This is a genomic window from Nocardia flavorosea NBRC 108225 (genome assembly GCF_001613385.1).
Classification (GTDB): Bacteria; Actinomycetota; Actinomycetes; order Mycobacteriales; family Mycobacteriaceae; genus Nocardia; species Nocardia flavorosea.
Genome location: NZ_BDCG01000015.1, coordinates 287,380 through 344,127 on the forward strand (window position 1 = coordinate 287,380; position 56,748 = coordinate 344,127).

The window sequence follows — 56,748 nt, forward strand, 5'->3', positions numbered from 1 at the left end:
CCGGGTTCGGGCACCCTCGAACGTAACCAACGGTGGCGCCGAGTTCAGCGAGGCCGCAGCGGCCCGCCGGTTCGCACCGGACGCCGACGTAACCAACGGCGCAGCCGAGTTCAGCGAGGCCCTGAAAGGTTTCGGTCTGTCCCTGCTTTCCGTGCTCGATGCGGTGCGGCGCAACCGCGAGGGTCGAGTGCGGACAGCAGGGACCTCAGGCGGCCGAAACCCGCGCCGCATAAGCACCTCAGCCCAGGAGGACCGCGTAGCCCGGTTTGATGATGTCGTCGATGATCCGCAGGCGCTCCGGGAACGGGATGAACGCCGATTTCATCGCGTTGATGGTGAAACGTTCCAGATCGCTCCAGCCGTAGCCGAAGGTCTGGTGCAGTTTCAGCATCTCCCGGCTCATACTGGTATCACTCATCAGCCGGTTGTCGGTGTTCACGGTGACACGGAACCGCAGCCGGGCCAGCAGATCGAACGGATGCTTGTCCAGTGAGGGCACCGCCCCGGTCTGCACGTTCGAAGAGGGGCACAGTTCGAGCGGTACCCGGGTATCGCGTACGTACTGGGCGAGCCGCCCCAGCCGGGCGTCGGCGATCCCGCCGGTTACCTCGATATCGTCGACGATCCGCACACCGTGCCCGAGCCGGTCGCAACCGCAGAAGGCCAGCGCTTCGTGGATGGACGGCAGGCCGAACGCCTCACCCGCGTGAATGGTGAAGTGGGCGTTGTTCACCCGCATGTATTCGAAGGCATCCAGATGCCGGGTGGGTGGATAGCCGGCCTCCGCGCCCGCGATATCGAAACCGCAGACGCCGCGGTCCCGGAACCGCACCGCAAGTTCCGCGATCTCCCGCGAGCGGGCGGCATGCCGCATGGCGGTCAGCAGGCAGCGCACCACGATGGGATGTCCGGCCGCCGCGGCCGCCGCCTCTCCGGCGGCGAATCCGGCCAGGACGTGTTCGACCACTTCGTCGAGGGTGAGGTCGTGTTCCAGATGCTGTTCCGGCGCGAACCGGACCTCCGCGTAGACCACACCGTCGTCCGCCAGATCCTCGGCGCATTCGCGGGCCACCCGGTGCAGGCCCTCGGGGGTCTGCATCACCGCGACGGTGTGGGTGAATGTCTCCAGATAGCGTTCGAGCGAACCACTGTCGGCGGCCTCCCGGAACCACCGGGCCAAACCCGCGGCGTCATCGGCGGGTAGCTCGTCGTAACCGCAGTCGAGGGCGAGTTCGAGAACCGTCGCGGGCCGCAGGCCGCCGTCGAGATGATCGTGCAGGAGCGCCTTCGGCGCCCGGCGCAAGGTGGCGAGGTCCAGCGGCATGGGTCCGGTCATGTATCGACGGTATCGCCGATTTCCGGGCCGGGCAGCCGTACGCTCCGAATGAACCCACCTCTTCGGCTGCCGCTCACTCCGAGTTCCCGAGGCGGTCGGGCGGCTGTTGTCTGTGGGCCACGGAACGATCATGTGGAGACCGCGAGATTCGGATATGCCGGGCGCCGCAGGATCAGGCTAGCCCGGGCCGACCCGGTCCAGGATCAGGGGAGCGCGGCCCTCGTGCTCCGGGGAATGCGGGCTGATCGAGATCGCCTCGGCCAATGCCTCGGCAGCAGCAGGTAGTGCGCCCGGAGTGTCGGTGTGCAGCGTGAGCAGCGGTGAGCCGGCCGTCACCCGGTCTCCGACGGCCGCATGCAGGTGGATACCCGCGGCGGCTTGGACCGGATCCCCCTGCCGGGCTCGTCCGGCGCCCAGCCGCCAGGCGGCGACTCCGACAGCGCGCGCGTCCAGGCGGGTCAGCGTGCCGGTTGCGGGTGCGGAGAGGGTTTCGGTGTGTTTCGCGACCGGTAGCGGTGCCTCCGGGTCGCCCCCTTGGGCGCGGATCATGGTGCGCCAGTGGTCCATTGCGCGGCCGTCGGCGAGTGCCTGCGCCGGATCGGTGTCCAGTCCGGCCAGCGTGACCATCTCACGGGCCAATGCCAGAGTCAGTTCGACCAGATCCGCCGGGCCGCCACCGGCCAGCACCTCCACCGCCTCGGCGACCTCGAGCGAATTGCCCGCGGTGCGGCCGATCGGTGTGTCCATGGCCGTCAGCAGGGCGACGGTGTGCACCCCGGCGTCGGCGCCCAGCTCGACCATGGTGGTGGCCAGTGTGTGCGCTTCGGACCGGGTCGGCATGAAGGCGCCCGCGCCGACCTTTACATCGAGTACGAGGGCGGCGGTGCCTTCGGCGATCTTCTTGCTCATGATCGAACTCGCGATCAGCGGGATCGATTCGACCGTGCCCGTGGTGTCGCGCAAGGCGTAGAGGCGTTTATCCGCCGGCGCGAGATCGGGGCCGGCGGCACAGACCACGGCGCCGGCGGCCGGGTCGGACAGGATTTCGCGCATCCGGTCCGGGCTGATATCGGCACACCAGCCCGGGATGGATTCCAGCTTGTCCAAGGTCCCGCCGGTGTAGCCCAGCCCGCGACCCGACAGTTGCGGAACCGCCGCACCGCACGCCGCCACCAGCGGGGCCAGCGGCAGTGTGACCTTGTCGCCGACGCCGCCGGTGGAATGCTTGTCGACGGTGGGCCGGGGCAGATCGGTGAAATCCAGCCGGCGGCCCGAGTCGATCATCGCGCGGGTCCACCTCCCGGTTTCGCGGCGGTTCATTCCACGCAGCACGATGGCCATCGCCAGCGCCGACATCTGCTCGTCGGCCATCGCACCACGGGTGAAAGCGTCGATGGCCCAGTCGATCTGTTCGTCGGACAGCTCGCCGCCGTCCCGCTTCGCCCGGATGATCGATATTGCGTCGTGTGCCGTCACGCTCTCAGTCTCGCAGCGCTGCGGGCAGAAGGCAGGCAACCGGCCGCGTCGGAGGCTATCCGGTGGTCGCGCCGTCCTCGACCGCGGGCGACCTGGGTGTGGTCTCGACGACCGTGGGCGTCGCCACACCGCCGGTGCAGTCCGGCGTCCCGCTGATCGATGGCCGCCACATCCGTCCCGGACGTGCGACAGCGGGTGCGAGACCGCCCTCGACATGGCCGACTGCGAAAGCCCGTACTCCCGCGGCGAGCGTGCCGCCGCCGCGCGCTTGCGGGCCGGGGGTGCCGCGTCGGCGTAACCGACTCCGGATCCATTTGTCCTCAGCTGATGTGGACGTGAGCGGGTGGGTTGCGCCGGAAGTTCGTGCGTATCGGGCAGGCCGTCGGCGCGGTTCTTCCGGACGGCAGCAGACGGCCCTCTCGGCCGGTGTCGGGCCCGGCGCGATATCGCCGAGCTCCAACGTCTCGACACCAGGTTGATGATGCGCGGCTCGTCGCCGGTGGCCAAGGCTCAAAGGTGGTTTCCGACGGTGACCCCGGTGCGCACGGCCGGTGTTCTCGGTGACCCCGGTGGCGATCTACTCCTGCAGAGCGCGCAGGGTTTCGAGGCGGTGCTGCACGGTGGGGCCGGTGGGCGCCACGATGATCTCGTCGGCGCCGGTCTCCTTCACCAGCGTGTCGAGGCGGTCCCGGACTTGTTCGCGGGTGCCGATGGCCTGATCCGCGTTGCGGTCGTCGACGAAGGCGTCCTCGGCGTCCGACCACGGGTAGGCCTCGGCCTCTTCCAGTGTCGGGATGCGCTGTGGCAGCTGACCGGTGCGCATCCGCAACTGCACCAGACTCTGCGGCAGGGTCCGGCGGCGGGCTTCGGCTTCGGTATCGGCGACCACCGTCGCCACCGCCAGCATCGACCGCGGCTCGCTCAGCACCTCCGAGGGACGGAATTCGCGCCGGTACAGCTCGAAAACCAGGGGGGTGGTCCGGCCGCCCGCGAAATGGTGGGCGAAGGCGAACGGCAGACCCATCATGGCGGCGAGCCGGGCACTGAAATCACTGGAACCCAGCAGCCACATCTCGGGCGGGTCGCCCTCGCCCGGAATGGCCCGGATCCGGTCGCCCTGACCGCCCCGTAGCGGCGGGATCGTGCCGAAATACGCCAGCAGCTCCACCACCTGCTTGGGGAAATCCTCCACGGCCTCGGCGGTGGCGCCGCGCCGGATGGTCGCCGAGATCAGCGGATCCGTTCCCGCGGCCCGGCCCAAGCCGAGATCGATACGGTCCCCGTACAGCGCGACCAGGGTCCCGAACTGTTCTGCCACGACCAGCGCCGCGTGATTGGGCAGCATCACCCCGCCGGATCCGACCCGGATCCGCTCGGTCGCCGCGGCCACGGCCGCAATCAGCACCGGCGGCGCCGAACTGGCGATCCCCGGCATACCGTGGTGCTCGGCCACCCAGAACCGGCGGAATCCCAGCCGCTCGGCCTCGCGGGCGACGGTCAGCGTATCGGCCAGCGCCTGCCGATGGGATCCATCGGCGGCAACGGCGGCCAGATCGAGCACGGAGAGGGGAACAGTCATACCGGGACCAACCTCCGGGGTCGCGTGGTGATTCCGGTCCCGCCGAATCGGTGGCGCAGCCGACGCGGTGGGCTCCGGTGTCGGGTGCGATGTACGACGGTGATTGCAGCTCGGGGTCGCTGACCCGGATCCGGGTGCCGGGCTCGAACCGCCGCTCGACGGCCGCGGGTGCGATGGATCAGGTGCGACCGGCCGCGAGGTCGTCCGGTCCGAAAGCATCGCGCAGTAGGTCCCCCAGTGGAAGCGGGCCCGCGGGATGGTCGATCAAGAGTTCTTTCCCGCCGAACTCGTACAGCACCTGCCGGCAGCGGCCGCACGGCAGCAGGATCTCTCCCCGTGGATCGCAGACGGATACCGCGATCAGGCGAGCCGGCGACCGGGTGCGCTGGTTGCCGACCAGAACACATTCCGCGCACAAGCCCAGCCCGTAGGACACGTTTTCCACGTTGCAGCCGATCGAGATCGTTTCCCCGTCCCAGCCGGCCGCTCCCACCGGGAACTCGGAGTAGGGCGCATAGGCCCGGCTCATCGCCGCGTACGCCTCCGCCCGCAGCCGTGCCCAGTCGATATCCATACGCGCTCCCGCAGATGTGTGTGGCCGAACCGGTCGGCTTCCATGTCTACCGTTGCCGCCCCCGCACAGGCCAGCCATTCCGGGCTCACCGGGGCCGACGAGCGTGCGACCGCGCAGCGGCTGCCGGATCGGCATTCAGACCGGGACGAACGCGCAGTACAGCTGGTCGAGGTTCTGCGAATGTGTAGCTCCGGTTCCGGAAGGTGGCGAGCGAGTGGGTTGCCGGCCCGCAGTGGTGACGCCTACGGGGTCGCGCCGACCCGGACGCCACCACCGGTGTCGCAGCGCTCGGCTCGGTCCACCACAGCCCCGGCGTCACCGACGGCGGCGCCGAGTTCAGCGAGATACGTCAGGTCCGGCCACCGCTATCGACCGGAGGTGACCATCGGCGGCGCCGAGTTCAGCGAGGCCCGGGGCCGAAACCCCGCGCCGACGGCGTCGGCGCAAACAACACTGAAACGCCGTGTTCGGTTCGGAGATATGTAGGGTGCCGGGCCGTCCGGCCCGGCCTCGTGGTCGCCAGGAAGGTGCCGAATGACGCTTCCGAAGTTCCTCATCGTCATGGTGTATTCGAAACTGTTGTTGTCCAGGCTCAATGCGTTCGACGAGGTCGAGGTGCAGCTGGAGTACCAGATCGTGCCCGACTACGACGCCGATCCCGCGGTGGGCAGGTACCCGGAGAGTGCGCCGGCCAGTCAGGCGCTACTCGGGCATGTGACCGGCGATATCGTCGATACGGAGTTCAACTACGAAGCTGTGCGGTTGCGGGTGGAGGCGATCGGCGAGGGCGACTGAGCCGTCGCGAGTGGTTCTGCTGCGGCGCCGGGCGGGTCTGTCGTTCCGCCCGGCGCGTGGGCCGGTGTCACGATTTCCGGAGATCTTTCGCCGGACGGCCGATTCTTCGGCTACTCTCGAGTAACTTGGCTCGTACCACTGAGACATTTTGCACATTGCCCCGGCGCACAATGGCGACCTCGGCATTGAGAGCATTCGTCGCCGGCGGAAATCGGGCTCCGTTCGCGTGGAATCGTGCCGATTCGGTAAAACCGTTGCCGGGCAATGAATTACCAGTTGAATACCGGCGCGCGAGATGTTCGGCAGGCCGGGGTGCGCGGGCGTGCGTGACCCGTCGCGTAACGCTGTGGCGGCTCGAGAAAGGCAACCCTAACCTGCCTGATATCGCTGCAACGCGCGGCACGCCGAATTAGTTCCGCCAATGTGAGGGGATTAGAGTCCAGAACAGATCGGTTACACGTTCGGCGGCGGCGAGCCCAGCGACCGCGGCCCCGGGATAGGGCCCTGTCACAACCCGGCTGGTGCGTCACCGAATTCCGGCTCCACCGCACCGGTGCCGGGATCTGTGACCGGGTCCATCAACGATGTTGGAGGCACCGAGACTCTATGGCCACGATAGAAGCTCCGGCTCAGCCGAAGCGTAAAACGCTGTACCGAGGCGACCCCGGTATGTGGTCCTGGGCCCTGCACCGGATCACCGGTGTCACGGTCTTCTTCTTCCTGTTCGTGCACGTCCTGGACACCGCGCTGGTCCGGGTCAGTCCCGAAATCTACGACGAGGCGATCGAGCTCTACAAGACACCGATCGTCGCGCTCATGGAAATGGGCCTGGTCTTCTGCGTGCTGTTCCACGCGCTCAACGGTGTGCGGATCATCCTGGTGGACTTCTGGTCGCAGGGGCCGCGCTACCAGAAGCAGATGCTCTGGGGCATCATCGGCCTGCTGGTGGTCCTGCTGGTGCCCACGATCGGTCGCATGTTCTACCTACTGTTGACGGAGCACTGAGCCATGACCGCACCTGTTCTCGGTAAGTCCTACGATCGTCCGGCGAGCCTGGATCTGCCGCGCTCGCCCCGGGCTCGCACCGGCGGCAACTTCGAGAAGTACGCGTGGCTGTTCATGCGTTTCTCCGGTGTCGCCCTGATCGTGCTGGTCCTCGGACATATGGCGATCATGTTGCTGCTCGACGGTGGCGTGAAACGGTTGAACTTCGCGTTCGTCGCCGGCCGCTGGGCGAGCCCGTTCTGGCAGATCTGGGATCTGGCCATGCTGTGGCTGGCGCAATTGCACGGCGCCAACGGACTGCGCACCGTGATCGCGGACTACTCGCGCAAGGATTCGACCCGCTTCTGGCTGAACACGCTGCTGGTGCTGTCGATGATCCTGATCATGGGCGTGGGCACCTACGTCATCTTCACCTTCGACCCCAACATCAGTTAGGAACGGCCCCCTCGCATGAGTGAGCGCAGCGAACGAATCGACGCCGCAGGTGAGAGCGGCGAACGAACCAGCGAAAAAGTTGTGTCTCGGCCTGTTCAGGAGCACCGCTACGACGTCGTGATCGTCGGCGCCGGTGGCGCGGGTATGCGGGCGGCCATCGAGGCCGGCCCCCGGGCGCGTACCGCGGTGCTGACCAAGCTGTACCCCACCCGTAGTCACACCGGCGCGGCTCAGGGCGGTATGTGCGCGGCCCTGGCCAATGTCGAAGAGGACAACTGGGAGTGGCACACCTTCGACACGGTCAAGGGTGGCGACTACCTGGTCGACCAGGACGCGGCGGAGATCATGGCCAAAGAGGCCATCGACGCGGTACTGGACCTGGAGAAGATGGGCCTGCCGTTCAACCGCACGCCCGAGGGCAAGATCGACCAGCGCCGGTTCGGCGGGCACACCCGTGACCACGGCAAGGCCCCGGTGCGGCGTGCCTGCTACGCGGCCGACCGCACCGGTCACATGATCCTGCAGACGCTGTATCAGAACTGCGTCAAGCACGACGTGGAGTTCTACAACGAGTTCTACGTGCTCGACCTGGTGATGACCGATACCGAGCGCGGTCCGGTCGCCACCGGTGTGGTCGCCTACGAGCTGGCCACCGGTGAACTGCACGTGTTCCACGCCAAGTCGATCGTCTTCGCCACCGGCGGTTCCGGCCGGATGTACAAGACCACCTCCAATGCGCATACGCTCACCGGCGACGGTATGGCGATCGTGTTCCGCAAGGGCCTGCCGCTCGAGGATATGGAATTCCACCAGTTCCATCCGACGGGCCTGGCCGGGCTCGGCATCCTCATCTCCGAGGCGGTTCGCGGTGAGGGCGGCATCCTGCGCAATGTCGACGGCGAGCGGTTCATGGAACGCTACGCGCCCACCATCAAGGATCTCGCGCCGCGCGATATCGTCGCCCGTTCCATGGTGCTCGAGGTGCTCGAGGGCCGCGGCGCAGGTCCGAACAAGGACTACGTCTACATCGACGTGACCCACCTCGGCGAGGACGTGCTCGAGGAGAAACTGCCCGATATCACCGAGTTCGCCCGTACCTACCTGGGTGTGGATCCGGTGAAGGAACTGGTGCCGGTCTTCCCGACCTGCCACTACGTGATGGGCGGTATCCCCACCCGCATCCAAGGTGAGGTACTGCGCAACAACACCGATATCGTCCCCGGCCTGTATGCCGCCGGTGAATGCGCCTGTGTCTCCGTGCACGGCGCCAACCGGCTCGGCACCAACTCGCTGCTCGATATCAACGTATTCGGCCGCCGCGCCGGAATCGCGGCCGCCGAATACGCGCAGCGCGCCGAATTCGTCGAGATGCCGGAGAATCCCGCGCAGATGGTGCAGGACTGGCTCTCGCTGATCCTGTCCGACCACGGCAACGAGCGGGTCGCCGATATCCGCACCGAATTGCAGCGGTCGATGGACAACAACGCCTCGGTGTTCCGCACCGAGGACACGCTCAAGCAGGCCCTCACCGATATTCACGCGCTCAAGGAGCGGTACGCCCGGATTACGGTGCAGGACAAGGGCAAACGCTACAACAGTGATCTGCTCGAGGCTCTGGAGCTGGGCTTCCTGCTGGAGCTGGCCGAAGTCACGGTGGTCGGCGCGCTCAACCGCAAGGAATCGCGTGGCGGTCACGCCCGCGAGGACTACCCGGACCGCGACGATGTGAACTTCATGCGGCACACGATGGCCTACAAGGAAGGCGCGGATCTCCTCTCGGATATCCGGCTGGACTTCAAGCCGGTGGTGCAGACCCGTTACGAGCCGATGGAGCGTAAGTACTGATGACCGCTGTAGCCGAAAAGCCCGCAGCCGCGAACCCGGCGCCGGTGCCCGAGGGGTCGACCATGATCACCGTCAAGGTGGCGCGGTTCAACCCGGAGGACGGGCAGGGCCAGCACTGGGAGTCGTTCCAGGTACCGGCGCTGCCGACGGACCGTTTCCTGAACGTCCTCATCTACATCAAGTCGTACCTGGACGGCACGCTCACCTTCCGGCGCTCCTGCGCTCACGGTGTGTGCGGGTCGGACGCGATGCGGATCAACGGCGTCAACCGGCTGGCCTGCAAGGTCCTGATGAAGGATATGCTGCCGAAGAACGGTAAGCCGGTCACGATCTCCGTCGAGCCGATCCGCGGCCTGCCGGTGGAGAAGGATCTGATCGTCGATATGGAACCGTTCTTCGACGCGTTCCGGGCGGTGAAGCCCTACCTGATGACCTCCGGTAACGAGCCCACCTTCGAGCGGATCCAGAGCCAGGCCGACCGTGCCCGGTTCGACGACACCACCAAATGCATCCTGTGTGCCTGCTGCACCACCTCGTGCCCGGTGTACTGGCACGATGGCAGCTATTTCGGCCCGGCCGCGATCGTGAACGCGCACCGTTTCATCTTCGACAGCCGCGACGAGGGCGCCCGGGAGCGTCTGGACATCCTCAACGAGGTCGACGGGGTGTGGCGTTGCCGCACCACCTTCAACTGCACCGATGCCTGCCCGCGCGGTATCGAGGTCACCAAGGCGATTCAGGAAGTCAAGCGCGCGCTGTTGTTCGCGCGCTGAGTCGTTGTCCTCGCATCCGCCCCCGTGTCCTGCACGGGGGCGGTTTTGTATTCCCGGCCGTTAGGATTTCGCCACACGAACTTGATAATTCGGGCACCCGAACTTACCATTTCGACTGGAAGGCGGTGGTTCGGCATGCGGGTATTTCTCCGGCTCACCGCTGTATTGGCGGTCTGCGCAACAGCGGTCGTGCTCACCGCCTGCCAGAACTTCCACCTACCCCGCGACGGGAAACCGGTCGTGGTCACCACCTTCACCGTGCTGGCCGATATCGCCACCAATATCGCGGGCGAACACCTCGAGGTGCAGTCGCTCACCAAACCCGGTTCGGAGATCCACGGCTACGAACCGACCCCCGGCGATATCAAACGCGCTGCCAAAGCCGATCTCATCCTCGACAACGGGATGAACCTGGAGGCCTGGTTCGGCCAGTTCGTCGCCGACCTCGACGCCGAGCACGTCACCGTGAGCGAGGGTGTGGCCTCGGTACCGATCACCTCCGACGCCTACGCGGGCAAACCCAACCCGCACGCCTGGATGTCCCCGCTCAACGTCCAGACCTATGCCGACAACATGGTGGACGCCTTCACCCGCCTCGCACCCGAACACGGCGCCGTGTTCCGCGCCAACGGTGACAGCTACAAACTCCGGTTACAGCAGGTGCACGACGAACTGGTCGCCGAACTCCGCGATCTTCCGCGCCGGCAGCGCGCCCTGGTGACCTGCGAAGGCGCGTTCTCGTACCTGGCTCGCGACGCGGGCCTGTCGGAGGCCTATATCTGGCCGGTCAATGCCGAACAGCAAGCCACACCGCAACAGATCACCCGGGTGATCGAATACGTCCGCGACAATCAGGTGCCCGCGGTGTTCTGCGAATCCACCGTCTCCGACGCGCCGATGCAGCGGGTCGTCGAGGCCACGGGCGCGCGGTTCGGCGGTGTCCTCTATGTGGACTCGCTGTCCGCAGCCGACGGTCCGGTGCCGACCTATCTGGACCTGATCCGCCACGATGCCGAAACCATCGCCGCCGCACTCACCGGGAGCCGGTCATGACAATCCCCGCGATCGAAGTCGATGGCGTCACCGTCTACTACGGCGAGGTACAGGCCCTGGACGGGGTCCGGCTCGCGGTGGACCCCGGCCGCGTGTGTGCGTTGATCGGAATGAACGGCTCGGGTAAATCCACGCTGTTCAAAACGCTGATGGGCATGATCGTCCCGGACCGCGGCACCGTCCGCATCAGCGGTGAGAAACCCGCGATGGCACGCCGCTTCGGTGCGCTCGGCTATGTCCCGCAGAGTGAAGCGGTGGACTGGTCGTTCCCACTGTCGGTCCGCGATGTGGTGACCACCGGCCGCTACGGCCGGATGGGGTTCACCCGGCGCGTGAGCCGTACGGACCGGGCAGCGGTGGACGAGGCGCTGGAGCGGGTCGAGCTGACCGATCTCGCGGATCGGCAGATCGGCCGGCTCTCCGGCGGCCAGCGCAAACGCGCCTTCGTGGCCCGGGGGATCGCGCAGGGCGCACGGGTCCTCCTGCTCGACGAACCGTTCGCGGGTGTGGACAAACGCTCTGAGGCGACGATCACCGGATTGCTGCGGGAACTGGCCGCCGGCGGGGCGACGGTCCTGATCTCCACCCACGACCTGCATGCTTTGCCGGGACTCGCCGACGAGGCGGCGCTGCTCATGCACCGGGTGCTGGTGCACGGCAGCACCGAGGAGGCCCTGCGACCGGAGAATCTCGCGCTGGCGTTCGGACTCGACGTACTGGAACAACGTTGACTTCCGCCCGGGCCGGCGGTTTCCTCGGAGCAATCAGGTGAGTGTCATGGATATTGTGGAATTCCTGCTCGAACCGCTGCGGTACGCCTTCATGGTCCGTGCGTTGATCACGAGCCTGGTCGCCGCGATCGTCTGCGGTCTGCTCTCGTGCTGGCTGGTGCTGGTCGGCTGGTCGCTCATGGGCGACGCGGTGTCGCACGCCGTACTGCCCGGGGTGGTGCTCGCCTATATCGCCGGGGTCCCGTTCGCCGTCGGCGCGGTGATCTTCGGCTTCCTGGCCGTGGCACTGATCGGCCTGGTCCGCGATACCAGCCGGGTGAAAGAGGATGCCGCCATCGGCATCGTATTCACCACCCTGTTCGCCTTCGGCCTGGTACTGATCTCGGTGACACCCAGCGATACCGACCTCAACCACATCATCTTCGGCAATATCCTCGGCGTCGGTCCGGACGAGTTGGTGCAGATCGCCGTACTGGCCGCATTCGTCTTCGTGGTTCTCGTCCTCAAACGACGCGATTTCACGCTGTACGCCTTCGACCGTATCCACGCCTACGCCATCGGCCTGAATCCGCGCGTACTCGGCGCGACGCTTCTCGGCCTGCTCGCGCTGACAGCGGTCGTGGCGTTGCAGGCCGTCGGAGTGGTTCTGGTGGTGGCCATGCTGATCATCCCGGGCGCCACCGCCTACCTGCTCACCGATCGGTTCGGCCGGATGCTGGTGCTGGCCCCGGTCATTTCGGCGCTCTGTGCCCTCACCGGCCTCTACATCAGCTATTACGCCGATACTGCACCCGGTGCGACCATGGTTCTCGCGCAGGGCACGGTATTCACCGCGGTCTATCTGTTCGCACCCCGGCAGGGGCTCATCGGCTCCCGTCTGATGATCGCGCGCCGCCGCGCCCGCGACGGCAGGCCGACGGTCGCCGAGGACGCATCCGGTCTACCTGGTTAGCCACAGACGGTCCGACGTGTTCTCAGCGGGCCGATGGCTCCATGCGTCCTCGTGCGCAGGAGCCACTCGGCAGCCTGCGGTGATTCCGAGACCGGCCACCGGGGCAAGCGGTGCCGGTCCTACGGCGTTCGTATCCGTGAGTCACCAGCATGCGGGAGTGGCCGGAGTGCATGCCGGTCGCCGATCCACGGGCCGTTGCGGTCGCCGCGCTGTCCGGCTCTACCAGGCGTTACCCCGGTGATGGGACGGGGGTGCTACGTGTATGACGAACAGGCCACTCAGCAGAAGGGATCACCGGTCCGGCTCCTCGAGTGGCGCAGCGCGGCGCCAATCCTCACCGGCCAGCACCACATGGTCCAGAAATCGCAGGCCGACGGTATGTGCTGCCGCGGCGAGCACACTGCTGGCGCGCCGGTCGTCGAGACTGGGGGAGGGATCGCCGGAAGGGTGATTGTGTACGAGGGCGAAGGCACGACCGTCGTTGCGCAGCACGGTGTTGAGGATTTCGCGCACCGGCACCGCGACCTCGTCGATCGCGCCCTCGGCCACGAATACCGATCGCCGCAGCCGATTGCGCGAATCACAGACCAGCACGAGCAGCCGCTCGACCCGCGCCCCGGCGAACAGTGGAGCGGCCGCCAGCGCAACATCCTCGGCGCGCAACAGCGGTGGCGCGGGCACCGGGCCGAGCCGGGCGCGGGCGGCGAGTTGGAAGGCGGCGATGATCGCGGCGGCCTTGGCGGTGCCCACACCGCCGAGGCGGGCGAGCTCCTCCGGACGTGCCGAGGACAATCCGGTTACTCCGCCGAATTCGGCGAGCAGGGTGAAGGCCAGTTCGACCGCGCTCGCCCCGCGTCTGCCCTGACCGAGCAGCAGTGCCAGTAGTTCGCCGTCGTTCAGCGCCTGCGGGCCCAGTGCGTACAGCCGCTCACGTGGACGCTGGGTGACAGGCAGATCGGTGATCGGTACGGACATGATTCCCCCTCCGGACTCCGTATGCCCGGATCATGCCAAGGGGTACCGACAGTTCGCGTTGCGCGCCGTCACCTGTCGACGATCGCGGGCTGCGGTGACCGGTTCAGCGCCGACGCGGCCAACCGCTCGAAATGCCGGAGCTGTCGTTCATGGACCACGATCCGGCGCAGCGCCTCGTGAATGGTGGCCTTGTCGGTCCCCGTTCCCATGATCGCGCCGGCGGCCGCCAGCAGATCCTGATCCAGATCGATCCGCACTGTCGGCATGCGTCCTCCTTCGTACCTCTGCCCTGCTGCCGCGGTGCAGGCTGTCCCCGTCCGGAAGGCACCGGCCGGAGCTGCGCGACGGCAAACACCGCTGGCCAGACAGTTTGCCCAGTTCGTGCCGGTTTATCGACCGAATGGGCCTGCGTGTGTCCACATCGAGACCTACCGCTGCGCGGGCCGGGCGCCGACCGGGCCGGTTCAGCGCGGAGTCAGGCGGGATTCGAAATTGCGTTCCAGCTCACGCCAGCTCCGGGCCTCGGCGTCGAACGGCGGATTGGGTGCCATCCGAGTCGGGTCCGGGTTCAGCAGATAGGAGACGTACCAGCCGAGCGGAGTCGATTTCGCCAGGGCCTGCTCCACCGCGTCGTCCTCGGCGTAATCGGCGGCGTCGGTGAACAACTCCAGCACCAGATCCAGTTGTTCGGTGTCCACCGCCTCGGGGCCCTCGGCCAGGTCATCGGCCAGACCGGGCAGCACGTAGACGTTCTCGTCGGTGATCTCGACCTCCAGCGAGCCGTCCACCGCGGCGGTCTGCACCTCGGCGAAGGTACTCACCCGGGCGAGATCGTGTTCATGATCATCGGCGAGGTAGCGGGCCAGGGCGCGTTCGCTACCGAATACGGAAATGGACTTCTTGGCCCCGAGGAAAATCGGCTCGTCGTCGAGATAGCAGCGCAACGTGAAATATTCCGAATCCGACGTGACGATTTTGACGGGGTCGATCCCGACTTCCTCCCAGAACGTGAGGTCCTCGTCTTCGTCCTCCTCGTCGGCACTCAGATCGACGGGTTCGATATCGCTGTCGTCGTCGGTATCGGCGACATCGTCGGCGTCGACCTCGTTCTCCTCGGCGGCCAGTAATTCCGCCTCGGCCAGTGCCACCGCTTCGGCGTCCACGGAGGGGACACGCACCACAGAATCGATCGAATCCAGCACATCGTCCCAGCTCTTGGCCACCGCGGCGCCGATCTGATCCCAGAGGTCCAAGCCCTCGCGGCCGACGAACATGCCGGTACCACCGGCCAGTGCTCCGAGGGCGGGATGCGTGGCGAAGAACTTCGTCACCGTTTCGAGTTCGCAGACCTCGCCGATATTGCGGACCATGGCCAGCGTGTCCTCGAGCTCGGCGACGGTATCCACGTCGGGATCGCCGGCGGCCAGCTCCGGAACACCGACCAAGTCGAACGAGTAGTTGTCCTCGGGCTCCAGTTCAGCGGCCGACAGCCCGGCGACTACTTTCCAGGCGGGATGGTCGACCAGGTCGTTATCGGAGTCGGTCCGGATGAAGGCCGCCAGTTCGGCGACGGATTCGAAGCCGTACAGGGAGTCCTCGTGTCCTAGGAACGCTTCCCACTCGTCGTCCCCGTCACGCCAGCGCGGTGCCCAGAGGGTGACGAGATCGCCGTCGGTCAGTCCGAGCTCGATCGGGACGATGTCTCCAGAAGCCATACGCGGAAGCCTAATAGGTAGAGCAGGGCCGAGCCCACCCCTGGGCCGACCACAGCCGGAGCGGAAGATGGACGTACCCCGTGCGGTGCACGACCGGAGCATACGCCGAGGTGGCGCCGAGGGCACTGCGTGCTCGCCGCGACGCCTGCGAAACGAGCCCGCGACCGGCCGTGATCAGGCGTTACCGGGATAACCTCCGGCCGGTTGTGTATCCGGCTGCGCAGCCGGTGCGAATGATTCGTTCAGCGCGGCAACGACCTCCGAGCGCCGGCCGCCGGCCTCCTCGGCGGCCTGGCGGCATGCCGAGAGGATCAACTGTGCGGCTTCGGCGGGCGGGAGCGAGGTGACCCCCTCGGCGAGTTGTAAACCCACCAGGGCCCCTTCGCTGTCGATCTCCGCGCTCACCAGCCCGTCCTCGGTGGTGAACCGGCCCCGGATCTGTTTCAGTCCGTACAGCGCTGCTTCGAGCGCCTCCAGTTTCCGAGTGGCCCCCGCGACCAGGGCGTCCATTTCCGCGCTCATGCTCCATCCCTCCTGGATCCCCGTGGCGGCGCGCCGTGGTGATCCCGCGCGACCGGCAATTCGCAGCAGCGGCTCATACCGGCCGCATCCAGCTCGTCGGTCCGGTGTCGGCGTCGTCCATCCGGTCCAGTTCGTCGACCGCCTGTTGCCGGGTCGGCAAGCCCAGTTGGTCCAGGATCTCTGCGGGCATTCCGTTCTCGGCCAGCAGTTCCCGGCGTTTCGCCTTCGCCGCGATCGTCGAGCGCTTGGTCAGCCGCAGGATCTCATCGGCGAGTGCCTGTGCGCCGTAACGGTATTCGCTGCGCTCGAACTTGATCTCCACCGGCATACCCTGATCGGTGGCCCGTACCGACAGTGTGCCGGAACGATTCCTGCTCCCGGCTACGGTGACGTTCGGTATCTCGGGAACCTGCTGCTCACTCATACTTCTGTCCAGTCGTCATGATCGGATATCCGCCCATCGCGGGGCAGCCTGGTATATGGCCGGCTCATTCCGTCGGCCGGTAGAACCCGTAGAACTCCATCCCGCTGTTCTCGGTGCGCACGGAACCGACCTGGACCGGATCACCGGCCTCGACGATCTGGCCGTTGCCGATCACCATGGCCACGTGGCCGTCCCAGATCGCCAGATCCCCGGGCATGAGGTCGCCGGGGGCCACGGGTGTGGCGCCGTTGGCCTGCTCGTGGGCGAGGCGCGGTATCTCGACCCCGGCTTCGCCGTACGCGTATTTCGTCAGGCCGCTGCAGTCCAGACCGGCGCCCGGTGTGTTACCGCCCCAGACGTACGGGGTGCCGACGCAACCGAGGGCCGATTTCACCGCGGTAGCCGCTTTCTCGTTCGGCGCCTCCACGACACTGCCGTCGGGCAAGGTGATCTTGACGCCCTCACCGGAGGTGGTACCGGTGGAACTGGTCGTCTTACCCGGGGTTCCGGCGCTCGTTGTGGTGGTACTGCCGCTGGGGCTCGACATAGCGGTGCTCATCATCGTGCCGGCCACCCCGGCGACGCTGCTGAGGCCCGAGGTCACCGTGGAGATCGCCTGGCCGGCCACCGGTGCGGCGCTCGCGGCCGACGGTGTGGGCGGCGGCGGAGCGAGTTCGTTCATGGAGGCCGTATGGGTCTGTAGTTCGTTCTGCACCCGCCCCACAACACCCAGTGCCTGCCCCAGATGATCGATCGCGGACCCGACGAGCACCGTCAACCCGGCCGGAGTACCCAGTGTGGGGGCCATCGCGGTGGCGTTGTTCACGAACGACTGCGCGATGACGGTGAGATCCTTGTTGCCGGTTTCGACATGGGCCGCCGCCTGCCCCATCACCGTGGCCATCTCGTTGCCGCGGTCGGAGATACTCGCGGCGGAGGTCTGTACCCGCAAAGCCTTGGAGGTCGCCGCGTCGGCGCCGGTACCGTCCCAGGCGGTGTTCATCAGATTGATGCCCGTGCGGCCGAGCGAATGCACCTGATCGATCGCGGTGGACGCCGCCCGCAACGAATCACCCGGGCCGCCGGTGCCGAGCACGCCGGTGCCGAAACTGGCGAGCAGATCGAGGATCGGTTTGGCCAGTGCGCTGATATCGATCACCGCCTCACTCCCCGGCGGCACCGCGCAGGGCGGCCGCATTGCTGGTGTCGGCCTCGGCGTAACTCACGGCGGCCACACCCGCCGCCCCGCTCATGGTGCCCAGTACAGCGGACAATTGGCCGATCGTCGCGAGATGACCCGCATGCGCGGCAGCATAGGCAGCCAGGAAATCGCCACCGACCAGGCCGAAGATCGGCCCGAGGATCGCGGGCGCGGCACCCGCGGTCCCGGCCCCTGCCGCCGCGAGCTCGGAGGCCATCACCCCGGCAGTGGTGCCGTAGGCCGCGATGCCTTCGGCATCGGCTGAGATGTTCACCATCAGAGGTTCCCCCATCGACTTCGTTAACGGGCAGAGTATGTCATCTACCGGATTCGACGCACCGGCTTCCCGCTCGGTTCCACCGAAAGTCGAAATCCGGAAATCCCCGGCGCGACGGCGGCGCGCGCGGGTTCGACCTTATCGTTTCCCCATGCGTACGCACACCCTGGATCATCCGCTCGTGGCGAGCCTGCTGACCACGCTCCGCGACGAACGCACCCCCGACTCCGCCTTCCGGGCCGCGCTGCGCGACCTGTCCGGGCTACTGGTGTACGAGGCGCTGCGCGATGCGCAGGTGGAGTACTACGACATCGATACTCCGGTCACCGCCACCCGCGGTGTGCGCCTGGCCCGCCCGCCGTTGCTGGTGCCCGTGCTGCGGGCCGGCCTGGGCATGGTGGAGGCCGCCACCAATCTGATCCCGCAATCGAAAGTGGGGTTCGTCGGGGTCGCCCGGGACGAGCGGACCCACCGGCCCGTGCCCTACCTGGAATCGCTGCCCGAGGATCTGTCCACGACACCGGTCATGGTGCTGGATCCGATGCTGGCGACCGGTGGCTCCATGGTGCACACGCTGAAACTGCTGGCCGGGCGCGGAGCCATGGATATCACCGCGGTATGCGTGGTCTCGGCGCCGGAGGGGATCGCGGCGCTGGCCGGTTCGGGACTGCCCGTCCGGCTGGTGACCGCGGTGATCGATGACCGGCTCGACGAGGACGCGTTCATCGTGCCCGGGCTGGGTGACGCCGGGGATCGCCAGTTCGGGCCGCGGTGAGCGCGATCAATCCGCCAGGGCCCGGCAGTACGCGGACGCCGCCGAAAGACGTTGCCGGGCAGATTCTCTCGCGTTCGGTAGCGCGTCCCGGCCGGAAACCGGCTGAACCACCTCCAGATAGCATTTGAGCTTCGGTTCGGTACCCGAGGGCCGCACTACCAGTCGCAGGCCGTCACCGGTGAACAGCAGCGCATCCGTGCGCATCGGGCCGCGCAACTGCGCCATATCGGTGTAATCGACTGCGGTACCGGCGAGTTCCCGCGGCGGCGTCGTACGCAAGGTGTTCACCACCGCCGCCGCGGCCTGCTGGTCCGGCAGGCGCAGCGCGACCTGATCGCCGGCGTGCACTCCGAAGCGCAACGCGTAACCGTCGAGCTCGTCGAGCAGGGTGCGGCCCCGGGCACGCAGCCGCGCCACCAGATCGGCGGCCAGCACCGCGGCGGAGATACCGTCCTTGTCGCATACGGCCACCGGGTCCACGCAGTGACCGAGCGCCTCCTCGTACGCGTACACCAGACCGTCGCCCGCCCGGGTCAGCCATTTGAAGCCGGTCAGGGTTTCGGCGTAGCGGGCGCCGCGTTCGGCGGCCAGCCGGGACAGCAACCGCGACGAGACGATCGTGGTCGCCACCAGCGCATCCGGTGCGGCGGTTCGCAGTACGTCATCGGCCAGCAGTACACCGGTCTCGTCGCCGCGCAGCATGCGCCATCCCGCGGGGGTGGGCACGCCGAGCGCGCAGCGGTCCGCATCGGGGTCGAGGGCGATGGCCAGGTCGGCATCGACCCGCTCGGCCAGTCGCAGCAGCAGATCGGCGGCGCCGGGCTCCTCGGGATTCGGGAACGCGACCGTGGGGAAATCCGGGTCGGGGGTGAACTGTTCGGCCACCGTGTGGATATCGGTGAACCCGGCCGCGGTGAGCGCCTGCACTACCGTGACGCCGCCCACTCCGTGCAGCGGTGTGAGCGCGATCCGGATCCGCGCGCGTTCGCCCGGGCCACCGATCAGCTGCGGCAGCTGGGCGACCCGCGCGAGGTAGCGGGAGTACGAGTCGCTGCCCGAGACTTCCACCGGGGTACGCGGGATCGGTTCGGTCACCGCCGCGATCCGCTGCTCGATCTCGGTATCGGCGGGAGCGAGCAACTGTGCGCCACCGTCGACGTACACCTTGTAGCCGTTGTCGGCGGGCGGATTGTGCGAAGCGGTGATCTGGACGCCGGCCACCGCGCCGAGTGCGCGGACGGCGTAAGCGGTCACCGGGGTGGGCCACGGTTCGGGTAACCGGACCACCGGGAAACCGGCCGCGGCCAGCACTTCGGCGGTGACCTCGGCGAACTCCGCCGACCCGTGCCGGGCGTCGCGGCCGACCACCACTCGTCCACCGCCCAGGCATCGGTCCCGTAGCCACGCCGCGAGGCCCGCGGTCGCATGGGCGACGGTGGTCTCGTTCATTCGGTCCGGCCCCGGACCCAGCGGGCCCCGCAGACCCGCGGTGCCGAAGGTGAGCACTACAGCTGCTCCAGCAGCCCGCGCAGCAGTTTGCCGAGCCGGGGCGCGGCGGCCTGTCCTTCGGCCAGTACCTCGGCGTGTGCCAGCGGCGCCCCGGTGACACCGGCCGCCAGGTTGGTGACCAGCGAGATCCCGAGCAGCCGGGCACCCAGTGCGCGCGCCGCGATGGCCTCGAGCACCGTGGACATCCCGACCAGGTCGGCTCCGATGGTGGCCAGCATGCGGATTTCCGCGGGTGTCTCGTACTGCGGTCCGGTGAGCCCGGCGTATACGCCGTCGGTGAGATCGGGGTCGATCCGGCGGGCGAGGTGACGCAGTTCCGGATCCCAGGCATCCACCATGTCGACGAATGTGGGCCCGGTGAGGGCGGTCGCACCGGTGAGGTTGATGTGATCGCGCACCAGCACCGCCTCCCCGACGCGCAGGCCGGGCCGGATACCGCCGGCGGCGTTGGTCAGGATGACCGTTTCGGCGCCCGCCGCCACCGCGGTCCGCACCGGATGAACCACCTCGGCGGGGGAGTATCCCTCGTAGAGGTGCTGGCGGCCCATGAGGACCAGGGCGTCGGTATCACCGGCCGATACCGACAGCACCCGGCCGATATGGCCCTGTGCGGTGGGCGCGGCGAATCCCGGTAGCTCCGGCATGGGGATTTCGGCATTGGGGACGCCGAGTTCGGTGGCGGCGTCCTGCCACCCCGAACCCAGCACTATCGCGACCCGGTGCCGGGCCACGGAGGTCCGGGCGGCGATTTCCTGGGCAGCCTCGTCGGCAAGCATGGCGGTAAGTCTATGGCCTCCGGACGCCGCGGACCGGTGTCATACCGAATGTGGTGACCGGCGACGACCGCTGTGGGAGTCCGATAGTCCTGCGGATACGCTGCACATATGCCGTACCTGGAACGCGTGGGGAACGTTTTCGTATTGTCGCTGGGGAACGAGGGCCAGACAGACAGCGAGAACCGCTTCGGCCACGACTGGCTCGACGAGACGCATGCCCTGCTGGATACCGTGGAAGCGAGTTCGGGGCCCGCGGCCCTGGTCACGACGGCCACCGGAAAATTCTTCAGCAATGGCCTCGACACCGACTGGCTGTTCGCCAACCTCGACCGGATGCACGGTTATCTCGATCTCGTACACGGTCTGTTCAGCCGGATCCTGGCTTTCCCGCTGCCCACCCTGGCCGCGGTGAACGGGCATGCGTTCGGTGCCGGCGCCATGCTCGCGAGCGCGCACGATTTCCGGATCATGCGCGCCGATCGCGGATTCTGGTGCCTTCCCGAGGTGCATCTCGGGATGCCGTTCACGCTCGGGATGAATGCCCTGGTCACGGGACGGCTGACCAATCAGGTTGCGCTCACCGCGATGACCACGGGCCATCGGTACGGCGGTCCGGAGGCATACGCCGCCGGTATCGTCGACGAGACCGCCGACGCCGCCGGCCTGCGCGATACCGCCGTCGCCCGGGCCGATGCCCTGGCGGCCAACCGGAACGCCGGCCTTCCGGTGATCAAACGTTCCCTGCACGCGGCGACGCTGGCCGCGCTGGCGGTCCCGACCACCCCGGACAACCTGGAATTCGCCAAGAGTTAGCATCCGGGTATCCGTTTCGTTGTCACTGTTCCGGTGGTCACACCCGGGACGTCGCCGGGCGCGGATCCGGCCGTGGTGGGAAACTGGTGGTGACGGCCGTTCTACGGGGGGACGAGTGGAACCGCCGCCTGTACCGCGACCCAGGTCGCGGGCGATATGTGTTACGGGCCGGTCCCGGCACGTTGAGAAGTGGTTCGCAGCTGCTCGTTCTACGACAGGAGGATATTCGGTGAGCACATCCGGCCGTTCGGTGCGCGACGGACAGGACGCGGTGACGGCGTGGCTGGCCGAGCACACGGTCGATCTCGTGCAGTGGCGACGGCATCTGCACGCGAACCCCGAGCTCTCCCGCACCGAATTCGCCACCACCGAATTCGTCGGCACGTGGCTGACAAAGGCCGGCCTGTCGTTCCGGGTGCTGCCCAGCGGTACGGGCCTGATCTGCGATATCGGCCCGGAGAATGCGCCCAGGATCGCCTTGCGCGCCGATATGGACGCGCTGCCGCTCCAGGAGTTCACCGGCCGGGATTTCGCCTCCACCGTCCCCGGCGTATCCCATGCCTGCGGCCACGATGCGCACACCGCCGTCCTGCTCGGGACCGCGCTGGCCCTGGCCGACGTGGAGTTGCCCGTCGGGGTCCGGTTGATCTTCCAGCATGCCGAGGAAGTGATGCCCGGTGGCGCCCTGGACATGGTCGCCGAAGGTGCGATGACCGGGGTCGACCGCGTTTTCGCCCTGCACTGCGATCCGCGGCTCGAGGTGGGCCGCGTGGGTATCCGGGTCGGTGCGATCACCTCCGCGGCCGACACCGTGGAACTGGTTCTGGACTCGCCCGGCGGACATACCTCCCGCCCCCACCTGACCAGTGATCTCGTCTACGCCATCGGCACGGTCATCACCGGCCTGCCCGGCCTGCTCAGCCGGCGGATCGACCCGCGCACCAGCACTGTCATGGTCTGGGGCGCGGTGAGCGCCGGGAAAGCGCCCAACGCCATACCGCAGACGGGGATGCTCACCGGGACCGTCCGCACCGGCGATCACGCCACCTGGTCGCTGCTGGAACCGCTGGTGCGGGAGATAGTCGACGGGCTCCTCGCACCGACCGGTGTGCGATACCAGCTCGACTACCGGCGCGGCGTACCGCCGGTCGTGAACGACGAACAGTCGGTGCGGATGCTCAGCGACGCGGTCCGGGGTATCGGCCCGGACGCGCTCGCCGATACCCCGCAGTCCGGCGGCGGTGAGGATTTCTCGTGGTACCTGGAAGAAGTCCCGGGAGCGATGGCCCGGCTCGGCGTCTGGTCCGGTACCGGCCCTCAGCTGGACCTGCACCAATCCACCTTCGATATCGACGAACGCGCCCTGGAGATCGGCGTCCGGACCTTCACCAACCTCGTCCTGCAGGCCGGCCGGGAACTCGCCGTCTGACCTGCGCGGACGTATCCGCCACGGACTCTGCCGGGCAGTAGCCTCGTCAGCCGGACCCGACACCGCCTACCGGCGCTGCCGAGTACCGGCAGCCACGGGAAGTGTCGCCACTCGTGAACCAGGAGCGCTGCCGAGTCCAGCGTCGGGCGCGCGGAGTATGCCCGGCGCCGAATAGGTATGACCAGCCGGGCCGCCGAGCTCGCCGTCGTCGCCGAAGTCGCGATGCGCGCGGTGAGGCACGTGGCGAAGCATCGGTCCGTGCTCGATGCGATGCGGCGCAGCCGCGAGCAGGGACCAGGGCGGGCCGAAACCCCGCGCCGACGGAGTCGGCGCCAAGGGGTACAGCTCAGCTGAAGTTGTTACCCGGGCCGACATTGCGGCTGTTGCGGGTGCGCAGGGCATGTACGTAGTCCGCTGGGGCACCGGCTTTTTCGGCGGCATCTGCCATCACGCCCAGGTAGCGGGCCGAGGGAAGTCCGCCCTCGTAGGCGTCGAGAACGTACAACCACGCCAGGATGGGTTCGGTGCCGCTACCGGGGCTCGGGCTCACGCGGAGGCGGATCTTGCGGTGGATCCCGAAATCCGATCCCTCCCATCGGTCCAATCGCTGCTCGTCTTCCGGCGAGACGTCGTAGAGCACCACGAAGACCCGGGAACCCGGCTCTTCGACGACGGTGGCCAGCGGGCCTTCCCAGCCGATGTCGTCCCCGCTGAAGGTGAGGCGCCAGCCCTCCAGCCAGCCCGTCCCGAACATGGGGGAGTGCGGACAGCGCTCGAGCATCTGGGTCGAATCCATATTGGACCCGTAGGCAGCGTAGATCGGCACACCGGCAGCTTAGTTGTGTTCCGGGCCGCACCGATACGGGGCGTCGTAATTGGTGCCGTGGGATCTGCTTCGAGGGCGGTTACGGGCGCCTGCTACCCCGCCCGGACTGTCGATGAGATCCGCTGAACAGCACCGACTAGGCTTGTCTCGGCGAGTGAGGGCCGCGACGCTGCCGCGCGCCGGGCGCGGGTGATCAGGGACAGGGGAAGTTTATGACCCGCATTGCAATCATCGGTGGCGGACCCGCAGGCTACGAGGCGGCGCTGGTCGCGGCACAGCACGGCGCGCAGGTCGTGCTGATCGATTCCGACGGTATCGGCGGGGCGTGCGTGCTCTGGGACTGTGTCCCGTCCAAAACGTTCATCGCATCCACCGGGATCCGCACCGATCTGCGGCGGGCCCGCAATCTGGGGATAACGCTGGATCCGAGCCAGGCCGAGGTGCGGTTGCCGGAGGTCAACGAGCGTGTGAAGGCGCTGGCGCTGGCGCAGTCGTCGGATATCCGGTCCAAGTTGCAGGCCGCGGGTGTCCGGGTGCTGCCGGGCTGGGGCCGGCTGGCAGGTCCGGGAGAGGGCCGGGCGACTCACCGGGTCGCGGTGGCCTGCCCGGATGCCGCCGACGAGACCGTGGAGGCCGAGGTGGTGCTGATCGCTACGGGAGCCTCGCCGCGAGTTCTGGCCGGGGCCGAGCCCGATGGGGAGCGGATTCTGAACTGGCGCCAGCTCTACGATCTGGCCGAACTGCCGGAAACCCTGGTGGTGGTCGGTTCGGGTGTTACGGGCGCGGAATTCGTCTCCGCGTACACCGAAATGGGTGTTCGCGTGGTCCTGGTCTCCAGCCGGGACCGGGTGCTGCCGGGCGAGGACGCCGATGCCGCACTGGTTCTCGAGGACGCGTTCGCCGAGCGCGGTGTGGAGCTGGTGAAACATGCTCGCGCCGACAAGGTGGAACGCACGGCCGACGGCGTCTTGGTCACTCTTTCCGACGGTCGCACAGTTACCGGCTCGCATGCCCTCATGACCGTCGGCTCGACGCCGAACACCACAGGTCTCGGGCTGGAGGAGACCGGCCTCGAACTCGACCGCGGCGGATACCTGCGGGTGGACCGGGTCTCGCGCACACCGGTTCCGGGCATCTATGCGGCCGGCGACTGCACCGGCCTGTTACCGCTGGCCTCGGTGGCCGCCATGCAGGGCCGGATCGCGATGTACCACGCGCTCGGTGAGGGCGTGAGCCCGATCCGCCTGAAAACCGTGGCCTCGGCGGTCTTCACCCGTCCCGAGATCGCGACGGTCGGGGTGAGCCAGACCGCCATCGACAACGGCGAGGTACCGGCCCGGACGGTGATGCTCCCGCTGAACACCAATCCACGCGCCAAGATGTCGGGGTTGCGCCGCGGTTTCGTGAAGATCTTCTGCCGTCCGGCGACGGGCGTGGTGATCGGTGGTGTCGTGGTCGCGCCCATCGCCTCGGAACTGATTCTGCCGATCGCGCTCGCGGTGCAGAACAATCTCACGGTCAACGATCTGGCACAGACGTTCTCGGTCTATCCCTCACTCACCGGCTCGGTCATGGAGGCGGCCCGCCAGCTCATGCGCCACGACGATCTGGGCTGACTCCGATCCCGGGTCGCGCCGGCTCCGTCGCCGTCGTATCCGGCGAGGCCGACGGCCTCGTGCGCGCCGGTGGACGCTTCCGCCGGCACCGGCCCCAGTCCGCAGGGCGCCGCCGAACCCGAAATGCCCAGCGCCGGCACGGAGTTCAGTGAGATGCGCGTAAGATCGGCCCCACGGACCCGACGTAACCCACCCGCAGCGCCGAGTCTTACGAGGCCCTGAAAGGTTTCGGCCCGTCGGTGCTGTCCGTGCTCGATGCGATGCGGCGAAGCCGCGAGTGTCGAGTGCGGACAGCAGGGACCTCGGGGGGCCGAAACCCGTGGCGCCGCAGGCGCCGCAAATAAACACAGCACAGATTGCCGGACGGGCTCGGGTGTGGTTGACTTCCGAGGCAGAGATTGCGATCGGCGGGCGGTCGCGAAGTTTGGTGCCGGGGGGTTCGTCCTTTCGGACTCGGACAGCGAACGGCCCACTCAGGCCACCGCTGGAGTCGTGTCTCAGATGAGGCAGAACTGGTTGCGGTGCACAGGTGCCGCCGCATCCGGGAAAGGGATTGGGCGAATGGTGAAACATCGTAAGCCGAGCCGGGCGACTCGGGCGGTGGCGAGCACTTCGCTGCCGCTTGCGACCGCAGCGGCCATGGCCATCTTCGCATCGCCGGCGGGGGCCGTTCCGGGTGACCAGCCGACCACGCCGACAACTCCGGCGCCCGCTCAGCCGGGTGCCACGCCGGAGCAGGAGGGGCCGGAGACCACGCCGAGCCAGCCCGGTGTGCAGAACGAGGGCGAACAGAGCCGGGACGGGAACGGCGAGGAGTCGGGTAGTACTCCTACGCCGAGCCAGCCCGGTGTGACGACGCCGAAGCCGGGTGAGGAAGGCGAGCAGGCTCTTACGGGGCCGACTCAGCCGGGTGTCACCACGCCGCGTGTGGCGCCGCTGCCCGTACCGGGTCAGGACGATCCGGTACAGCCGGCGATTGCGCCGGACAAGCCCGAGGGTGAGCAGCCCGCGGCGCCGGGGCAGCCGGGCGATCGGCCGGCCGACGCCGAGACCGAGGGTGACGCACAGGCCGCGGAGCCGGGCACCGAGACCCTGGTCCAGCCGCAGGCCCCTCAGTGGGAGGCCCCGCGCCTGGAGTCGGCGCCGGTGGCGCCGGTGGTCGAGATGCAGGGCGCGCATATGGAGGTCGGTGCCGCCATCGACGGTGGTTCGCTCGCGCCGGGGCATTTCGCCAATACGCATCACTTCACGAACCAGTCGGGGTATGTCGGTACGGCCGGTTTCCGTACCCCCACGGGCACCGGCGAGGCCGGTATCGCGGTGGAGTTCGTCGACGAGAACACCATCAATGTCTCCACCTTCACCGGTGGGAACGGGCTGCCGGACAACCGACTCGATCATACGATCGACACCACCCCGGTGAACAACGCCAAGGCGGCTGTCGAGCACTGGATCGCCATGCAGCCGGGCGGTGCGGACGCACTGAAGGCCGCGGCCGAGATCCCGCCGCCCCCGCCGCTGCTGCCGCCGGGTAACTACCCGGAGCAGTCGATCAACGTCGCTGGTGTCAACACCCAGTGGGGTGGTTCGCTCCAGTACTGATACGAGTGAAATCTTGCCGGGTGGGGCGGTCGGGCACGGCCGCCCCACCCGCGTGTCTCGAAAGGGATGGGCCGTGACCGGCGAGGGCGAAGATAAAGGGCGCGAATCCGACCGGGCGGATTTCGGTCCGCCCACGGGTGATTTCGGGCCGCCGGTATCGGAGTTCGGGCCCCCGGTGTCGGAGTTCGGCCCGCCGACCGGCGACCTACCGGTGCAGGGCTGGCAACCGGCAGGCGCGGAGAACTCGGAGCTGGCTTGGCGGCCGGCCGACGGCGCCCCGGGCACGGCACCGGGGCCGCCGACGGTTCCTGCGCCGCCGCCGCAGTACCGTGCGCCGGACAGTTCCACACCGGCCTACCCGGCGACCGGTGATTCCGCGCCGGTGACACGTCCACGGCCGGGGGGTGCCGATGACGCGACAGTGCGTCATTCCCTGCCCGCGGATCCAGCGCCTCAGCGCCGACCGGGTGCCGATCGGGTACCCGAGTCGGAACAGGCGACAGTCCGGCACGATGCCGCGGATCTGCGCTGGCCCGGTTCCGAACCGGGCGATCGCGGAGATGAGCCCGTGCGGCCGCGTTCGGGCGGCCTGTCCTGGGACAGCGACCCGATCGCACAGAAACTCACGCCCCAGTCGGTGACGAGCGCACTGGCCGAGAAACCGCGTCGCGAGCTGCCCGTCGGCACCATTGTCGCGGTGGCGGCGGTGATCGTTGCGTTCATCGCGGTCGGCGTGGCGATCGTCGTGGTCCGGGGTGGTGGCGGCGAAGGGGGCACCGGGCCCACCGCGGAGGCGATCGAGGGGTTGAGTTGCCCGGCCACGCAGGACGGCGCGGTCACGGTGGGGAACGGTGCGGGCGATACGACGAGCGGGCCGGACGCCGTACTCGGATTCCAGCACGCCTTCTACGTCCAGCGCAGCGGTAGTGCTGCGCGGGAGTTCGTGGCTGTGGATTCGCCGGCCATTTCCTCCGCCGAGACCATCCAAGCCGGGATCGACGAGCAGATCCCGGCCGGTACGCAGCATTGTGTGCGGATCACCGAGCGGACGGCGAATACGTTCGATGTGGATCTCACCGAACGCCGGCCGAACGGCGTGACGACTGTGTACAAGCAGACGGTAACCACGGTGGAGCGCGACGGTAAGACGTTGTTGTGGATTATCGAGGACCGCCGCTGATCCCACGATCTGAGATGACAGTTTCATATTTTGGTTTTCATGGGATGATTGGGTATCGACCAGGCGATACCCGGAGGCTCCCATGCCCGATGAAGAAACTGTGCCACTGGCCGGAAAACTGGCAGGCCTGACCAGTTCCGCCATTCGCGATCTGCTGAAACTCACCGCCGCGGCGGATGTCATCAGCCTCGCCGGTGGTCTGCCCGACGCCGCGCTCATGCCCGGTCCGCGGATCGCGGCCGCGGCAGAATCGGCGCTGCGCAATCCCGCCGTGCTCCAGTACACCGAGTCGCCGGGCTGGGGGCCGCTGCGCGATGTACTCGCCGAACGGGAGTCCGCGCGATCGGGCCGGACGGTCGGGATCGGCGAAGTGTTCGTCACCCACGGTTCCCAGCAGGCGTTATCGCTGCTCGCGGAGGTGCTGCTGGATCCCGGCGCACTGGTTGTGGTCGAGGATCCGGCCTATGTCGGCGCGCTCCAGGTGTTCCGTGCCGCCCGCGCCCGGATCGTCGCGGTGCCGCTGGACAACGAGGGTATGCGGGTCGACCTGCTCGAAGAACTGATCGCCGCCGGGCAGCGGCCCGCGGTCGTGCACACGGTGAGCAACTTCCACAATCCGGGCAGTGTCACCATGAGCCCCCGCCGGCGCCGGGCGCTGGCCGCCCTGGCCGAGAAACACCGGTTCTGGGTGATCGAGGACGATCCGTACGGGGAGCTGTGGTTCGATCGTCCCGCACCGGAACCGGTCGCGACGTATTCGTCGGCGGTGATCCGGTTGTCCTCGGCCTCCAAGATCCTGGCCCCGACCCTGCGGGTCGGCTGGATGGTCGCCCCGGAACGGGTCTGCCGGGCGGTCGAGCTGCTGAAACAGGGCGCCGACCTGTGCGGTTCCGCACTGACCCAGCAGATCGTCACCGAACTCCTGGCCGACACCGGGTGGCTCGACAGTCATATCGATACCGTGCGCACGGTCTATGCCGCCCGCGCCACCGCGCTGGTGGGCGCCGTGGCCGATCAGTTCGGTGATCGCCTGCGCTGCAGTTCCGCCGCCGGCGGCATGTTCGTGTGGGCGGAGTTCACCGACGGCACCGACACCCGCGAACTACTGCCCCGCGCGCTCGACGCCGGCGTCGCCTTCGTTCCGGGGCAGGCGTTCGCGGTCGCCACCCCGTACCCGCATGCCATGCGGATGTGTTTCACCACCGCCGCGCCCGAAGTCCTCGCAGAGGCCGTGGCCCGGCTGGCACGGGCGGTGGAGCCGGTCGCGGCGGCCGGTCAGTCCGCCCAGTTGTAGGTGCGTTCCACGGCCTTGTTCCAGTCGCGCAGCCGGGACTCGCGTTCGGCGGCCGGCATCGCCGGATTCCAGGTGGCTTCGGCGGTCCAGTTGGCACGGATATCGTCGGTACCCGACCAGTAACCTACCGCCAGGCCCGCGGCGTACGCGGCGCCCAGGGCAGTGGTCTCGTTGACCAGCGGGCGTACCACCGGAAGGTCGAGGATATCGGCCTGGAACTGCATGAGCAGATCGTTGGCGACCATCCCACCGTCGACCTTGAGCGCGACCGATTCCAGGTTCAATTCGTTGGCTTCGGCATCCGCGCGCATCGCGTCCATCACCTCGCGGGTCTGGAACGCGGTCGATTCGAGAATCGCCCGCGCCAGATGCGCCTTGGTGACGAATCGGGTGAGGCCCGCGATGACACCGCGGGCATCAGGGCGCCAGCGCGGGGCGAACAGCCCGGAGAAGGCGGGCACGATATAGGCGCCGCCGTTGTCGTCCACGGTGCGGGCCAGATCCTCGATCTCCGGCGCGGCGTCGATGATGCCGAGGTTGTCGCGGAACCACTGCACGAGTGCACCGGTGACAGCGATCGACCCCTCCAGGGCGTACACCGGCGGCTGCTCACCGAGCCGGTAGCAGACGGTGGTGAGCAGGCCGTGTTCGCTGAACACCGGTGTGGTGCCGGTGTTCAGCAGCATGAAGTTTCCGGTGCCGTAGGTATTCTTGGCCTCGCCGGGAGACAGGCACGCCTGGCCGAACGTCGCGGCCTGCTGGTCGCCGAGGATTCCGGCGACCGGTATCCCGGCCAGCGGACCCGAGGTGATCTCCGCGTAGATCTCCGAGGAACTGCGGATCTCCGGGAGCATCGAGGTCGGCACGCCGATCTCTGCGCAGATCTCGCTGTCCCACTGCAGAGTCCGCAGATCCATCAGCAGCGTTCGGGATGCGTTGGTGACATCGGTGATGTGCCGGCCGGTCAGATTCCACAGCACCCAGCTGTCCACGGTGCCGAAGCACAACTCCCCGGACTCGGCCCGTTGCCTGGCGCCGGGCACGGTATCGAGGATCCAGCGCACCTTCGGACCGGAGAAGTAGGTCGACAGTGGTAACCCGGTGCGGTCGGCATAGCGGTCGGCGCCCTGAGCGCCGGCGAGTTCGGTGCACAGCCGGTCGGTGCGGGTGTCCTGCCAGACGATGGCGTTGTGGATCGGCCGGCCCGTTTCGCGTTCCCACACCACCGTGGTCTCGCGCTGATTGGTGACACCGACCGCCGCGATATCCGCTGCCCGGACCTCGGCTTTTTCCAGCGCCGCGCCGAGCACGAATTCGGTATTGCGCCAGAGCGTTTCCGGATCGTGCTCCACCCAGCCGGGCTTCGGGAACAGCTGATCGTGTTCCCGCTGGGCCACGCCCGCGATCTGCCCCGAACGGTCGAAGAGAATGCATCTGCTCGAGGTCGTGCCCTGGTCGATGGCGGCCACATAGCGCATGGCAGGAGGCTAGCGTAACCGGGCATGTCGGTGACGGGTGTCTCGCTGCGCCCGATCCTCGCGCGTGTGCGCTTAGGCTGTAGGGCGAACTCACGGAACCACAGCCGACCTCGTCGAACGCTCCAGGAGTCGAAACCCATGACCATTCAGCCGGGATCACAGTTACTAGGACCGGACCAGCGGCGCACGGCCTGGGACCGGCTCGGCAAGGACCACTTCGATGTGATCGTGGTGGGCGGCGGGGTCGTCGGAGCCGGTATCGCGCTGGACGCGGCGACGCGCGGGCTGCGGGTGGCGCTGGTCGAAGCGCGGGATCTGGCGTCGGGTACCTCCAGCCGCTCCTCGAAAATGTTCCACGGCGGCCTGCGGTATCTGGAACAGCTGGAATTCGGGCTGGTGCGGGAGGCGCTGAAAGAGCGCGAACTGTCCATGGCGCGGCTCGCACCGCATCTGGTGAAACCGCTGCGCTTCCTGTATCCGCTGACGCGCCGGGTCTGGGAACGTCCGTACGTGGCCGCGGGACTGTTTCTCTACGACACCATGGGGGGCGCGAAATCGGTTCCCGGGCAGCGACATCTGTCCCGGCACGGTGCACTTCGGCTGGCACCGGGGCTGCGCCGTAATTCGCTGATCGGCGGGATCGGCTACTACGACACCGTCGTCGACGATGCCCGGCACACCATGACGGTGGCCCGGACCGCGGCCCACTACGGGGCGGTGATCCGCACCTCGACCCAGGTCGTCGGGTTCCTGCGCGAGGCGGATCGGGTGGTCGGGGTCCGGGTACGCGACAGCGAGGACGGGCGCAGCGCCGAGGTCCGCGGCCATGTGGTGATCAATGCGGCCGGGGTGTGGACCGATGAGGTGCAGGCGCTGTCGCAGCAACGCGGCCGGTTCCATGTCCGGGCATCGAAGGGCGTGCATATCGTGGTCCCGCGGGACCGGATCGTCAGCGATGCCGCGATCATCCTGCGTACCGCGACCTCGGTACTGTTCGTCATCCCGTGGGGCGCGCACTGGATCGTCGGCACCACCGATACCGATTGGAATCTGGATCTGGCCCATCCGGCCGCCACCAAGGCCGATATCGACTACCTGCTCGACCGGGTGAACCAGGTGCTGGTCACCCCGCTGGCCCACGACGATATCGACGGTGTGTATGCCGGTCTGCGACCGCTGCTGGCCGGTGAGAACGACGACACGTCGAAACTGTCGCGCGAGCATGCGGTCGCCCGGATCGCACCGGGACTGGTCGCGATTGCCGGCGGGAAATACACCACCTACCGGGTGATGGCCTACGACGCGGTGGACGAGGCCGCACAGGATATTCCCGCCCGGGTATCGCCCTCGATCACCGAGAAAGTTCCGTTGCTCGGCGCCGACGGGTATTTCGCGCTGGTCAATCAGACGGTGCAACTGGCCGACGAGTACGGGCTGCATCCCTATCGGGTGAAACATCTGCTGGACCGCTACGGCTCGCTGATCGACGAGGTCATGGCGCTCGCAGCGGACCGCCCGGAACTACGGCAGCCGATCACGGCCGCGCCGTCCTACCTGAAGGTGGAAGTCGTGTACGCGGCGGCCGCGGAGGGCGCTCTGCATCTCGACGATGTGCTCGCCCGCCGCACCCGCATCTCCATCGAGTACCCGCATCGCGGCGCCGACTGCGCCGAGGAAGTGGCGGAGCTGATGGCCGGGGTACTCGGCTGGGACGAGGCCGACACCGGCCGGGAGGTCCGGACCTACCTGGCTCGGGTGGACGCCGAGATCCGTTCGCAGACACAGCCCGACGATGCCTCCGCCGACGCGCTACGGATCGCCGCTCCCGAACCCCGGCCGGAGATCTTGGAACCGGTGCCGGTCGAACGCTGACGCGGATCGTGCCCCGCAAATCCACGGTGGCGCGCGACCTGTCAGTTCTACGTCTGCCGTTCTACGTCTGACACGGGGGAGAGATCTCCGCTCAGTGCTGCCGGCCCGACACCAGGCGCCCGGCTTCACCGCGGTTGACCGCACGTGAATGTGGCCGGGTTACGGACCAGCGTGATACCCAGGCCGACCGCAGCAGGCGGTCGTGTTCCGCCGCCGCGGCACCATCTCCCGCGGCGGCGCCCCTCTGACAGTTGCCGCCCGGTTTCGATGGACCGCGTGGACCACGGGCGGCAGCTACTGCGGATGGCGTGGGTGCAGGCGACTGCTCGCGGCAATACGAGGTCAGGTCCGCCCGCAGCCTGGGGAACGACCAGCGCCTGCTGTCCCGGAGATCTCACGTTTGCCGGGCTCTCTGCCACGCCGGCCCGTGCCTCGATCGGCCGCGGACAGACTGCCGACGGGGGCGCGTGGTGGTTGGTCAGTGGGCCACAGGGGGGCTGTCCGCAGGAGCTGTGGTGATGGCGGGGCCGAGTGGTGTGGGAGTGGTGCCCGAGGGGGCCGGGGCCGGGTGGAGCAGGAAATAGCAGAACACCGCGGTCGCCACGATAGCCAATATCGCCGACAACAATTTGCCGGCGAAGGCGGCCAGGTGGAGGGCTCGGGTGTACATGGGACCTGCTTCCGGTGCGGTACCCGTGTGTCGTCGCGAAGATGCCGATCATTACCACGCCCATGGCGACCGTCACAGAAGTGGCAACGGCCGATATGCGACAGATTACGTGCTCATTCCGGTATGACCTGGCATTTCGGACAGTAGTAGATTCCGCGTTCCCGGCGGCTCACCTGATCACCGCGTGGCGCCGACTCCCCGAGCAGATCGACCCGGATAGCGGTACCGCACCGCTGACAAGGGCGGCGTGCCCGCCCGTAGACCAGCGGCCGCCACGGCGGCTGATGGGCCGCCCGATACAGGACACGCTGCGCTTCGTTGACGAGGGCGAGTAGATCGCCGACCTCGGCCACCGGCCGGGCCGGATGCACCTTGCGCAGGTAACAGACCTCGCTGCGGTATATGTTGCCGATTCCGGCGAGGTTGCGCTGATCCAGTAGCGCCAGTCCGATCGGTAGGTCCGGCTGCCGGGCCAGCCTGTCGACGGCCACGGCCGGATCCCAGCCGGGGCCCAGCAGGTCGGGTCCGAGATGATCGATCGCGGTGTGCTCGTCGGCACGCCGCAGCACCTCCACCAGCCCCAGATCGAACCCCACCGCCTCCACCTCTTCGGTGCCGAGCACGAGCCGGGCGGTGACCCGGGGCTTGGTCCAGCGCTGGCCGCAGTGGAACACCCGCCAGCTGCCCTCCATTTTCAGGTGGGTGTGGATGCTGACCGTCTCGGTCCGGACGAACAGGTGTTTCCCGTAACTGGCCACGCTGTCCACGACCTGTCCGCGCAGATCGACGGTGGCGTATCGCGGGACCCGGAAATCGCTACGGGTGAGCGTTTCGCCCGCCAATGCCGCCCGCAGCCGACCGGCGGCCAGGAACACCACATCACCTTCCGGCATAGTCCTCCTCCACGTCGCGGACGGTTCCAGCGGCCGCGGCTCGAGCGAAATACCACGTCCTGTGGGAACGGACCACCGGCACCGGCCGGTGTTCCCGGGCGTCGGCGGGGGGAGCACGCAACACTCGGGCACCGTGCGAACGGTTGTCCGGTACCGGCCGGCGTGCGCCCGCAGCAACGGGAGGCGGCCGGACCACCGTGTCCTCACCGGGTGAGGTCATCGGGTACTCGTTCCGGCAGGATGTCGTGCGGCGCGCCACATCACCTTCTGCCCGGGCCCGTACCGGCGCGTGCCCGGAGGCAGGGGCCGGACGCCCCGAGCCGGTCACCGTCGTCCGCGCAGGCGCAGGCCGCGCGGGGTATCGCTGAAACCGGCTTCGGTGAGGAAGCCGGCAAAGGTGTTGCCGTGCACCGATTCGCCGTCGACCCGGTCGATGACCAGGGAATCCACCTGCCCCGAACGCACCAGCTCGGCCAGCGCGGTGGCGGCGGCATGCCGTGCGGCCGGGTCCTCGGTGCAGGTGAGCAGGGTCCGGCCACCGCGCTCCAGATACAACACGAGTTCGCCGTCGACCAGTACGACCAGTGCACCTGCCTTGCGGCCCGGGCGGTGGCCGGCCCCGCCGGCGGTCTTCGGCCAGGCGAGGGCGGCACCGTACGGGTTGGCCGGATCGCAGGCCGCGAGTACCAGTGCCGGGGCGGCCGAGCGCCGGTCGCCCTCGAAGGAGCGCAATCGGTCCACCACATCGGTGGTGGAGAACTGGGCGCCACCGAGAGAGTCCACGAAGTAGCCGCGCCGACAGCGGCCGCGGTCCTCGAATTCGCTGAGTACGCGGTAGGCGAGCGCGAACCCGCCGGGCATTCCTTCGTTCTGCACCGCGCCCTTGGTCACCACGCCGTAGCGTTCCAGCAGCAAATCTGCGGTGGCGTGCGCGCGGACCGTATTGTCGAGGGCACGTTCGGGCAGGAGCGACCACCGACCGGCCACGGTGGGTGGGCCCGACCGGGTCGGCATGGCCGGCCTCGGCAGATAGGCGCGCCCCCGTGGCGCGCGCCGGGGAGTGCGGTGCGCGGCGGGTGTCCGGGTCGCCCCGGACAGGCGGGCACGCACGGGGGCGAAGGTATCACCGGAGATCAACCCCGCCCACACCAGGTCCCACAGTGCCGCCGCGACCCGGGTGTCGTCGAGAACACCGGTCGCATCGGCGAGTTGACGGAAGAAGTAAGCACCGCCACCACCGCGCAGAGCCACGAGGGGTGCACTCCGGCCCGGTTCGATCCGGCCACCGGCTGTACCCCGTTCCGCGGTAGATCCCGCAGTCGGCGAGGCCGGTTCGATCCGGCCACCGGCGGGAGCGCGTCCCGGGGAATACCCCGAGGCCGGGTCGGCCTGTCCGTCGGCCGGAGCGCGACCTGTAGCAGATCCGGTGGTCGATGAGGTCGGCCGGGCCTGTCCGCCGGCCGGAGTGTGTCCCGCGGTAGAACCCGCCGCGGGTAACCACGGCTCGAGCCCCCCGCCCGCAGTATCGCGTCTTGTGGCCGAATCCGCCGAGGACCGCTGTTCGCGCTCGCCCTTCCTATCGCGGCCCGCGGCCGAACCGCCGGGCGACGCCGTCCAGGCGGTGGGCTCTGCGCCCAGCACGGTGAGCAGGGTGAGGTGGAGATCGTCGAGTTCGAGTTCGTCCGGGGGCGCCAGGGTCAGCGGAGCCCGGTCGGCCGGGTGCAGGGCGATCCAGCCGTCTTTGGCGTTGATCACTCCGTGCCCGGACCACCGGACCTCACCGGTGGCCATGAGTTCGTCGAGCATCCCGGCCGTGTAGTCGCGGACGCGCGCGGGCAGTACCAGCGACTCCCACGCCGAAGCCGGTACCGGAACCCCGGTGAGCTGGTCGACCACCGCGGCGACTCCGTCGATACCGCGCAGTTCCCCGCTGCCGATGTGCTGCCAATCGGGCAGGAAACGTGCCAGGGCGGCGGTGGAGACCGGTTCGATCTCGTGCCGGGCGGCAGCCAGGCTACGGCGGCGTAGCCTGCGCAGGACCTGGGAATCACACCATTCCGACCCCGCCGTCTCGGGCGTGAACTCGCCTTCCACCACCCGTTTCTCGGCGACCAGTTGATGCAGTACCGAGGTGACCACCGCTGTCCCCAGTCCGAATCTCCGCGCGACTGCTTCCGTTCCGAAGGGGCCGTGGGTGCGGGCGAAGCGGGCGACCAGATCGCCCAGGGGATCGGGTACCGGTTCGATGAAGGCCGCGGGGGTGCCGATCGGCAGCGGAACACCCAGTGCGTCGCGGAGCCGGGCGGCGTCCTCGATCGCGGTCCACCAGGTCCGGCCCGCATAACTCACCTCCAGTGCACGGCGGGCACCGGAGAGTTCGGCGAACCAGCCCGCCGGGTCTTCCCGGCAGCGCTGCCGGGCCTCGTCCGCCGTGAGCGGCCCGAGCAGGCGTAGCAGGTCCGCGAGACCCTCCGCATCGCGTGCCTTGCGTTCCGGGGTCAGCCGCTGCAGTTCCTGCTCGGTCTGCGCGATGATCTCGCTGTCGAGCAGTTCGCGCAGTTCGACCCGGCCCAGTAGTTCGGCCAGCAGGCCCGAATCCAGGGACAGTGCGGCCGCGCGGCGTTCGGCGAGCGGGCTGTCGCCGTCGTACATGAACTGGCCGATGTAGTCGAAGAGCAGTGCGTTGGCGAACGGCGACGGTGTGGCGGTTTCGACTTCGACCAGCCGGATCTGCCGCCGCGCCACCCGGCCCAGCAGATCCCGTAGCGCGGGCAGATCGTAGACATCGCGCAGGCATTCCCGCACTGTCTCGAGCAGGATCGGGAAATCCGGGAATTTGCGTGCGACATCGAGTAATTGGGCCGACCGCTGCCGCTGCTGCCACAGTGGCGCCCGCTTACCGGGATCCCGGCGGGGCAGTAGCAGTGCGCGAGCGGAACATTCACGGAACCGGGAGGCGAACAGGGCCGAACCGCCCACCTGCTCGGTCACGATTTCGTCGATCTCGTCCGGTTCGAAGACGAACAGCTCCGCGCCCGGGGGTTCGTCGGTGGTATCGGGCAGCCGCACGACGATACCGTCGTCGGAGGCATTGGGCGATGCGTCCACCCCGAACCGTTCGCGCAGCCGGGCACCGACCGCCAGCGCCCACGCCGCGTGCACCGGCATACCGTAGGGGGAGTGCAGGATCAGCCGCCAGTCGCCGAGTTCGTCGCGGAATCGTTCCACCACCAGGGTGCGATCGGTGGGGAGCCGGCCGGTGGCGGTGCGCTGATCGTCCAGTAGTGCACGCAGATTACCGACGGCGTTGTCGTCGAGCCCGGCGGCGGCCGTTCGCGCGGCGAAATCCCCGGACGCGGTATCCGAACCGGCCTTGCGGACGAATTCGCCCAGCGCGGCGCCGAGTTCGGCCGGGCGCCCCAGCGAATCACCGTGCCAGAACGGTAACCGGCCGGGATGACCGAAGGCCGGGGTGACCAGGACGCGGTCGTAGGTGATGTCCTCGATCCGCCAGCTGGTGGCGCCGAGCGCGAACACATCGCCGACGCGTGATTCGTAGACCATCTCCTCGTCGAGTTCGCCCACCCGGGAGGCTTTCTCACCCACCATGTAGACCGCGAACATACCGCGGTCGGGGATGGCGCCGCCGGAGGTCACCGCCAGCCGCTGGGCGCCGGGGCGTCCGGTGAGGGTGCCGGCGTCGCGATCCCAGACCAGCCGCGGGCGCAACTCGGCGAACTCGTCGGAAGGGTAGCGCCCGGCCAGCAGGTCCAGCACGGCTTCGTAGGACGACCGCGGCAGTGCCGCATAGCTTCCGGTGCTGCGGACGGTATCGAACCAGGTGTCGACCTCCAGTGGTTCCAGGGCGCAGGCCGCCACTGTCTGCTGCGCGAGGATATCCAGCGGATGCGCGGGTATCTTCAGTTCCTCGATCTGCCCGGCCAGCATCCGCTGGGCCGCCACCGCGCAGTGCATCACATCGGTGCGGTGTTTCGGGAACAGCACCCCGCGCGAGATCTCGCCCACCTGATGCCCGGCGCGGCCGATCCGCTGTAACCCACTGGCCACCGAGAGGGGTGCCTCGACCTGCACCACCAGGTCCACCGCACCCATATCGATACCGAGTTCGAGGCTGCTGGTGGCCACTACACAGCGCAGCCGGCCACTTTTCAGATCGTCCTCGATGAGGGCCCGTTGCTCCTTGCTCACCGACCCGTGATGCGCGCGGGCGAGTAGCGGTTCGGCGCCGTGGGTGACCTCGGTGGAGGGACCGAGCTGAGCGGGCGGGGCATGGGCGGTTTCCGGACCCTCCCCGAGCTGCCCCGCATAGGTTTCGTTCAATCGGGCAGTGAGCCGTTCGGCCAGGCGACGGGAGTTCGCGAACACGATCGACGACCGATGGGCGAGAACGAGCTCGACGATCGACTCGTCCACATGCGGCCACAGTGAACCGGGCTGCTCGGAATCGCCCGGTTCGGTCATATCCGCGACCGGCACCCGTACCGACAGATCGAAGGTCTTCGGCGCGGGCGGCGAAACGATGGTGATGGGCGCCGGCCCCACCAGGAATTTGCCCACTTCCGCCGGCGGGCGCACCGTCGCGGACAACCCGATCCGCTGGACGGGCCGTTCGGTGAGGGTATCCAGCCGGGCCAGCGAGAGCGCCAGATGCGAACCGCGTTTGGACCCGGCGATGGCGTGCACCTCGTCCACGATCACCGTCCGGACCCCGCGCAACGTTTCCCGAGCCGCCGAGGTGAGCATCAGGAACAGCGATTCCGGGGTGGTGATCAGGATGTTCGGGGGTGTGCGCTGCAATCGCCGCCGTTCCTGCGCCGGGGTGTCCCCGGAGCGGACGCCCACGCTGATCTCCGGCGCCGGCAGCCCGAGCCGGCGTGCTGTCTGGCGTACCCCCACCAGCGGCGCCCGCAGATTACGTTCCACATCCACCGCGAGGGCCTTCAACGGTGAGATGTAGAGCACGGACGTTCCGGCCACCGGCGGATCGGCCCGGGCGAGTTCGTCGATGGCCCACAGGAACGCCGAGAGGGTTTTACCGGAGCCGGTGGGCGCGATCACCAGGGTGTGCTCACCGGCCGCGATAGCCCGCCACGCACCCAGCTGTGCGTCCGTGGGCGCGGGGAACGCACCGTCGAACCACTGCTGGGTGGCGGCGGAGAACTCGGTCATGGATTCCAGTCTGCACCCGGCCACCGACAGTTGCCGGTGGCCGCCACGGTCGTCAGGGCAGGCTGCCGTCGACCAGTTCGGGATCCTCGTCGGTGATATCGGGTGTGCCGAAATCACGGATCAGTTCGGCCAGGCGAACCAGGTCCGCGGTGCTCACCCCACCGACCGGCCGGAATTCCCGGTCGAGCCGGCGTCGGAGGAACGCCGTTCGGGATATCCCGAGCGCACGAGCCTGCCGGTCTATCTCGTCGACTATTGCGCCGGGCACGGCACGGATCAGAATATCTGTCATTCCTCGATCACCTCCTGCTCGCGGGGGCACGACGGGCCGGGAGCCGACGCCGGATCGGAGTCGGCGACCGGTGACAGTTCGGTGTTTCTGTGCTGCGACGGTGCCTGGTGTTCGCACACTCGAGTTGAGCTCCCACGATGCCACCGCGGCGCGAAGACGGCGCATTCGCCGGCCGACGGACCGCTCACCCCGGCGGGACGGGCAGTACCGGCAGACCGGGCGGTCGAACCACCGGCGCGTGTACGGGTGCTGGTGGGCCCGGAGCGGCAAACCAGAGAGACTGCCCGACTGCTCGGCCTGGATGCCGCGCCGATGTCCAGATTACGCGATCTTGACGCCGACCCCCGACACCGCGACCGAATCGTTCTGGCGTAGCGATGTGGCACCGGCGGCACCCCCGCGGCCCGGACCTTACGGCTGCCGTAGTTTTCCCGGCCCCGCCGGGTTCTCAGCCCACCGCGACCGAGGTGCCGAGCGAGAACGGGAAATCACGGAAGGTCATACTCGCCGGCACCGATCCGGCCGGAACTTCGTACACCAGATGTGTACCCAGCGACTCTCCCGGTTGCAGCGTGCGCGGGGCGGCGGCGGTGGCAGCGCGCTGCGCCGTGGCCGTCACGTCCGGGCCGAACTTGCCACCGGCGGTATCGTGCAGTTCCTGACCCAGAGGGGTGTAGGTCTTCGGCTCGGGCGCGATATTGCGGACGGTGAAACTCACCACCACGAACATGCCCTGGGCGCGGTCGAAACCGATGGTGGGCACATCGGTTTCCACGTTCCGCACAACGAACTCGAAGCTGCCGTCGCGGACCTCGGTACCCGCGGATGCGGTGGGCCGGTCGTCACCGGAAAAGAATTCGATCGATCCGACGCCCTGCACCAGCGCTGCCATACACCCGCCGATCAGGAGCAGCGGGATCACCACCAGCACGATCGACCACAGCATCAGCCTGCGCAAGCGGCTCTTCCGTCGCCGGGGCCGGGCAGCCTGCCGGGCTCGCGGGGTACGCCGCGCGGGCGGTGCAGAAGAGCGAGGTGCCGGGCGGGCCGGCGCGACCGGCCGGACTCCCGCATGGGCTATATCGCCACCGCGCGGTGCTGCGCCGGGGGCGTACCCGGTTTCCAGCCGGGTGTACGCCCGGGTCGGCGGATGGCCGGGTCCGGCCGCCCCGTGCGCGGCACCGGCCGCGGCGAGACCGGTGTAGGGACGGGTGCCCGCGGGCGGTGCGGCCGCCTCGTACCGCCGGGTGCCCGCCGGTTCCGCGCCGGGCTCGTACCGGCGGGTGCCCGGGGCCGGCGGGCCCGCAGGCGCCGCGGTCTCGTATCGGCGGGTGGCCGGCTGGTCCGGTGCTTCGTACCGGCGGGTGCCCGCCGGGCCCGGGTCGAGTTCATAGCGATGGAGGCCGGGGTGTTCGGCAGGCGCGGGAGCGGCCGACGGACCCGGTCGGCCCAGCGCCGCCGCGGCGGCTCGTGCGAAGTCCCCGGCCGTTGCGAAGCGGTCCCCGGGCTGTTTGGCCAGAGCACGGGCGATCACCGCGTCCAGCCGGTCGGGGATACCCGGTACCAGCGCCCGCACACTGGGCGGGGCGCTGGTGAGATGGTCGTGCATCTGCCGCGCCGGATCGGTATCGCCGAACGGCCGGATACCGGCGAGGCATTCGAACAGCACACAGCCCAGCGAATAGATATCCGCCCGGGCGTCGGTGTCGCCGGTGAACCGTTCCGGCGCCATATACGCCCAGGTGCCCACCGCCAGACCCGATGCGGTCAGCGCCGTACTGCCGGCGCCGTGTGCGATACCGAAATCGATCAGGTACACCACGCCGTCGCGCCGGACGACGATATTGGACGGTTTCACATCCCGGTGCACCAAACCGGCCCGGTGCGCGGCATCCAGCGCGGCCGCTGTCTGGTTGACGATATCGACGGCCCGCTCCGGCGGCAGCGCGCCCCGGTGCAGGATCCGGGACAGATCCTCACCTTCGACGTATTCCATCTCGATGAACAGCCGGCCGTCCAGCTCACCGTGCGCGTGGATCGATACCAGATGCCGGTCGTCCAGGCGGGCGGCGAGTTCCGCTTCCCGCTCGAACCGGCTCCGATAGGTCGGGTCCGCCGCGAGTTCGGCAGGCAGCAATTTCAGCGCGACCTTCCGCCCCGGCCGTCCACCTACGGGATCGGCGTGCGCCAGCCACACCTGGCCCATACCGCCCTGCCCGAGCAGCCGCTCGAGCCGGTAGGGGCCCAGTCGCTGCCCAGCCATGCCCATCCTTCCTGTCACCGTCGCGCCGCGGATCCAGCGGTGGCGCGGTGGTCCGCGACCTACGGCGCCCGGACTGTACTCCGACCCTAATGGTGGCCCCCGACCCCGCACAGAGTGACCGGCGGCACCGAGCGCTCATACCGCCCTGCCGGTCCGGTGTGCCGATCCGGTGTCGGCGTGCCTTGCGCCGGAGTGCTGTCGAGGGCCCGGCGCGACGGCGCGGACCCTGTGCCAGGGTGGGTGGATGGAGCCGATCGAGATCAATGCGGGAGCGTGGTACCTGCGTGCGTTGCGGGCCGACGAACGGATAGATGATCGGCCCGCGTTGCGGGAGGGCGGGATAACGGATCCTGAGTACGTGTCGACGCGGAGTGCTCAATGGGCGGACGAGTCGAATTTTTCCTGGGCCGTATGCGATCCGGTCACCGCGGAATTGGTCGCGGAGATCGTGGTTGCGCCGGGATCGGGTGGTAGCGCGCGTATATCCGGCTGGTCCAGGCCCGGCCACGATGCTGCCCTGGAGGCCGGGCTGGGTGCGGTGTATCGGTTCGTGGAGGACGCATTCGGTTTACGGACCGAGCCGACCGGCGGCCCGGCGAGCTGATCGCCGCGACTCTTACCGACCCGGTTCGTGGAAGTCGTCACCGCCGACCGGGGTCGAGCCGGCCTCCGGTCCGGTGCCGGGACTTCGGGAGACCGGCCCGCGGGTGTCGCGGTGGCAGGCAGGGCGGGCACGACCACGACCGGTATCGGCCGACTGGACTGTTCAGGCCAGGTCCCGCAGGACCCTGTCCAGTGCGGCGACCGCCGCTTCCAACTCCGCGGGCTCCACGGTCAGGGGTGGCCGGAAGCGGATACCGTGCGCTCCGGTCCCGACCATCAGCACGTGTTCCTGTTCGCGCAAACGAGTGAGCACCGCATCGCGGAAACCGGGATCGGGCAGGGTTATCGCGCATATCAATCCCCGGCCCCGGGGCTGGGTGAGCGCCGGATGCCGCTGAGCGAGTTCACGCAACAGCGTTCGGAGATGTTCGCCGAGCGCCGCGGCGCGTTCGATCAGCCCGTCGCGTTCGACGACCTCGAGGATCCGCCCGGCCCGGACCATATCGGCCAGGTTGCCGCCCCAGGTGGAGTTGAGCCGGGACGAGACGGTGAAGACATTATCGCTCACCTCGTCTACCCGGCCGCCGGCCATGATGCCGCATACCTGGGTTTTCTTCCCGAACGCGACCACATCGGGCTGTAGCCCCAATTGCTGGTAGGCCCAGGCGGTTCCGGTCGCACCGGCCCCGGTTTGCACCTCGTCGAGGATGAACAGCGCATCGTTGGCGTGGCACAACCGCTGCATGGCCTGCAGGAACTGCGGCCGCATATGCCGGTCGCCGCCTTCGCCCTGGATGGGTTCGGCCAGGAAGCAGGCGATACCGTTCGGACGTTCGGCGAAGGCCCGTGCGGCCTGTTCCAGCGCATGCTGTTCGGCACGATCGATATCGCCGGGCCCGCCCAGCCACGGGGTTTCGATCCGCGGCCAGTCGAAGGTCGGGAAACGTTCGGTCTTCACCGGGTCGGTATTGGTGAGCGACAGTGTGTATCCGCTGCGACCGTGGAACGCGCCGGTCAGGTGCAGGACACCGGACTCGCGGCCGGGCAGTGCTGTGCGGCCGTGTAGTTGGTTGTGCCGGCTCTTCCAGTCGAACGCGGTTTTGAGCGCGTTCTCCACGGCGAGTGCACCGCCGTCGATGAAGAACAGATGGGGGAGCCGGGGGTCGCCGAGTACGCGGGCGAAGGTGTCCACGAACCGGGCCATCTCGACGGTGTAGATATCGGAGTTGCTCGGCTTGTTGACCGCGGCCGTGATCAGTTCGTTCCGGAAGGCGGCGTCCCCGGCGACGGCCGGATGGTTCATCCCGAGGGCGCTGGAGGCGAAGAACCCGAACATATCGAGGTAGTCGGTGCCGTCGCGGGCGTCCACCAGGTGGCGGCCGTAGGAAGCGGGTAGGTCCAGTACCAGATCGAAGCCGTCGGCGAGCATATGTGCCGACAGCGTCTCGTGCACGCGGGTCGCGGGGATGCGGTCGGTGTCACCGCCGGAGCCGGATCGTTCCAGTTCGATGGTCACAATCTCGACGGTACGGGAGCCCGAATCGATATGCCGGGAAATTTTCCTGACGGAACCATAACAAGAAGGATTTGTTACGTTATCAACTACTTCTCGTAGAACGTCTGCAGGATGATGGTGCTTCGGGTGCGGACATTGGCCGTCGCCCGGATCTGTTGCAGCAACTGCTCCAGATGGCGCGGCGAGGCCACCCGGACCAACAGCATGTAACTCTCCTCGCCCGCCACCGAATGGCAGGCCTCGATACCCGGCACATGCTGCAGCAGCGCAGGCGCGTCATCGGGTTGAGACGGGTCGAGGGGAGTGATCGCGACGAATGCCGACAGCAACTGCCCCAGCGCCTCGGGATCCACGTCGGCCGTGTAGCCCCGGATCACACCGCGCGCCTCGAGCCTGCGTACTCGCGACTGCACGGCGGATACCGAAAGGCTCGCCTTCTCGGCCAGATTGGACAGTGTCGCCCGGCCGTCGGCCATCAGTTCCCGGATCAGCAGGCGATCGATCTCATCCAGGGTCGGTTTTGCCGGTGTTTCCGCCATCAGCGAAGGCTAACGTAGCGGACACACCGCCGGAACCGGAGTTGTGAACGTTCATTCTCCGGCCGTGCCATTCGCACAGCGTATTTCGTCCGGCCGAACCCGAGGAGTTCGCGATGACCGAGATCGACAGCGAGACCCGAACCGTCCGGCTTGCCCACCGGGTACCCGCCCTCCTGAATGCTCTGGGCGTCGAACCGCCCCCTACCGGCGAGATGGCGGTACACAGCCCGATCACCGGCGAAGTGCTCGTCGGGTTGCGACCCGCCGGCCCCGCCGAGATCGATGCCGCGATCGGGGAGTCCGCCGCGGCATTCCGCGACTGGCGTACCGTTCCGGCGCCGCAACGCGCGGCGGTGGTCCGGGAACTTGCCGTTCTGCTGCGGCGTCATCAGGACGAACTCGCCGAACTGGTCACTCTCGAGGTTGGGAAGATCCCGGCCGAAGCGCGGGGCGAAGTCCAGGAGATGATCGATATCTGCGAATTCGCGGTGGGGTTGTCCCGGCAGCTCTACGGCTACACGATGGCCTCGGAACGGCCCGGCCACCGGCTCATGGAGACCTGGCATCCGCTGGGCGTCGCCGGAGTGATCTCGGCGTTCAACTTCCCCGTCGCGGTCTGGTCGTGGAATACCGCGGTCGCCCTGGTCTGTGGCGACACGGTGGTGTGGAAACCGTCGGACCGGACGCCGTTGACGGCACTGGCCTGTCATGCCCTGTTGCGCCGGGCTGCCCGCGCCACAGGGGCCGACCCCCGAATCCATCAGCTCGTACTCGGCACCGGTGCGGCCGGGGCACAACTGGTCGACGACGAACGGGTAGCGCTGGTGAGTGCCACGGGTTCGGTTGCCATGGGCCGTAGGGTGGGACCGCGGGTCGCCGCCCGATTCGGCCGCTGTCTGCTGGAGCTGGGCGGAAACAACGCGGCCGTCGTCACCCCTTCGGCCGATCTGGACCTGGCTGTGCGCGGGATCGTTTTCGCGGCGGTCGGCACTGCGGGCCAGCGCTGTACGACCCTGCGCCGGCTGATCGTGCACACCGGTATCGCGGAGGAACTCCTGAACCGGCTCGCCGACGCCTACCAGCAGTTGCGTATCGGCAATCCGCTGGAACCCGGCGTACAGGTCGGTCCGCTCAGCGGCCCCGAAGCCTGGGAACGGATGCGCGACGCGATAGAGCTGGCCCGCCGCGACGGCGGCGAGCTGGTCTGCGGCGGGCACGAGGTCACGGTCGACGGGGTCGGTCCCGCGGCCCGCTACGCACATCCGGCGATCGTCCGGATGCCGGATCAGACCGAGATCGTGCGCGAGGAAACCTTCGCACCGATCCTGTACGTGCTCACCTACGACGATTTCGACACCGCCCTCGCATTACACAACGGTGTGCCGCAGGGGCTGTCGTCGGCGATATTCACCACCGACCAGCGCGAGGCCGAACGTTTCCTGGCCGCCGACGGATCGGACTGCGGTATCGCCAATGTCAATATCGGCACCTCGGGCGCGGAGATCGGCGGTGCCTTCGGCGGCGAGAAACACACCGGTGGTGGCCGCGAATCCGGTTCGGACGCGTGGAAGGCGTATATGCGCCGGGCGACCAACACGATCAACTACTCCAGCGCGCTACCGCTGGCCCAGGGCATCCGCTTCGACTGACCACGTATCGGACCCGGCAGCAACGCCGTTCGACGAGGGCATTCTCCTCGAACAGCGTCCCAGCAGCCGGTTCACGCCGCGGGCCGCCGGCTGAGTGAGTCCGATCAAGTCAGCCGGGTCGGCCGGGCGTTGCGGTCACGCCGCTCCCGGAGCGCTGAGACCGGGGCGTCCGGACAAGCGACGGGGCCGGTCCGAACGGCCACGACAGCAACGTCCCCTGCGCGTCGCGCCGCTGAGGGGAACCGCAACCTGCACGACTGACAGCAGCACGGTGGATCGCTGCACGACTGACAGCAGCACGGTGGATCGCTGCTCGGTGGGTGGTTGCTCGGTGGGTGGTTGCTCTGCGGGTGGCTGCTCTGCGGGTGGCTGCACGGCGGATGGTTGCACGGCGGATGGCTGCTCTGCGGGTGGCCGGACGGTGGGTGGTTGCTCGGTGGGTGGTTGCTCGGTGGGTGGCTGCTCTGCGGGTGGCTGCACGGCGGATGGTTGCACGGCGGATGGTTGCACGGCGGATGGCTGCTCTGCGGGTGGCCGGACGGTGGGTAGCTGCACGGCGGAGCGCGCGAACGCGGTGCCCGGGTGCGGTCAGTACATGGGTGCGTGCCGGGTCCGGCGGTGGTCTGGCCGGTGGTGCCGGAGCATTCGGCGCCACAACGGCCACGGCGTGTGGTCCGTACGCTCGCCCGGACCACACCGGCGGCTGCTGGGATACGGTGGCCGTCAGCTGGGCTCGGCGGCGACGGGGCTCAGCGCGGCGACGAAGTCGGCTACGGCGCGGCGGCCGATTTCCATCCCGCGGGCGAGTATCCCCGGGTCGGTTTCGACGCTGCTGATATCCGGTGACCCGGCGGGCGGGTGGATCTGATGTGCGGCAGCGCCCATCCCGGCGATGACCCCGTCCTCGAGCGCCTGCTGGCCGGGACGCTGTTTCCATGCCCGGTAGGCGCCGGGCGCGGTGAACCGCATATAGGTGCCACCGACGAGGTCGTGCAGTCGTGGCGGGGGTGGGCGGTGTTCGTCCGCGCGGCGGGTCCGCAGAATCAACGCGTGGGTGGCGCCGGCCTTCAGGGCGCTGCGCAGCGGAACGGTTTCCGAGAGCCCGCCGTCGAAGTATCGGCGTCCGCCCAGTGCGACCGGTGGCCCCGCCAGCAGCGGCAGGCCCGAGGACGCGCGTAGCGCCGTCTTCAACGTCGTCTTGTCCACGATGTAGGGGTGCAGATCCACCGGCAGACCGGTCTGGATATCGGTGGCGATGGGATGGAAGGTGGTCTCGTTCGCCAGGATCGCCGGGAAGTCCATCGGGTGCAGGCCGTCGTAGACCTTGTGGACGAGATAGTTCAGATCGAACGCGGGCCGGCCGCGCAGCATCCGCGCCGGATCGATCGCCCGGCGCATGATCGCGGCGTCGGTCCAGGCCTGCAACCCGCGACCCGCTCGTCCGCACAGTAGCCAGGCGGCATTGATGGCGCCCGCCGAGGTCCCGTAGACGGCGTCGAATATCCGGGCGAGCCCGAGATCCTCCAGGGCGTGCACCATCCCGCTGGAGTACACGCCACGGCTGCCGCCGCCCTCGATCACGAGCACCAGTCGATGGCCGTCGGCTCGGCGCGAGGATGCGAAACGGCCGCGGATCACCTCCGCGACCGTCGGTAGTGCTGCGCTCACCAGGTCACCATACGCCGGAGCGGGTGCGTGATCTCGACCACGCACCCGCTCCGCGACACTGTGCATCCAGTGTTGGCCCCGCTGTCGGCGTACCGTCGCTCACTCGTTCACGGTGAAACCCGCGGGGTAGCCCCGCCGCGTTGGACCTACTTGATCTCGGCGAGCACCGTGCCCTGGGTGATCGCAGCGCCGGCCGCCACATTCAGGCCGGTGACCACACCGGACTTGTGCGCGTTCACCGGATTCTCCATCTTCATGGCCTCGAGTACCGCGATCAGATCGCCGGCCTCGACCGACTGACCTTCCTCGACGGCGACCTTCACGACGGTGCCCTGCATCGGCGCGGTGACAGCGTCACCGGAGGCGGCCCCGCCGCCCGCGCCGCCTCGCTTACGCGGCTTCGGCTTCTTACGTACCGCACCGCCGGCCGCGGGGGCACCCGAACCGATCGAGAACTGCCCCGGGAGCGATACCTCGACGCGGCGGCCGCCGACCTCGACTACGACCTTCTGCCGCGGTTCGTCGTCCTCTTCGGCGGGGGCGCCGCCGGTGAACGGCTCGACGGTGTTCTTCCACTCGGTCTCGATCCACTTGGTGTAGACGTCGAACGATTCGCCGTTGCCGACGAAGGCGGGATCCTCCACGATCGCCCGGTGGAACGGGATCACCGTGGCCAGGCCGTCCACATGGAATTCGGCCAGCGCGCGTCGCGCCCGCTCCAGCGCCTGGGCCCGGTTCTCGCCGGTGACGATGAGCTTGGCCAGCATGGAATCGAATTGGCCGCCGATCACGCTGCCGGCCACCACGCCGGAGTCCACGCGCACACCCGGGCCGGTCGGCTCGGAGTACGCGGTGACGGGGCCGGGGGCGGGCAGGAAGCCGCGGCCGGCGTCCTCGCCGTTGATCCGGAATTCGAAGGAGTGCCCACGCGGGGCCGGGTCCTCGGTGAGCTCCAGCTTCTCGCCGTTGGCGATCCGGAACTGCTGGCGAACAAGGTCCAGTCCGGAGGTCTCCTCGGTGACCGGGTGCTCGACCTGCAGGCGGGTGTTGACCTCGAGGAACGAGACGGTATCGCCCTGCACCAGGTATTCCACGGTGCCGGCGCCGTAGTAACCGGCTTCCTTGCAGATCCGCTTGGCGGAGGCGTGGATCTCGGCGCGCACCTCGTCGGTCAGGAACGGGGCCGGGGCCTCTTCGACCAGTTTCTGGAAGCGACGCTGCAGCGAGCAGTCGCGGGTACCGGCGACGATCACATTGCCGTGCTTATCGGCGATCACCTGCGCCTCGACGTGGCGGGCCTTGTCCAGGTACTGCTCGACAAAGCATTCCCCGCGGCCGAACGCGGCGACCGCTTCACGGGTGGCCGATTCGAACAGTTCGGGGATCTCCTCGATGGTGTGCGCGACCTTCATACCGCGACCGCCACCACCGAACGCGGCCTTGATCGCGACCGGTACGCCGTACTTCTTCGCGAACTCGACGACCTCGGCCGCATCCTTGACCGGATCTTTCGTACCCGCCGCCATCGGCGCGTTCGCGCGCTCGGCGATATGGCGGGCGGTGACCTTGTCGCCGAGGTCGCGGATGGACTGCGGGGAAGGCCCGATCCAGATCAGCCCGGCGTCGAGGACGGCCTGGGCGAAGTCGGCGTTCTCGGAGAGGAAGCCGTAACCGGGGTGGATGGCATCCGCGCCGGACTTGGCCGCGGCGTCGAGGATCTTGTCGAAGACCAGATACGATTCTGCCGAGGTCTGCCCGCCCAGGGCGAACGCTTCGTCGGCGAGCTTGACGAAGGGCGCGTCGGCATCGGGTTCTGCGTAAACCGCGACACTGCCGAGACCGGCGTCCTTGGCCGCCCGGATAACGCGCACCGCAATCTCGCCTCGGTTAGCTACGAGTACCTTCGTGATCCGCGCGCTGGCATGGCTGGGCACTGAGCCTCCTGTTGCAATCTCTTTGGTCGCTGTGCGGGATGGGCCGCGCCTCGGCTCCGCTCCCGCGGATCGGGGTCCGCCGGTCCGTAAATGGGTCGGATCGCTTTGTGGGCTCCGCTTCCGTGGGTTCGGATCCGCTACGCGGGCTCCGCGCCCGTGGTCGACATGTATGTCTCCGGGCGAGTGTAGGCAGTCTGCCAACAATGCGGGAACTCGGATAGCCCTACTGGGTAGTAGGGGGGTAGATCACAGTGGCTGTGGTATGGGCCTCTCTACTGTCCGCCACCAGTGGCGATGGGCATGCGGACCGAGTTGCCCCATTCGCTCCACGACCCGTCGTAGTTGCGGACCGGATCGCAGCCGAGGAGGTATTTCAGCACGAACCAGGTATGGCTGGAGCGTTCACCGACTCCGCTGTAGACGGTGAGAGGGTCGGCGGTGGTGAGGTGGCCGTACACCGCGTCGAGGTCGGCGCGTGACCGGAATCGGCCGTCGGGGCCCAGGGCGCTGGTCCAGGGGATGTTGACTGCGGTCGGGATATGTCCGCCGCGCAGGGGACCACCGGGGCCGGAGTCGCCGGAGAAGCCCGCGTACTCCTGTGGTGAGCGGACATCGACGAGGGCGGTGCCGAGCTGTTCGAGGACGTCCTCCCGGAACGCGCGCACGGCGTTGTCATCGCGGTGGACCCGGGGATAGTGGCTGCGGACGGGCTCGGGGGTTTCGAAGACGGTATCGCGCCCCTCGGCGATCCAGGCGTCGCGGCCGCCGTCGAGCAGCCGGACGTCGGCGTGGCCGAACATAGTGAAAACCCACAGCGCGTGCGCGGCGTGCGAGTTACCGTCGTTGCCGTACAGCACGATGGTGTCGTCGTGTTCGATGCCCTGGGAGCACATGAGTTCGGTGAATCGCTCACCGTCGATATAGTCACGGGTCACGGGGTCGTCGAGATCGCTGCGCCAGTCGAGCTTGCCGGCGCCCGGAACATGGCCGATGCCGTAGAGGAGGACATCGGCATTACATTCGATGATCTTGAGACCGGGGGTGCCGAGGTTTGCCGACAACCATTGCGTGGTTACCAAACGGTGTGGGCAAGCGTACGAGCCGAAGGCGGGATATGGGTCCGGGGCGACGGGCACGTTCAAGGATCCTTCACAGGAGGCGGGCAGTGCTGACGACAGGTTCGAGCCGCACTGTGGATAGTAAGTGTGACTTGACGTGAACTTGTTGCAGAGCACAAAGTCGGTGCAATGGGCGAATTAGTCGCATACGGCTCCGATAAAGTCTCCCCGAAGGAGGGGTGAGCTATGTCTGATTCTTGGCCGCGGCGGCGCCTGCTCGCGATCCTCCGCAGCGCCAGCGTTCCCCTCGACGCCCAGCAACTGGCCCAGATCACCGGTCAGCATGTCACCACGGTGCGTTTCCACCTGGACATTCTCACCCGTGAGTCGTTGGTCCGGCAGTTCCAGCAGCCGCCCCGCGGGCGGGGCCGCCCCCGTATCGGCTACCGCGCGGTCCAGCGCAGTATCGGATATCAGGATCTGGCCCAAGCGCTCGCCGACCAGCTCGGCCCCGATCCCGACCGGCAGGCGGCGGCCGGGATCGCCGCGGGCCGGGCCTGGGGCGGCAAACTCGAGACGCCCGGCGAACCGATCGAATCCGTGCAGGATGCGAAGGAGCAGACCGTTTCGCTCATGTCGGAACTGGGTTTCGCGCCGGAACGCGACAGCGCGGGACGCGACGCCGAGGACACCGCGGTGGTCCGGCTGACGGCATGTCCGTTGCGTGATCTGGCGCGCACGCATACCGATGTGGTGTGCGGTGTGCACCGCGGCCTGCTCGCCGAGCTGCTGGAGAGATCCGGCGCGTCGGGCACGGTGGACGCCGAACTCGTCCCGTTCGTGGCCGACGAGGTCTGTGAAGTGCGTTTGCGGCGGATCGAGCCGTCGGAGCCCGCCGCCGGCCCGGAACACGACCCGGTTTCCACGCCGCCGCGAGGTCCGGCGGAATCAGGTCTCATCGACGCGGCCGCCGGTCAAGCGGCACGGGTGTCGAGACTGGCGGGACAGGCGGTACGGCCGGCGAGTCAGCTGCCACCGGCTTCTGCGTCGCCGGGCACCGGCGTCCTACCGGCCTCGTCCGGTCCGCTCACGCCCGCGGCGCGACAGCAGGGCGGGCGAGTGTTTCGTACCGCGCCGGGTTCAGGGCCGCCCGTCGGCCCACAGCCGTTCGATACCGACGCCCACTTCCTGCAGCAGTCGGCGCAGCAGTGGTAGCCCGATACCGACCACGCTGGACGGATCGCCGTCGATCCGGTCGACGAACCAGCCGCCCAGGCCGTCCAATGTGAAGGCGCCGGCTACCTGCAGTGGTTCGCCGGTCGCGATATAGGCATCCAATTCGGCCGGATCCGGTTTTCCGAAGTGAACGGTGGTTGCGCTGCAGTCGACAGCCTCCGCGGTGACCGCGCCGGACCGGAGCCGGAGAACGCAGTGCCCGGTCAACAGGTCGGCGTTGTTGCCGGCCATGGCCTGCCAGCGGGCCTGGGCCACTTCTGCCGTATGCGGTTTGCCCTGGAGTTCGCCGTCGATCAACAGCATCGAATCGCAACCGACGACGACCAGATCCCCGTCCGGCCCGGACCTGTCCTCAGCCAGGGTGGCGGCCACCGCGCGAGCCTTCGCTCGTGCCAGTTCCACGACGATGTCGCGGGGGCCGGTATCGGCGGGCAGCGCCGCCGCTACGGCGTCCTCGTCCACGTCCGACACCCGGACGATCGGTTCGATACCTGCGGCGCGCAGGACCGACCGGCGGGCCGGGGACGCGGAAGCGAGAACCAGGCGGGTCACGTCCGGCATTCTCCTGTGTTCGATATCAGAAACGCAGGTTCGACAGCTGCGGATAGGAGTACGGCGAGAACGGCGAGCTACCGCGGTGCAGCATGGTCGGCCGGCCCCACAGATCCTGTGGCCCGTTGTCGGCGGGCGCCGCAGCGGCGGCGGCAGCGGTGAACACACAGACCAGTGCGGCGATATCGGCGTCGCTGGGTGCACCCTTTTCGATGACCAGGAACGGCTGCCGGCCGTCGGCCTCGGCAGCAGGGCTCGCATCGGCAACGCTTGCGGTATCGACCGCCAGATCCCCGGTGGCGAGGTCCAGTTCGGCTGCGGCCAATACTTCTTCTTCTGCCACAATCGTCACAGTGCCAGATCCTCTCTCTTGCCTCGATCGGGCGCGCGTAGTTCGGCCAGATCACCTTCCACCGATCGTGTTTCCACCGACCAGTGTGCGGCTTATTGAGCGTATCGCTGGATCACAGCGGGATGTTGCCGTGTTTCTTCGGCGGAAGGGTCACCATCTTGCGCTCGAGCAGCCGCAGGGCGGACACGATCTGGCCGCGCGTATGCGACGGCGGGATCACGGCGTCTACGTAACCGCGCTCGGCGGCGACGTAGGGATTGACCAATGTGTCCTCGTACTCGTTCTGCAGCTCCAGGCGCAGTTTTTCCACGTCAGCGCCTTCTTTGGCAGCCTCGGCGAGCCGTTTGCGATAGACGAATCCGACCGCGCCGGAGGCGCCCATCACCGCGATCTGCGCGGTGGGCCAGGCCAGGTTCACATCGGCACCCATATGCTTGGAACCCATGACGTCGTAGGCGCCGCCGTAGGCCTTACGGGTGATGATCGTGATTTTGCCCACAGTGGCCTCGCCGTAGGCGTAGAGCAGCTTGGCGCCACGCCGGATGATGCCGTTGTATTCCTGGTCGGTGCCGGGTAGGAAGCCGGGCACGTCCACCAGGGTGATGATCGGGACGTTGAAGGCGTCGCAGGTGCGCACGAACCGTGCGGCCTTCTCCGAGGCGTCGATATCGAGGCAGCCGGCGAACTGGGTGGGCTGGTTGGCGACGATACCGACACTGCGGCCGTCGACCCGGCCGAAGCCCACGATGATGTTCATGGCCCGCTCGGCCTGGATCTCCAGGAATTCGTCGTCGTCGAGCAGCCGGCGGATGACCTGGTGCATGTCATAGGGCTGGTTCGGCGAATCCGGGATCAGGGTGTCGAGTTCGAGATCCTCTTCGGTGAGCGAATCCTCGATCGCGCCGTTGATCGGGTCCGGCGCCGGGAAGCGCGGGGCTTCGGCGCGGTTGTTGCTGGGCAGGTAGGACAGTAGATCCTTGACGTAGTCGAGGGCGTCCTGTTCGCCGGAGGCCACATAGTGCGCCGTTCCCGACTTGGCCATATGGGTGTGGGCGCCGCCCAACTCCTCCATGGTGACCTCTTCGCCGGTGACGGTCTTGATGACGTCGGGTCCGGTGATGAACATCTGGCTGGTCTGATCGACCATGACGACGAAGTCGGTGAGCGCGGGGGAGTACACGTGCCCGCCCGCGGCGGCGCCCAGGATCAGCGAGATCTGCGGGATCACGCCGGAGGCCTGGATATTGCGGTGGAAGATCTCGCCGTAGAGGCCGAGCGAGACGACGCCCTCCTGGATGCGAGCGCCCGCGCCGTCGTTGATACCGATCAGCGGGCGGCCGGTCTTGAGCGCCAGGTCCATGACCTTGACGATCTTTTCGCCGTACACCTCGCCGAGGCTGCCGCCGAACACCGTGGAGTCCTGGCTGAACAGGCATACCTCGCGGCCGTCGATGGTGCCGTAACCGGTCACCACGCCGTCGCCGAGCGGGCGCTGCTTGTCGAGACCGAAGTTGACGCTGCGGTGCCGGGCCAGGGCATCGAGTTCGACGAAGGAACCCTCGTCGACCAGGGCGAGAATACGTTCCCGGGCGGTCAGCTTGCCCTTGGCGTGGACCTTGTCGACCGCGGCCTCACCCATCGGATGCTGGGCCTCTTCCAGCCGATTCCGCAGGTCAGCCAGTTTGCCGGCGGTGGTGTGGATATCGGGCGCACCTGCCGAATCCGGCGTGGGCTGCTGCTGGACACTCGTCATGGCTCGGAGTGTAACCAGAGCCGTACCGCGCTGTTAACCCAGATCTCGCTACTCACGAGTAGAGCGCGGCGATGAAAAGCCCAGGTGGGTCGGTCGCCGCTGGTCGTTATGTGTACCGCAAATCGCCCCGAACAGTGGTGACGACACACGATGGACTTCTGCGCGACCATCCCGTCCGCGCCGCCGTCGACGACACCGGGGGTGCAACGGTCGGGCTCCGCGGGAAGGACGCCGGTACCCCGCAGCTGTGCAGGCCTCCGGAGCGGGAAATTAAATCGCTTTCCCGGCACCTGTCGAGGCAATACCCTTGTAGCAGGCCGATTTTCGAGCCATGAGGGGTGGTGGACTGCTATGTGGCACTGGACAACCCGCACCGGACAGTATCCCGAAGCCGTGGCGTTCACGCGGCGAGTGACCGAGCCGGAACCGACGTTCACCGAACAGGTTCCCGAACCCGAATCCGAAACCGAAGAACCCGACCCCGAACCGATTCGGGGCCGAGTATCCGCCGAGGGCTTCGACCTCGCCGGATGACTACCGCGCACCCTGCTGTTCGGCCGAACGAACCGCGGTCTGTTCGGCCGAACAGACCGCGGCGCCGGAGGTGGCACCATGGCACCCGGCTATGACGCAGTACCCTGCCCCTGGTGGACAGGCCTCCGTTGGATACCGAACGTTTGCGGCAAGCGCTCACCGAAACCCCGGAACTGAAGTTCTTCACCGGGATAGAGGTGGTCGAATCGACCGGCTCCACCAACGCGGATCTACTCGCGCGGGCGGACGACCCGGAAGTCGATCGGGTAGTGCTGGTGGCAGAGGCTCAGGAGCAGGGCCGCGGCCGGCTGGCCCGGCCCTGGACCAGCCCGCCGCGCGCGCAGATCTCGCTCTCCCTGCTCGTCCGGACCGAGGGACTCGATCCCGAACTGCTCGGCTGGCTCCCGCTGCTCACCGGCATCGCGGTGGTCGATGCGCTGCGCTCGGTGACCGGTGTACCGGCGGCGCTGAAATGGCCCAACGATGTCCTTGTCGAGGGACGCAAAATCGCAGGCATCCTCACCGAAGCGGCCGCCGGGGGGCCGCGGCCGGCCGTGGTGATGGGGGTCGGTCTGAATGTGAGCCTCGATGCCGACGAACTGCCTGTCCCGCACGCGACTTCGCTCACTCTCTGCGATGTGCCCGATCCGGACCGCACGGCGCTGGTCCTGGCGCTGCTGACGGAATTCGCGAATCGATACACCGCCTGGCACGACGCGGACTGGGATACCGGCGATCTCGCCGCCGCCTATCGGGAACGCTGTGCGACGCTCGGTACCCCCGTGCGCGCGGAACTTCCGGGCGGCGGACTGCTCACCGGAATTGCCCGTGATATCGACTCTTCGGGCCGGTTGCTGATCGGTGAGGAAGCGGTCTCCGCCGGAGATATCACCCATCTGCGCCCGAGTTGATGCGGACTGCCCCGAAAACCCGCGTCGTCGGGAGCGACCCGGGACTTCGGCGGTAATGTGCGGTCATGGGATATCCGGAGGATGCGCTGGCGCCCGACGAGGAGCTGATCCTGCACACCCACCCCCATTGGAAGATGCTGTTGTGGCCCGTCGCCACGCTCATCGTCGCTACCGCGCTGGCCGGTTTCCTGGGTGGTCTGGTGTCGCGTACCACCGAGTCGACGACGCGCTCGGTGTTGCTGCTACTGATCCTGGCTCTCTGGCTGGCGGTGCTGGCGTGGCGGAGCGTGGGGCCGA

Annotated in this window: 51 protein-coding genes (1 of these 51 only partly in view); 23 read left to right on the forward strand and 28 right to left on the reverse strand. The window is 68.1% G+C overall.

Annotated elements, in window-relative coordinates:
* Positions 1–238: 238 nt before the first annotated feature.
* From NFL01S_RS19560 to NFL01S_RS19575, 4 genes are all read right to left on the reverse strand, one after another.
* On the reverse strand, positions 239–1,336 hold the full coding sequence (locus NFL01S_RS19560) for an adenosine deaminase (protein WP_062977314.1): 1,098 nt from the start codon (positions 1,334–1,336) through the stop codon (positions 239–241).
* 177 nt (positions 1,337–1,513) lie between these two features.
* Positions 1,514–2,812 (reverse strand): thymidine phosphorylase, encoded by a 1,299-nt coding sequence (locus NFL01S_RS19565; protein WP_062977316.1) that lies wholly within the window; start codon positions 2,810–2,812, stop codon positions 1,514–1,516.
* Positions 2,813–3,389: 577 nt separating this feature from the next.
* On the reverse strand, positions 3,390–4,391 hold the full coding sequence (locus tag NFL01S_RS19570) for an LLM class flavin-dependent oxidoreductase (protein ID WP_033244335.1): 1,002 nt from the start codon (positions 4,389–4,391) through the stop codon (positions 3,390–3,392).
* Positions 4,392–4,569: 178 nt separating this feature from the next.
* Entirely contained in the window at positions 4,570–4,965 is a 396-nt protein-coding gene (locus tag NFL01S_RS19575; protein ID WP_062977318.1) for a cytidine deaminase, read from the reverse strand.
* A gap of 534 nt (positions 4,966–5,499) precedes the next feature.
* Here NFL01S_RS19575 and NFL01S_RS19580 point away from each other — a divergent pair.
* The 8 genes from NFL01S_RS19580 to NFL01S_RS19615 all read left to right on the forward strand — a co-directional run bounded on the left by NFL01S_RS19580 (position 5,500) and on the right by NFL01S_RS19615 (position 12,554).
* Complete coding sequence (locus tag NFL01S_RS19580) at positions 5,500–5,760, forward strand: GreA/GreB family elongation factor (RefSeq protein WP_062977320.1); 261 nt, start codon at positions 5,500–5,502, stop codon at positions 5,758–5,760.
* A gap of 606 nt (positions 5,761–6,366) precedes the next feature.
* Positions 6,367–6,765 carry a succinate dehydrogenase, cytochrome b556 subunit gene (gene sdhC / locus NFL01S_RS19585; RefSeq protein WP_084492922.1) on the forward strand — a complete coding sequence of 133 codons (399 nt, stop codon included), beginning with the start codon at positions 6,367–6,369 and terminating at the stop codon, positions 6,763–6,765.
* Between the two features lie 3 nt (positions 6,766–6,768).
* Positions 6,769–7,200: a succinate dehydrogenase hydrophobic membrane anchor subunit gene (locus NFL01S_RS19590; protein ID WP_062977324.1), complete on the forward strand. Its 432-nt coding sequence runs from the start codon at positions 6,769–6,771 to the stop codon at positions 7,198–7,200.
* Between the two features lie 15 nt (positions 7,201–7,215).
* Entirely contained in the window at positions 7,216–9,045 is a 1,830-nt protein-coding gene (sdhA, locus tag NFL01S_RS19595) for a succinate dehydrogenase flavoprotein subunit (RefSeq protein ID WP_280508305.1), read from the forward strand.
* The gene (locus NFL01S_RS19600) at positions 9,045–9,818 is read left to right on the forward strand and encodes a succinate dehydrogenase iron-sulfur subunit (RefSeq protein ID WP_062977326.1); all 774 of its coding nucleotides are present in this window, start codon (positions 9,045–9,047) and stop codon (positions 9,816–9,818) included. Before sdhA ends, NFL01S_RS19600 begins: the two co-directional genes overlap by 1 nt.
* 135 nt (positions 9,819–9,953) lie before the next feature.
* Entirely contained in the window at positions 9,954–10,871 is a 918-nt protein-coding gene (locus tag NFL01S_RS19605) for a metal ABC transporter substrate-binding protein (protein WP_062977328.1), read from the forward strand.
* Complete coding sequence (locus NFL01S_RS19610) at positions 10,868–11,602, forward strand: metal ABC transporter ATP-binding protein (protein WP_062977330.1); 735 nt, start codon at positions 10,868–10,870, stop codon at positions 11,600–11,602. The genes NFL01S_RS19605 and NFL01S_RS19610 overlap by 4 nt, the downstream gene beginning before the upstream one ends.
* Positions 11,603–11,648: 46 nt before the next feature.
* The gene (locus NFL01S_RS19615; RefSeq protein WP_062977331.1) at positions 11,649–12,554 is read left to right on the forward strand and encodes a metal ABC transporter permease; all 906 of its coding nucleotides are present in this window, start codon (positions 11,649–11,651) and stop codon (positions 12,552–12,554) included.
* Positions 12,555–12,845: 291 nt separating this feature from the next.
* On the opposite strand, the gene NFL01S_RS19620 is transcribed toward NFL01S_RS19615, so the two are convergent.
* From NFL01S_RS19620 to NFL01S_RS19650, 7 genes are all read right to left on the reverse strand, one after another.
* Complete coding sequence (locus NFL01S_RS19620; protein ID WP_084492924.1) at positions 12,846–13,529, reverse strand: JAB domain-containing protein; 684 nt, start codon at positions 13,527–13,529, stop codon at positions 12,846–12,848.
* Positions 13,530–13,597: 68 nt separating this feature from the next.
* Positions 13,598–13,795: a type II toxin-antitoxin system VapB family antitoxin gene (locus tag NFL01S_RS19625; RefSeq protein ID WP_062977332.1), complete on the reverse strand. Its 198-nt coding sequence runs from the start codon at positions 13,793–13,795 to the stop codon at positions 13,598–13,600.
* A gap of 198 nt (positions 13,796–13,993) precedes the next feature.
* Entirely contained in the window at positions 13,994–15,244 is a 1,251-nt protein-coding gene (locus NFL01S_RS19630) for a SatS C-terminal domain-containing protein (protein ID WP_062977334.1), read from the reverse strand.
* A gap of 174 nt (positions 15,245–15,418) precedes the next feature.
* The gene (locus NFL01S_RS19635; RefSeq protein WP_062977336.1) at positions 15,419–15,766 is read right to left on the reverse strand and encodes a YbaB/EbfC family nucleoid-associated protein; all 348 of its coding nucleotides are present in this window, start codon (positions 15,764–15,766) and stop codon (positions 15,419–15,421) included.
* A gap of 73 nt (positions 15,767–15,839) precedes the next feature.
* A complete protein-coding gene (locus NFL01S_RS19640; RefSeq protein ID WP_062977338.1) occupies positions 15,840–16,190 on the reverse strand; it encodes a hypothetical protein in 351 nt (116 codons plus the stop codon).
* Between the two features lie 64 nt (positions 16,191–16,254).
* On the reverse strand, positions 16,255–17,349 hold the full coding sequence (locus NFL01S_RS19645) for a C40 family peptidase (protein WP_062977573.1): 1,095 nt from the start codon (positions 17,347–17,349) through the stop codon (positions 16,255–16,257).
* A gap of 4 nt (positions 17,350–17,353) precedes the next feature.
* A complete protein-coding gene (locus NFL01S_RS19650) occupies positions 17,354–17,668 on the reverse strand; it encodes a type VII secretion target (protein WP_062977575.1) in 315 nt (104 codons plus the stop codon).
* A gap of 151 nt (positions 17,669–17,819) precedes the next feature.
* Here NFL01S_RS19650 and upp point away from each other — a divergent pair, with 151 nt between their 5' ends.
* Positions 17,820–18,443, forward strand: a complete 624-nt coding sequence (upp, locus tag NFL01S_RS19655; RefSeq protein ID WP_062977339.1) for a uracil phosphoribosyltransferase — start codon at positions 17,820–17,822, stop codon at positions 18,441–18,443.
* Positions 18,444–18,449: 6 nt separating this feature from the next.
* Here upp and NFL01S_RS19660 read toward each other — a convergent pair whose 3' ends face one another.
* The gene (locus tag NFL01S_RS19660; protein ID WP_062977340.1) at positions 18,450–19,949 is read right to left on the reverse strand and encodes a phospho-sugar mutase; all 1,500 of its coding nucleotides are present in this window, start codon (positions 19,947–19,949) and stop codon (positions 18,450–18,452) included.
* Positions 19,949–20,728 carry a purine-nucleoside phosphorylase gene (locus NFL01S_RS19665; protein ID WP_062977341.1) on the reverse strand — a complete coding sequence of 260 codons (780 nt, stop codon included), beginning with the start codon at positions 20,726–20,728 and terminating at the stop codon, positions 19,949–19,951. The genes NFL01S_RS19660 and NFL01S_RS19665 overlap by 1 nt, the downstream gene beginning before the upstream one ends.
* 108 nt (positions 20,729–20,836) lie before the next feature.
* Between NFL01S_RS19665 and NFL01S_RS19670 the strand changes: the two genes are divergently transcribed.
* Positions 20,837–21,541 carry an enoyl-CoA hydratase-related protein gene (locus tag NFL01S_RS19670; RefSeq protein WP_062977343.1) on the forward strand — a complete coding sequence of 235 codons (705 nt, stop codon included), beginning with the start codon at positions 20,837–20,839 and terminating at the stop codon, positions 21,539–21,541.
* 271 nt (positions 21,542–21,812) lie between these two features.
* Complete coding sequence (locus NFL01S_RS19675) at positions 21,813–22,970, forward strand: M20 family metallopeptidase (RefSeq protein WP_174555708.1); 1,158 nt, start codon at positions 21,813–21,815, stop codon at positions 22,968–22,970.
* Positions 22,971–23,316: 346 nt separating this feature from the next.
* Here the strand turns inward: NFL01S_RS19675 and NFL01S_RS19680 are convergent, their stop codons facing one another.
* Complete coding sequence (locus tag NFL01S_RS19680; protein WP_062977346.1) at positions 23,317–23,796, reverse strand: gamma-glutamylcyclotransferase family protein; 480 nt, start codon at positions 23,794–23,796, stop codon at positions 23,317–23,319.
* A 212-nt stretch (positions 23,797–24,008) separates the two neighbouring features.
* Here NFL01S_RS19680 and NFL01S_RS19685 point away from each other — a divergent pair, with 212 nt between their 5' ends.
* From NFL01S_RS19685 to NFL01S_RS19700, 4 genes are all read left to right on the forward strand, one after another.
* Entirely contained in the window at positions 24,009–25,412 is a 1,404-nt protein-coding gene (locus tag NFL01S_RS19685) for an NAD(P)H-quinone dehydrogenase (protein WP_062977347.1), read from the forward strand.
* A gap of 561 nt (positions 25,413–25,973) precedes the next feature.
* Positions 25,974–27,014: a hypothetical protein gene (locus NFL01S_RS19690; RefSeq protein WP_245670794.1), complete on the forward strand. Its 1,041-nt coding sequence runs from the start codon at positions 25,974–25,976 to the stop codon at positions 27,012–27,014.
* Between the two features lie 73 nt (positions 27,015–27,087).
* Positions 27,088–28,194, forward strand: coding sequence for a DUF8176 domain-containing protein (locus NFL01S_RS19695; RefSeq protein WP_062977349.1), 1,107 nt, complete (start codon positions 27,088–27,090; stop codon positions 28,192–28,194).
* An 82-nt stretch (positions 28,195–28,276) separates the two neighbouring features.
* On the forward strand, positions 28,277–29,488 hold the full coding sequence (locus NFL01S_RS19700) for an aminotransferase-like domain-containing protein (RefSeq protein ID WP_062977351.1): 1,212 nt from the start codon (positions 28,277–28,279) through the stop codon (positions 29,486–29,488).
* Here the strand turns inward: NFL01S_RS19700 and glpK are convergent.
* Positions 29,470–30,966 (reverse strand): glycerol kinase GlpK, encoded by a 1,497-nt coding sequence (glpK, locus tag NFL01S_RS19705; RefSeq protein ID WP_062977353.1) that lies wholly within the window; start codon positions 30,964–30,966, stop codon positions 29,470–29,472. The genes NFL01S_RS19700 and glpK overlap by 19 nt on opposite strands.
* 138 nt (positions 30,967–31,104) lie before the next feature.
* Between glpK and glpD the strand changes: the two genes are divergently transcribed.
* Positions 31,105–32,838, forward strand: a complete 1,734-nt coding sequence (glpD, locus tag NFL01S_RS19710) for a glycerol-3-phosphate dehydrogenase (RefSeq protein WP_062977355.1) — start codon at positions 31,105–31,107, stop codon at positions 32,836–32,838.
* Positions 32,839–33,316: 478 nt separating this feature from the next.
* Here the strand turns inward: glpD and NFL01S_RS19715 are convergent, their stop codons facing one another.
* The 5 genes from NFL01S_RS19715 to NFL01S_RS19735 all read right to left on the reverse strand — a co-directional run bounded on the left by NFL01S_RS19715 (position 33,317) and on the right by NFL01S_RS19735 (position 42,146).
* Positions 33,317–33,508, reverse strand: coding sequence for a hypothetical protein (locus tag NFL01S_RS19715; RefSeq protein ID WP_062977357.1), 192 nt, complete (start codon positions 33,506–33,508; stop codon positions 33,317–33,319).
* Between the two features lie 113 nt (positions 33,509–33,621).
* Positions 33,622–34,401: a DNA-formamidopyrimidine glycosylase family protein gene (locus NFL01S_RS19720; RefSeq protein ID WP_062977359.1), complete on the reverse strand. Its 780-nt coding sequence runs from the start codon at positions 34,399–34,401 to the stop codon at positions 33,622–33,624.
* 324 nt (positions 34,402–34,725) lie between these two features.
* The gene (locus tag NFL01S_RS19725; RefSeq protein WP_168433894.1) at positions 34,726–39,591 is read right to left on the reverse strand and encodes an ATP-dependent helicase; all 4,866 of its coding nucleotides are present in this window, start codon (positions 39,589–39,591) and stop codon (positions 34,726–34,728) included.
* Between the two features lie 52 nt (positions 39,592–39,643).
* Positions 39,644–39,883: a type II toxin-antitoxin system VapB family antitoxin gene (gene vapB, locus NFL01S_RS35625; RefSeq protein WP_157116713.1), complete on the reverse strand. Its 240-nt coding sequence runs from the start codon at positions 39,881–39,883 to the stop codon at positions 39,644–39,646.
* A gap of 448 nt (positions 39,884–40,331) precedes the next feature.
* A complete protein-coding gene (locus NFL01S_RS19735; protein ID WP_168433893.1) occupies positions 40,332–42,146 on the reverse strand; it encodes a serine/threonine-protein kinase in 1,815 nt (604 codons plus the stop codon).
* A 244-nt stretch (positions 42,147–42,390) separates the two neighbouring features.
* Between NFL01S_RS19735 and NFL01S_RS19740 the strand changes: the two genes are divergently transcribed.
* Complete coding sequence (locus NFL01S_RS19740) at positions 42,391–42,750, forward strand: hypothetical protein (RefSeq protein WP_062977362.1); 360 nt, start codon at positions 42,391–42,393, stop codon at positions 42,748–42,750.
* A 162-nt stretch (positions 42,751–42,912) separates the two neighbouring features.
* Here the strand turns inward: NFL01S_RS19740 and lat are convergent, their stop codons facing one another.
* On the reverse strand, positions 42,913–44,265 hold the full coding sequence (gene lat / locus NFL01S_RS19745) for an L-lysine 6-transaminase (RefSeq protein WP_062977363.1): 1,353 nt from the start codon (positions 44,263–44,265) through the stop codon (positions 42,913–42,915).
* An 86-nt stretch (positions 44,266–44,351) separates the two neighbouring features.
* A complete protein-coding gene (locus NFL01S_RS19750) occupies positions 44,352–44,804 on the reverse strand; it encodes an Lrp/AsnC family transcriptional regulator (protein WP_062977365.1) in 453 nt (150 codons plus the stop codon).
* Between the two features lie 113 nt (positions 44,805–44,917).
* Between NFL01S_RS19750 and amaB the strand changes: the two genes are divergently transcribed.
* A complete protein-coding gene (gene amaB, locus NFL01S_RS19755) occupies positions 44,918–46,453 on the forward strand; it encodes an L-piperidine-6-carboxylate dehydrogenase (protein ID WP_084492926.1) in 1,536 nt (511 codons plus the stop codon).
* 257 nt (positions 46,454–46,710) lie between these two features.
* Entirely contained in the window at positions 46,711–47,289 is a 579-nt protein-coding gene (locus tag NFL01S_RS37665; protein ID WP_084492928.1) for a histone H1-like repetitive region-containing protein, read from the forward strand.
* On the opposite strand, the gene NFL01S_RS19765 is transcribed toward NFL01S_RS37665, so the two are convergent.
* From NFL01S_RS19765 to NFL01S_RS19775, 3 genes are all read right to left on the reverse strand, one after another.
* Positions 47,177–48,121: a patatin-like phospholipase family protein gene (locus NFL01S_RS19765; RefSeq protein ID WP_062977579.1), complete on the reverse strand. Its 945-nt coding sequence runs from the start codon at positions 48,119–48,121 to the stop codon at positions 47,177–47,179. The genes NFL01S_RS37665 and NFL01S_RS19765 overlap by 113 nt on opposite strands.
* A gap of 146 nt (positions 48,122–48,267) precedes the next feature.
* Entirely contained in the window at positions 48,268–50,055 is a 1,788-nt protein-coding gene (locus NFL01S_RS19770; RefSeq protein WP_062977368.1) for an acetyl/propionyl/methylcrotonyl-CoA carboxylase subunit alpha, read from the reverse strand.
* A gap of 272 nt (positions 50,056–50,327) precedes the next feature.
* On the reverse strand, positions 50,328–51,191 hold the full coding sequence (locus NFL01S_RS19775; RefSeq protein ID WP_062977369.1) for a sulfurtransferase: 864 nt from the start codon (positions 51,189–51,191) through the stop codon (positions 50,328–50,330).
* Between the two features lie 168 nt (positions 51,192–51,359).
* On the opposite strand from NFL01S_RS19775, the gene NFL01S_RS37025 reads away from it, so the two are divergent.
* Positions 51,360–52,328: a helix-turn-helix transcriptional regulator gene (locus NFL01S_RS37025; protein WP_245670795.1), complete on the forward strand. Its 969-nt coding sequence runs from the start codon at positions 51,360–51,362 to the stop codon at positions 52,326–52,328.
* Here NFL01S_RS37025 and NFL01S_RS19785 read toward each other — a convergent pair.
* From NFL01S_RS19785 to NFL01S_RS19795, 3 genes are all read right to left on the reverse strand, one after another.
* Positions 52,254–52,901 carry a Maf family protein gene (locus NFL01S_RS19785; protein ID WP_062977581.1) on the reverse strand — a complete coding sequence of 216 codons (648 nt, stop codon included), beginning with the start codon at positions 52,899–52,901 and terminating at the stop codon, positions 52,254–52,256. The two genes, NFL01S_RS37025 and NFL01S_RS19785, sit on opposite strands and share 75 nt — an antisense overlap.
* Before the next feature lie 25 nt (positions 52,902–52,926).
* Positions 52,927–53,253: an acyl-CoA carboxylase subunit epsilon gene (locus NFL01S_RS19790; RefSeq protein ID WP_062977370.1), complete on the reverse strand. Its 327-nt coding sequence runs from the start codon at positions 53,251–53,253 to the stop codon at positions 52,927–52,929.
* A gap of 112 nt (positions 53,254–53,365) precedes the next feature.
* Complete coding sequence (locus NFL01S_RS19795) at positions 53,366–55,006, reverse strand: acyl-CoA carboxylase subunit beta (protein ID WP_062977372.1); 1,641 nt, start codon at positions 55,004–55,006, stop codon at positions 53,366–53,368.
* 351 nt (positions 55,007–55,357) lie between these two features.
* Here NFL01S_RS19795 and NFL01S_RS19800 point away from each other — a divergent pair, with 351 nt between their 5' ends.
* The 3 genes from NFL01S_RS19800 to NFL01S_RS19810 all read left to right on the forward strand — a co-directional run.
* Positions 55,358–55,540 carry a hypothetical protein gene (locus NFL01S_RS19800; protein ID WP_062977374.1) on the forward strand — a complete coding sequence of 61 codons (183 nt, stop codon included), beginning with the start codon at positions 55,358–55,360 and terminating at the stop codon, positions 55,538–55,540.
* Positions 55,541–55,653: 113 nt separating this feature from the next.
* Positions 55,654–56,451: a biotin--[acetyl-CoA-carboxylase] ligase gene (locus NFL01S_RS19805; RefSeq protein WP_245670796.1), complete on the forward strand. Its 798-nt coding sequence runs from the start codon at positions 55,654–55,656 to the stop codon at positions 56,449–56,451.
* Positions 56,452–56,516: 65 nt separating this feature from the next.
* Positions 56,517–56,748 carry the 5' end (the start) of a PH domain-containing protein gene (locus NFL01S_RS19810; protein WP_062977378.1) on the forward strand. The gene runs 281 nt beyond the window's last position, so the window shows 232 of its 513 coding nt (coding positions 1–232); its start codon is at positions 56,517–56,519; its stop codon lies off the right edge, out of view.

What these genes read in the sequence shown, in the direction of transcription:
- NFL01S_RS19740 (WP_062977362.1), top strand. Translation starts at nt 42,391, where the DNA reads ATGGAGCCGATCGAGATCAATGCGGGAGCGTGGTACCTGCGTGCGTTG.
- NFL01S_RS19650 (WP_062977575.1), bottom strand. Translation starts at nt 17,668, where the DNA reads ATGGTGAACATCTCAGCCGATGCCGAAGGCATCGCGGCCTACGGCACC.
- NFL01S_RS19665 (WP_062977341.1), bottom strand. Translation starts at nt 20,728, where the DNA reads ATGCTTGCCGACGAGGCTGCCCAGGAAATCGCCGCCCGGACCTCCGTG.
- NFL01S_RS19715 (WP_062977357.1), bottom strand. Translation starts at nt 33,508, where the DNA reads ATGTACACCCGAGCCCTCCACCTGGCCGCCTTCGCCGGCAAATTGTTG.
- NFL01S_RS19615 (WP_062977331.1), top strand. Translation starts at nt 11,649, where the DNA reads ATGGATATTGTGGAATTCCTGCTCGAACCGCTGCGGTACGCCTTCATG.
- NFL01S_RS19700 (WP_062977351.1), top strand. Translation starts at nt 28,277, where the DNA reads ATGCCCGATGAAGAAACTGTGCCACTGGCCGGAAAACTGGCAGGCCTG.
- NFL01S_RS19750 (WP_062977365.1), bottom strand. Translation starts at nt 44,804, where the DNA reads ATGGCGGAAACACCGGCAAAACCGACCCTGGATGAGATCGATCGCCTG.
- NFL01S_RS19605 (WP_062977328.1), top strand. Translation starts at nt 9,954, where the DNA reads ATGCGGGTATTTCTCCGGCTCACCGCTGTATTGGCGGTCTGCGCAACA.
- NFL01S_RS19800 (WP_062977374.1), top strand. Translation starts at nt 55,358, where the DNA reads ATGTGGCACTGGACAACCCGCACCGGACAGTATCCCGAAGCCGTGGCG.
- upp (WP_062977339.1), top strand. Translation starts at nt 17,820, where the DNA reads ATGCGTACGCACACCCTGGATCATCCGCTCGTGGCGAGCCTGCTGACC.
- amaB (WP_084492926.1), top strand. Translation starts at nt 44,918, where the DNA reads ATGACCGAGATCGACAGCGAGACCCGAACCGTCCGGCTTGCCCACCGG.
- NFL01S_RS19600 (WP_062977326.1), top strand. Translation starts at nt 9,045, where the DNA reads ATGACCGCTGTAGCCGAAAAGCCCGCAGCCGCGAACCCGGCGCCGGTG.
- glpK (WP_062977353.1), bottom strand. Translation starts at nt 30,966, where the DNA reads ATGCGCTATGTGGCCGCCATCGACCAGGGCACGACCTCGAGCAGATGC.
- NFL01S_RS19590 (WP_062977324.1), top strand. Translation starts at nt 6,769, where the DNA reads ATGACCGCACCTGTTCTCGGTAAGTCCTACGATCGTCCGGCGAGCCTG.
- NFL01S_RS19720 (WP_062977359.1), bottom strand. Translation starts at nt 34,401, where the DNA reads ATGCCGGAAGGTGATGTGGTGTTCCTGGCCGCCGGTCGGCTGCGGGCG.
- NFL01S_RS19625 (WP_062977332.1), bottom strand. Translation starts at nt 13,795, where the DNA reads ATGCCGACAGTGCGGATCGATCTGGATCAGGATCTGCTGGCGGCCGCC.
- sdhA (WP_280508305.1), top strand. Translation starts at nt 7,216, where the DNA reads ATGAGTGAGCGCAGCGAACGAATCGACGCCGCAGGTGAGAGCGGCGAA.
- NFL01S_RS19690 (WP_245670794.1), top strand. Translation starts at nt 25,974, where the DNA reads ATGGTGAAACATCGTAAGCCGAGCCGGGCGACTCGGGCGGTGGCGAGC.
- NFL01S_RS19735 (WP_168433893.1), bottom strand. Translation starts at nt 42,146, where the DNA reads ATGGCTGGGCAGCGACTGGGCCCCTACCGGCTCGAGCGGCTGCTCGGG.
- NFL01S_RS19795 (WP_062977372.1), bottom strand. Translation starts at nt 55,006, where the DNA reads ATGACGAGTGTCCAGCAGCAGCCCACGCCGGATTCGGCAGGTGCGCCC.
- glpD (WP_062977355.1), top strand. Translation starts at nt 31,105, where the DNA reads ATGACCATTCAGCCGGGATCACAGTTACTAGGACCGGACCAGCGGCGC.
- NFL01S_RS19640 (WP_062977338.1), bottom strand. Translation starts at nt 16,190, where the DNA reads ATGAGTGAGCAGCAGGTTCCCGAGATACCGAACGTCACCGTAGCCGGG.
- NFL01S_RS19610 (WP_062977330.1), top strand. Translation starts at nt 10,868, where the DNA reads ATGACAATCCCCGCGATCGAAGTCGATGGCGTCACCGTCTACTACGGC.
- NFL01S_RS19575 (WP_062977318.1), bottom strand. Translation starts at nt 4,965, where the DNA reads ATGGATATCGACTGGGCACGGCTGCGGGCGGAGGCGTACGCGGCGATG.
- NFL01S_RS19570 (WP_033244335.1), bottom strand. Translation starts at nt 4,391, where the DNA reads ATGACTGTTCCCCTCTCCGTGCTCGATCTGGCCGCCGTTGCCGCCGAT.
- NFL01S_RS19580 (WP_062977320.1), top strand. Translation starts at nt 5,500, where the DNA reads ATGACGCTTCCGAAGTTCCTCATCGTCATGGTGTATTCGAAACTGTTG.
- NFL01S_RS19620 (WP_084492924.1), bottom strand. Translation starts at nt 13,529, where the DNA reads ATGTCCGTACCGATCACCGATCTGCCTGTCACCCAGCGTCCACGTGAG.
- NFL01S_RS19630 (WP_062977334.1), bottom strand. Translation starts at nt 15,244, where the DNA reads ATGGCTTCTGGAGACATCGTCCCGATCGAGCTCGGACTGACCGACGGC.
- NFL01S_RS37025 (WP_245670795.1), top strand. Translation starts at nt 51,360, where the DNA reads ATGTCTGATTCTTGGCCGCGGCGGCGCCTGCTCGCGATCCTCCGCAGC.
- sdhC (WP_084492922.1), top strand. Translation starts at nt 6,367, where the DNA reads ATGGCCACGATAGAAGCTCCGGCTCAGCCGAAGCGTAAAACGCTGTAC.
- NFL01S_RS19725 (WP_168433894.1), bottom strand. Translation starts at nt 39,591, where the DNA reads ATGACCGAGTTCTCCGCCGCCACCCAGCAGTGGTTCGACGGTGCGTTC.
- vapB (WP_157116713.1), bottom strand. Translation starts at nt 39,883, where the DNA reads ATGACAGATATTCTGATCCGTGCCGTGCCCGGCGCAATAGTCGACGAG.
- NFL01S_RS19635 (WP_062977336.1), bottom strand. Translation starts at nt 15,766, where the DNA reads ATGAGCGCGGAAATGGACGCCCTGGTCGCGGGGGCCACTCGGAAACTG.
- NFL01S_RS19685 (WP_062977347.1), top strand. Translation starts at nt 24,009, where the DNA reads ATGACCCGCATTGCAATCATCGGTGGCGGACCCGCAGGCTACGAGGCG.
- NFL01S_RS19670 (WP_062977343.1), top strand. Translation starts at nt 20,837, where the DNA reads ATGCCGTACCTGGAACGCGTGGGGAACGTTTTCGTATTGTCGCTGGGG.
- NFL01S_RS19560 (WP_062977314.1), bottom strand. Translation starts at nt 1,336, where the DNA reads ATGACCGGACCCATGCCGCTGGACCTCGCCACCTTGCGCCGGGCGCCG.